A 47,724-nucleotide genomic window follows, 5' to 3' on the forward strand; every position below is an offset into this window, starting at 1 on the left:
TTCGTTGTAATTAGGATAAAGCTAATTATTTACTAGCTTCTTCGATAGAAACGGTTTGTCTATTTTCCAAATGAAATTATAAGTCTATTTAAGTTTTAAAAAGTTCTAACAAATCTCAGTAAATCTTTATACAAAATAATTATTAAGATTTGTGTGCAACGTGTAAGCAGTCGACGAAATCTGTTAGCGATTCAGGAAGTTGATTGTTAAAAATAAGAATAAATTATATTGTTACTGTTAAATTGATGAGAATAAATATATATTCGTTATTTTGACTATAAATAAATGATATTGTGCTTCATTGTTTTTGAAAGATTTATATTATTAGTTTATAATTATCTCATAATTATGAAAGGAGAAAAACTATGAAAATAATGTTTGACTCAAATATATTTGACAAGCTTCCAACTTTTATTGATCAAATTAAATCATCTACTACAATTTACGAATATTATATAACTACTATTCAGGTAGAAGAATTATGTGATATACCAGATATTGAAAAAAGAAAAACAAATATTTTAATGCTTGCAGACTTGAGAGCAAAATTAATACCAAATAGTGTATGTGTTCTAGGACATAGTAGATTAGGTTATAGTCGTCTAGGTGAAGGTGATGTCTACAATTTAATTATTAATAAAAATAAAAGTAATATAAAAGATGCTATAATAGCAGATACAGCTGTGAAGGAAGGATGTACATTAATAACAGAGGATAAAAGATTTTATAATAAAATGAAATCTAATGGATTTGCTGTATTAAAATTTGATGATTTTTTATCTGAATTTTAGCATTATATATAAATTATTTAATTAATTTTTATAATTAATCTTAGTATTAGGTATTATTAAGATACAAGCTTTTAATAGATTTGATGTAGTTGTACTAACACTATATATTAAAGTGAAGAATTCAAAACAAGAAAATGAAGTAAAACTTTGGTTAAGAAACAACAATTTAGAATGCTTAATAGAATGTGTAGAACTTTCGACAGCATCATTGCAATAAAATTCTGAGGAATCATTATATTATAAAAAAATTGTAGTGAATTTTTTCATTCTATAGTATAAATAATTATAAAACTTTCATATTTATAGCAATTAAATACTTTGATTTTACTATATGTTTAATTAAAAGAATTATCTATTAAGTTGCTATGTTGATATTTTGTCAAAAAAGTTTTTTAGTGTTTAAATATATTTATCGAAAAATCGATGGAGAATAAAAAACTATATTTTGTGAAGTATAAAGTATTAAAAATATAGATATAAATCATTATGTTAATATAATAAAAATAGTATTTGATATTTTTAGAATTGGAATATTAATTGTACTACAAAACGAAGAATGATTAAAAATAATGTTAAAGTTTGATGTTGGTAAAAATGAACTAACATCTTTTTATTATTATCATTTTTAAAAGCAAAATATACAATAGAAAGGTAATTATTTCTTTTCGAATGAAAGATCACTATTAATAAAGGAATTATTAGAGAGTATAAAAAACAGATTAAACATAAGTATGTGACTGTCATGAGTCATAACTATCATGAATATTTTAAATCAAAGAACTGTCCACCCATAGTATTATTTTATAAAGGAAATCTAAACTTGATTGATAATGATTTGCCAAAGGAATATTCTACGCTTGAAAATGGAAAAAGATTTATCAGTACAGTGCATCCAACAGAACAGAATGGAAAGTTTGTATTTGATTATGTTGTGGGTGCTGAAAGTCAGGAAGATTTGGAAAGAATGCTTGAACATTTGAAAAGCAAGGAACTTCCTATAAAGAATTATGACAAGCCTAAGAAAAAGCAAATGGAAAGATAAATATTTACAAACATATTTTACTGACAAGTCATCTTAGTTATATGAGATGACTTTTTTACATAGCCAGAGTTTCTTCTGGCAAAATGGAAGGAGGATTGAAAATGTTATATAAATGGACTGAGGTGAAAAAATATGGCTGAAGTCATTGCAATTGCTAATCAAAAGGGTGGCGTTGGTAAAACAATGACATCTGTAAGTTTAAGTGCATGCCTAGCACTACATGATAAAAAAGTACTACTTGTAGATTTGGATCCACAAGGTCATTCAACAAAAGCATTTGGATATTATGACAGTAGTCAATATCCTTTATCCATGAGGGACGTGATTTTATCTGTTATTCAGGACATTCCTATTGATAATGAACAGCTTATTTTGCATAGCGATGAAAATGTAGACATTGTTCCATCAAATATATCACTTGCAAGTATTAATGCAACATTAGAGAGTGCAATGTGTCGTGAAACTGTTGTGAAAAGATTTATTGATACTGTCAGGGATGATTATGATTTTATTGTTATTGATACCAATCCATCATTGGACAATTTACCTATCAATGCATTGACTGCTTCAGATAAGGTCATTATTACTGTTCAGGCTGAACCCTATGGAGTGGAAGGTATGGCAGATTTATTAAAGTCAATCAATATGGTCAAACGAAATCTCAATCAGGATTTAAAGATTGAAGGTGTTTTGATTACCATGACGAACGAAAGAACAAACCTTTCAAAAAAAATTACAAATGATGTGAGGAAGAATTTTGGAAGTCATATTAAAGTGTTTGATATGACGATTCCACGATGTACCAAAGCAGCCGAATCTACAGGGACAGGGCAGAGCATATTCTTGTATGATCCAAAAGGTTCAGCAACCAAAGCATATAATGCTTTTACAAAGGAGGTTATCTTAAATGCCGAAAAAGAACATAAACGACATAAGAATACCTTCGTACGATGATTTGTTTACAAGTGAGGAACAACGTCAGGAAGCAAAATTAGAAAAAATCATGGAATTGCCAATTGATGAAATCCATGAGTTTAAAAATCATCCATTTAAGGTAAGAGAAGATGAGCAGATGCTGAAACTGATAGAAAGTGTAACTGAAAATGGAATACTTTTACCAACTCTTGTTAGACCTTCTAAAGACGGAAATGGTTATGAAATGGTTTCAGGACATCGAAGGATGAAAGCCGCTGAAATGAATGGTTTAGACACAGTTCCAGCGATTGTACGTGACTTGACTGACGAGCAGGCAACAATCATCATGGTTGATTCAAATATTCAGCGAGAAACGATATTGCCAACAGAACGAGGCTTTGCTTATAAGATGAAATTAGAAGCAATGAAGCATCAAGGAAAAAGAACTGATTTAACTTCTGCCCAACTTGGGCAGAAGTTAAAAGGTATTTATTCAGTGAATTTATTAGCAAAAGAAGTTGGTGAAAGTAAAAATCAAGTTCAAAGATTTATTCGCTTAACAGAGCTGATTGAACCATTAAGAGACATGGTTGATGGATTAAGAAAGGATAAAAAGAAAATAGCGTTTAATCCGGCGGTTGAATTATCTTATCTATCCAAAGAGAATCAGGAATTTGTAGTTAAATACATTGAGGAACTTGATTTAACACCAAGTCATGCCCAAGCTATCAGAATGAAAGAATTATCAAAAGAAAACAGATTGGATGAAAATGTTATCTATTCAATTATGACTGAAATTAAAGCCAATCAGAAAGAAAAGATTTCCTTTAAAATGGAGGATATTGATGAATACTTTCCTAAAGACTATACACCAAGACAAAAAAGCGAAGTGATTTTAAAATTGTTAAAATCTTGGGCAAAAAAAAGAAGTAAGGAACATGAAAGATAGCTAATGGTTACACATGTGACCTTAGAAATCGTAAATCATGTCATTCCAACAGACTTGTAAGGGGGAGTCTGTTTTTTTGCGTGGAAACGTGACTGCGTATTCCCCTAAGAACCCCTTTCTAACCTAACGGGTATATATAACCTGACGGAAGAAATCAACATATGTATTTAAGATATATTGCTTATATCTATAAAAAGAATAGAGGAGAATATTGTGAAGAAAAAGAAAGTGTTTGATAAAGTGTATAGATGTTTTGTAAGACGAAATACAAAAGGAAGTGAATCTGTTAGAAGAAAGAATCGAAACCCGAAAAAATCAGAAAAATCATAGATTTGTTATTCACAGGTGCTCAGTATAAAATGAAGACATAAAAGATATTAATCAAAATAAATAGGAGCTGAGTGATATGAAGAAAATGTTAATTATTTTATTTGTTGTGTGGTTAGCAGTGTTTTTAACTTGGGATAATGAGGAAAAGCAAAGAATGAAGGAAAACAATGTTGAACAAATCGAAAAGAATATTAGACCATATTTAGAATAATATGAAACTGAATAAACAAGATTATTAGGCATCTCAAAGTGAGATGTCTTTTTTGTTGGAAAGGAAATGACTATGAAAATCAAAATTAGATCGCCATGCTTAAATTGAGGAACAGAAAAAGTTCCTCTTTTTGATATAAAAAATTGAAATGTGAGGAGAAGAAAAATGTTAAAGAAAATAAAAAATATAGCAAAGAAATCAGTTCTATGTATAGCAAGTGTCATGATGTTAATGAATGGACTTGTTACAAATGCGTTTGCATTAACTGGAACAACCAGTTCAATTCAATATAAGGATTGGATTCTTATTGATCCTACCGATGGAAGTGAACATGGAACAGAGGGATACTTGTTGGTTGACAATCAGCCTGTATTCTGTGTAGATTACTTTACAACTTTTCGTAACAACAAGAAAGTAACAGCTGGAACATATAAAGATATTGGTATCAGTGAAGAAAAGGCAAAGAGATTGTCTTTGATAGCTTACTATGGAACGAAAGTTGCAGGAAGAACGGATAAGGATTGGTACGCAATCACTCAGGGACTTCTTTGGAGAGAAATTCATGAAAGAGATGATCTGGAGTGGGTGAGAACCCCAACAGCCTACACTTATGCAGAGGTTCAGCAAAAGTGGAAAGAAATTCTAGCTGATGTTGATAAGTTTTATGTGGCTCCATCATTTGCCAATAAGACACACAACATTGATGCAGATAAAACATTGACCTTGACTGATACAAAAGGTGTCTTGGAAGATATGGTAGTTGTAGACGATGGTGGTCTAGATGTTAAGATCAGTGGAAATACGTTAACTGTAAAAGGTACATCATCTATTACCAAAGCAAATATTGTATTGAAGAAAGACATTCCTGCAAGTGAAACTGGAGTCAGCATTTATTATACTGCTGATGACTGTCAGGCAGTTGCAAGTTTCAAAATTGATGATGTCATGCAGACTTCAATGAAAGTGACAGTCAATCAGTTTGGAAAGCTTGTACTAACAAAATACAATGATGATAAAACATCTACAATTGCTGAAACATCTTATCGCATTACTGGACCAAATGATTTTGACGAAACACACACAACTGATAAAAATGGAAAAATCAAATTAGATAGATTAGTTCCTGGTGAATACAAAGCAGTAGAAACAAAATCTGCTAATGGATATCTTATCAATGTAAGTGAAAAATCATTTGAAATAAAACCAAATGAAACAACTTCTATTGAATTTACCAATAACGAACCAACTGGAAAGATAGAATTAACAAAATCCATTGATTCTTCTAAAACAAATGGCTTAACTGGTGATGCAACATTGGAAGGCAATACTTACGAATTGCGTGCCAAAGAAAGAATCACAAATAAAGCTGGTACAAAAACATACTATGAAAAAGATGCTTTAGTATCATCTAAGGAAACAAATAAAGATGGAAAAATCACTTGGGACAATCTTCCTTTAGGTGATTTTTACATCAAGGAAACATCATCAAATGATTCATTGGTTTTAAATCCTTCTATTATCAACGTTTCACTTGACTATCAGGGTCAAACAGTATCTAAGGTGACCTCATCAAAGAAAACATCTAACAGAGTGAATATGCAAAAAATTCAGGTATTCAAATCTGGTGAAAAAGATGGAATTTCTGGCATCATAAAAGGACTGCAGGGTGCAGAATTTACATTTAAATTAAAATCTGAAGTTGATCATGTTGGATGGGATAATGCGACAACTTATGCAATTATCACAACAGCCGAAAATGGTCGTGCCACGACTCCATATCTTCCTCACGGAGAATATCTGGTAAAAGAAACAAAGACTCCAAAGGACTATATCACTGCGCCAGACTTTACTATTTCAATTACCGATGATTATACCGAATATGAAGATATTGAACAAATCAAGATTATTAATATCAACAATAGACCATTCACTTCTCAAGTCAGATTGGTCAAAGTTGATGAAGAAACAGGAAAGACAGTCACTTTAAATGGTGCAAGTTTCAAGATTAAGAACAGCGAGGGTAATTATGTTGTTCAAAAAGTTGCTGGACAAAAAATTGATACTTTTACAACAAATTCAAAGAATCAGGTAACTGTTCCTTTTGGTGAACTAGGAGAAGTCACTTTACCATTAGAATTGGATGCAGGAACATATACCATTGAAGAATTGAAAACTCCTGATGGATTTTTAGCTTTAGAAGAACCAATTTCATTTACAATCACTAATCAATATGATTATGACGTAGACGATGATAAAGCACCTATTCTTACTGTAAAGATAGCTAATGCTCAGCCAAAAGGAAAAATTGTCATCAATAAAACAGATAAGGAAACTGGTAAAGCCATGACAGATATTGAGTATCTGTTGACTGCAAAAAATGATATTGTTTCTGCAATAGATGGCTCTATTCTTTTCAAAAAAGGAGAAGTTGTTGCTAAAGGAAAAACCGATGTCAATGGACAAATCATTATTGACGATCTATTCATGGGTGAATATCGACTTAAAGAAACATTGACAAATGAAGGTTATGTTTTAGATGAAACTGTACATGACATTATCTTCAAGGCAGAAGATACAACAACTAAGGCATATACTCATGAAATCAATGTCACAAATATTGCTCCATATGGACAGATAGATTTATTTAAAACTGATAAAGATACAAAAGAACCATTAGGTGGTATTACATTTGAATTAACAGCAAAAGAAGATATTTATACTCTTGATGGAAGAAACTCATTACTGTATAAAGCTGGTGATAAAGTATCCGTAGATATTTCTGAAAATGGATTATATGTAACCAACGAACTTGGAGAAATCCATATTGGAAATCTTCCATTAGGAAAATATGAATTGAAAGAAGTTCAGACTCTTGAAGGATATGTACCAAACGATACTGTTTATGATATTGATTTAAGCTATGATCACAGTGATAAAATTATCTATACAAAAGAAATCAATATAGAAAATGAAAAAACAACAACTGAAATCTCTAAAGTTGATGCAACTGATGAAAAAGAATTAGAAGGTGCTCATTTGTCGTTAAAAGATAAAGATGGCAACGTCGTTGAAGAATGGGTTTCAGGCAAAGAATCTCATATCATCAGAGGGCTTTTAATAGGTGAAGAATATACACTTCATGAAGATTTGGCACCAATGGGATATGCAACTGCTTCAGATGTCACTTTTACAGTCAATGCTGATGGAATTCCAACAAAAGTGACTATGAAAGATGAAATCACTAAAGTGGATATTTCAAAGGTCGATGCAACTAACGAAAAGGAAATCGAAGGTGCAAAACTCACTTTGGCTGATAAAGAAACTGGTCAGATTATTGAAACTTGGACTTCAAAGAAAGAGCCACATCGAATTGAAGGTTTAGAAGTTGGAAAAACTTATATCCTGCATGAAAATCTTGCCCCAGCAGGATATGAAGTTGCCAATGATGTGGAATTTACTATTGCCGATACTGGAGAAGTTCAAAAAGTCATTATGAAAGATCAACCTAAGACAACTGTTGTGAAAACTGGAGACAATTCTCAAACAGGATTATATCTAGCGGTCATGGCAATGGTAGGAATTGCAGTCCTAGTGATATCAAGAAAATCAAAAAAGAAAGATGGTGACATGAGTGAATAATGCCCTATGGATTGCAACAGTTACATTGTCAATCATGATAGCTCTTTTAGGTATCAAGATATATGTCAAAGTCAAAAGACAAAAAAGAAAACTCATTGAAATGAAACATAAACAATAACAATCCATTTTAAAAGCAGGTGGCATCATTGCTGCCTGCTTTTAAATAATTAAACAAGGAAAGGAATGAAAATTATGATTTTTAAAACCAGAGTGGAACATCTCGAAAATGTCCTCAATGAAATAGGAAATTCAAATCTATACGAGTATCCACATGTTGATTTTGTTCTTGTCAAGGAAATCAATGGAAAAGATTACTATACAGCTGGTATTTCAAATGAAATCAATCCAGATGAATCTTTTCTATTTCGCCCAAAAGCTAGAGCTAAATCAATTCCCATTCAAAACCTTCGCTATGAAAAGCAAGAATACAAAAAATTGTTCAAAGAATGTATTGAAGGGTATGTTCTCCAGCAAATGCAGAAGGGTTATAAGATTATCTATATGTCCATTGACTTTCATATTGAATTATGGGGATTTATAGACAATTATTATCACAGCATTGATATTTTTGATGATGGTCTCATTTATTATATGTCTTTCTGTTATGGAATTGGTCTTACTTCTACTTTTTTATCTCACTATAGCTGTGGATATTTTCCAGATTTCATTCATGATTTTTTAGGTGAAGTCACATTTGAATCATCTAAGGAGCTAGCCAAAACCATTATAGAAAGTAACAATCGTATGATAACTTCCCTAGAACTCAGAAATGAACTATGCTACAAGATTCTTGACGGGAGAACAGAAAATGAAGAAAGTAGTTAAAGATTTCATCAATAACTCTTATCAAATATTAAGGGATAAGGAAGAATTTGATATGGTCATCAGTCAAGTATTATCATTTAAAAACGGAGATGGTACAACTGGATTTCAGGCAATAGCTGTATCTCAAAGTAATCTTGATGAAATAAGATGCATTCGTGAAAATATTCAAGGAAAATCAGAATATATGAAAATTCTTGAATGGGACTATAACATTGAGGACTATCTATTGGATGATCTTGAAAATGGGTTTGAGATAGAATATATGACATTGGACGAGCATTGTGGCATCTGGTGCACTATTGATAACTGGCGCGAAGATATTTCTCACATGAAAGGTCTTCAGAAATATCTATCCTACTGCCAACTACATGAAATCACTTCACAAGTCATTTCATTATATAGTTCAGATCATATAGATATTTCTGATCTTTATCAGGAGGCAAATGGACCATATAAAATTATTGCCGAAACAAGTATTGGGAGTAGAGCGATTGTTCTAGGACATAGCTCTATTTCCCCATCTCCCTATGTGACATGGGATACTACACCTAGCAGAAAATATGGATATTATGCTGGTCACTATTTTTCAAGTTACACAGATGCTTTCAAGGATTATAGAGAGCGATGTCAAGTCATCATGAGCAAACATCTTGAATTTGAAAGAAATAAAACAAAGCCAATCAAAGGAACAAAGAGATATGAGCGATGAAAATTCATTCAAGATGATATTACAGAATGATGATAAAAAAGTATATATTGACCTTTCAAAAGGATATGATCATGTTTCTAATTCCCTACGCAAGTTAGGATATTATCCTTATGATGTTAAATTTATTCATGTAAGATTCAAGTTTACACATCAAAGTAACGAAAATTTAAAATATCTAGCTCAGATTATTGATAAAGATGATTACATCATGGACGTATTTAGAGCATATCAATACCTTAAACATGAAAAAGGATTTGATAAACATTTAAGTGTGTTAATAAAAACACAGCAGGTTCATTCGATCAAAGACGTGCTGATTCAAGGAAATCTATATCAACTCTATAAGAACAGTAAAAACAATAATATACCCAACCTACAAAAGATAAAACTGGAAAATATAAGATTTCAGGAAATAACAATTTTCAATAAACCTGCTTTATTCACACCCTATCGAATTGATAGTAAAGATTTGCCTAAGGGGTTATACAAATATGAGTGTCAGTGTGATGATAATCAAGATGGAATAATTACAATGATAGGAAAATCTATTCGTGTTAATTTTTGGGGAACCATATTGACTACAAAGAAGATTGTATTACATCATGGATATAGAAATGTAGATGAGACTAAAGATATATTATTTAATGATTCTAAAAGTATCTTGATTCATGATTACTTCAGAAAATATCCTATCAGTAAAAATAATTATGTTCGTTAATATATATTGTAAACAAATTTTTTTTATGAGATAATCAAACTAGATAAATTAGAATTTACCAAAAAGATTGTCAGTAATGACAGTCTTTTTTGTACGACAGGCAGTTATACAAATAAATTAGTTCAGTGCAACTAATCTATTTTTTTATTATATATTGACTTTTAACGATAACTACTATAAAATATAGTAGTGTAGTTTATAGTAGAAAGGAGGACATTAAATATATGAAAAATTATGACAATTATTTTCTTCCTGTAGATAATATGGAAGAAGCAAAAAGATACTATGAGGAAATATTGGGGTTAAAAAAGAAATTTGATTTCTCTGATAAGGGAATGGTTGCTTATAATATTGGAAATGAAGAACCTGCAATAATTTTAAAAGACAAAAATAAATTTGAGAATTTAAAGCCTACAATATGGTTTGAAGTAGAAGATGTTGCAATCTTCTATAAAGAAATGTTGAATAATGATATAAAATTTTTGAGTGAGCCTTTTAAAATTGGAACTGGTAATGCAGTCGAGTTTGAAGATCCATTTGGAAATAGACTTGGCGTTACAGATTATATTAAGTAAGGAGTAGAGATTATGTCAAATATAGATTTGGTATTATTAGGACTTATTAAACAAAAATCACAAAGTGCTTATGATATTAAAAAAAATATAGAATATCGTAATATACCAAGATGGGTAAAAATTAGTGAACAGTCTATTTATAAGAAAGTATTACAATTAGAATCAAAAGAATATATTGTTAGCCATAAAGAGAAAGAGGGAAATATGCCAGATAAAGCAATATATACTATTACTAACAAAGGTAATGATTATTTTAATAAACTTATGAATGATATTTCAAATTCTGATGTTAGTCTATATTTGGATTTTAATGTTATTATCACGAATTTAGATTTAGTAGATGATGAACAAAAACAGATTCTTGTTTCTAATATAAAATCAAAGATATTAGAATTAAAAGAATTACTAAATGAAAGACGTTCTCATAGACAACATATTCCTAATGTTGGAAAACAAATGTTCAAACAACAATTAGCATTAGTAGAAACATTAGAAAAGTGGATAATTGATTTTGAGAATAGTTTAAAAGAACAAAATTAGCAAATATTGATTTTAAGTTAAAAGATAAATTTGTAGGGAGGGAAATTCCATGAAAATAATCAACATTGGTATTCTTGCTCATGTAGATGCAGGAAAGACGACCTTAACGGAAAGTCTGCTTTATACAAGTGGAGCAATTTTAGAATTAGGCAGTGTAGATAAGGGAACAACAAGGACAGATACTATGTTTTTAGAACGTCAGCGTGGAATCACAATTCAGGCAGCAGTTACTTCTTTTAATTGGAATGACTACAAAATCAATATTGTAGATACTCCTGGACATACAGATTTTATAACAGAAGTGTATCGTTCCTTATCTGTTCTTGATGGAGCAATTTTAGTAATTTCTGCTAAAGATGGTGTACAAGCACAAACCCGAATACTATTCCATGCACTTCAAAAAATGAATATACCAACAATTATTTTTATAAATAAAATAGATCAGGATGGAATTAACTTAAATAATATTTATCAAAATATCAAAGAAAAACTTTCAAATGATATTATTGTTATGCAAAATGTAACATTAACTCCAGAAATATCAATTAAAAATATCATTGATTTAGATGATTGGGATCCTGTAATTTCCAAAAATGATAAACTTTTAGAAAAATATATTGTAGGAGAAAAATTGACTATACAAGAATTAATGTATGAAGAATATAGGTGTGTTAAAAAAGGTTCGTTGTTTCCTATATACCATGGAAGTGCTAGAAATAATATAGGGACTCAACAACTTATCGAAGCTATTTCAAATCTTTTTTGTTCTGAAATGAATGAGAATGATTCAGAACTATGTGGAAGAGTTTTTAAAATTGAATATACAGACCATAAGCAAAGATTAGTTTATTTGCGTCTTTATAGTGGAACATTACACTTACGAGATACAATTATGTTGCCAGAAAAAAAGAAAATGAAACTTACAGAAATATATATTCCTTCAAATGGGGAAATGATACAGACAAAAATAGTTTGTTCTGGAGATATTTTTATTATACCTAACAATACATTAAGATTGAACGATATTATAGGAAATGAAAAGATTTTGCCATGCAATGTATGGAATGACAAGACTGTACCAATACTACGAACAAGAATTGAACCGATAAAAATAGAAGAGAGAGAAAAATTATTGGATGCTCTTACAGAAATTGCAGATACTGATCCTCTTTTACGTTATTATGTTGATACGATAACACATGAAATCATCATTTCTTTTTTAGGAACAGTGCAGTTAGAAGTTATCTGTTCTCTGTTGATTGAAAAATATCACATAAACATAAGAATCGAAGATCCAACCGTAATTTATTTGGAAAAGCCATTACAAAAGGCAGATTATACTATTCATATTGAAGTACCACCAAATCCATTTTGGGCATCAATTGGATTATCAATAACTCCACTTCCAATTGGCACTGGAATACAGTACGAAAGCAAAGTTTCACTCGGTTATTTAAATCAAAGTTTTCAAAATGCAGTAAGAGAAGGTATTAATTATGGACTGGAGCAAGGATTGTATGGTTGGAAAGTGACAGATTGTAAAATATGTTTTGAATATGGTGTTTATTATAGCCCTGTTAGTACTCCCTCGGATTTTCGCTTTCTTGCCCCAATTGTACTTGAACAAACATTGAAAAAAGCGGGAACGCAATTATTAGAGCCATATCTTTCGTTTATACTTTTTACACCAGAGGGATACTTTTCTCGTGCATATAAAGATGCACAAAAACATTGTGCAATAATTGAAACAAGTCAATCAAAAAATGATGAAGTTATTTTTACAGGACATATTCCTGTACGTTGTATTAATGAATATCGTAATACTTTAACTCTATATACAAATGGGCAAGCAGTTTTTTTGACAGAATTAAAAGATTATCAAATTGCTACTTGTGAACCAGTTATTCAATCACGTAGACCAAATAATCGAATAGATAAAGTACGCCATATGTTTAATAAAAAAGAAAATTAAGTTACTATTCACTAAAATTACAATTTAGTGATTTGTTTAATAAATAGTAATTTGTAGAGATGATAGGAGTATTTATGAATAAAAAGTTAGTGAAAGAATTTTTAATAATAACATTTGTTATAATGCTAATATTTTGGGGTGGTTGTGCTTTAATTAGTCAAATATTTAACTTGACAATAAATAATATATTTTTAAGGATTTTGCACATTATCGGGGGATTCTCTCCAACTATTGCCTCTTATATATCACTAAAGAGAAATAACAAAGTTAAGAATTTAAAAGAATGGTTAAAAAAGATATTTGATATAAAACATAATATTTGGACTTATATTTTAGTAATTTTATTTGTATTGATTTATTATGTTTTGGGGTGTGCAATAAATGGATTTAAATTTGGTGCTCCTATATTTATGCTTATAGTAATTTTACCAATGATGTTATTTGGTGGTGGAAATGAAGAAGTTGGATGGAGAATGATTTTACAACCTGAATTGGAAAAGAAATTTGGATTTCATATAGCAACAATCTTTACTTCTATTATTTGGTGGTTATGGCATTTACCAATATTTTTTATAATAGGAACAGCAAATGCAAATATGAACTATTTTCTTTTTGGAATAATGTGTTTAACCTTATGCTATGCTTTGGCAACAATAAGAAAGGTATCGAAAGGTGTATTTCCTTGTATATTAACTCATTGTTTAATAAATGGGTTATCTGCAATATTTGTATTTAATTATAGTTTGTTAAGTTGTTGTATAACTTTGATTGTAACAATAATAGTATCAATACTAATTTTAAATATAAATAAAAGATATATAAGATAATAGCAAATCCTAATTTTCAGTGAAGAAAAGAATATATTATTTTTAATAATTGTTATCAAAAATAAAAGAGAATCTTGATAATTGAGTTATTAAATCTTATTATATAAACAGCAAAGATAAAAACGCAATGCATTGAATAAATGCTAGAGCTGGTAGGTAGCCCAGCCGTCCTATAATCATAGGGTAAGTAACCTGCCCCTCCGGGTTGTCCATTCTTTGTATATAAATTTAACAAGGAGGGATGACTATGGATAGTATAAAATGTAAACTCACTGTATATTTCGAGAATCCTTTTTGGGTTGGTGTTTTTGAACAAATCTGTGACAATAAACTTTCTGTTGCGAAGGTTATATTTGGCAAAGAGCCAAAAGATTATGAAATTCAAGAATATGTAATGAAAAAATACAATAGTTTGCAGTTTAGTCCAGCTGTAGAAGCAAACGAAAAGGAAACAAATAAGAATCCTAAAAGAAAATTAAGAGAGGCAAAAAAACAATTACAAAACAAAGGAATTGGCACACAATCTCAACAGGCTTTAAAATTACAACAAGAACAAAATAAAAAAGTTCGTAAGATTCAAAGCCATAAACAAAAAAGGATTGATAATGAACGTAAGTTTGAATTGAAACAGCAAAAGAGAAAAAGAAAACATAAGGGACATTAGTTTCTTATGTTTTCTTTTAAAATGATTTGAATATGAGAGATTTCAAAATAATTTGAGATCTCTTTTTTGTTTTAGAAAGAAAAGGAGGTGCAAAAGTGAATAAGTTTGATATGATCAATGATTTGTTAGCTGAAACAACAAAGATGGTTGTAAAAGATGAGAAATCATGGTTGTCCTTTTTAGATACATCTTCTTATATGTTTAAATACGATTTTGCTGATCAGCTTTTAATTTATGCTCAAAAGCCAGATGCGAAAGCATGTGCAACATTTGATTATTGGAATAATCGAATGAAAAGGTGGATTAAAAAAGGAGCTAAAGGTATAGCATTAATAGATGATTCAAAAAAATACTCTAGTTTGAGATATGTCTTTGATATTGCAGATACAAGAAGTCCACAACACCAAAATCTAAAGCTATGGGCAATTAACGAATCAATGTATGATGCTGTTATTGAATCATTGTCGAATAGTTATGGCATTTTAAAAAATAAGCAAGATTTAGGAAGTGCATATTTATCATTAGCTCATATGTTTGTCAAAGATAACGGTGATGATTATTTAGACCAGATCATAAAATATAATCAAAATAGTTCTTTTGAGAATATGGAAGTATTTGAAATTAAAAAAGTATTTATAAAGATTCTTGAAAACTCCATAGCATACTGTCTGATGAGAAGAAGTGATATTGACCCGATATTTTATTTTGAAAAGGGGGATTTCGACGCTATATCTTTATTTGATACATTTGATGTTATTGGTGTTTTAGGAACTGCCAATAAGGATTTAACAGATGTGGCATTAAGTGAAATCGGTCGAGTGGTACGAAAATTGATACAATCAGAAAATCGTACATTTGCACAGTCTAAAGAAATAAGTCAAAATATAGATGATGGTGATAATGAAGGGAGTGTTATATATGAAGGAAGTCACATACAATCAAGTAGGGGATTATCAGTTTCCAAATCTCAAGATAGGGAACGAGGAAAATCCATTAGGGAAATACGCAATGTTGAGAATGAATTACCTCAAAACCAATCAGCCGGCACATCTGTTCGCCTTGAGGGCAAGCAATACATTGAACAAACATCTCAAGGAAGTCGAGGAACAAGCACAGGCAAAGATGGAAAAAATGATGGAACAGATGTTAGTGAAACATCCAGCACCGAACAAAGAAACTTATCAGATGGAATGGGTACAGCATATGAACAATCTAAAGGTACAAGTCGAGGAAATCATTCTCAAGGAGATAATCTACAATTAGATTTAGAATTAGGTGGTGAAGAAGAAAATACTTTACCACCTTTTGATTTGCAGGATTTACCTGCGTTATTACGTGAAGATGTTTCACTTCAACATTCTCGTGAAGAAATTCAGCAGTTCTTTATGGAACATACCGATGATAATGAACGTACTCAATATCTTGCAGAATGTTATGATGATACTTTAGTGGAAACTTTCAGACATCCAGAAAGAAATGATTTTTCTTATATTGGCTATAAGAAAGATGGTAATGGACTTAATATATGGGCTGGTAGCTGGCAAAATAAAAAATCCAAATCTCATTTATCTTTCTTTGAACTGCAATTGGAAATCGCAAAATTAATTGAGAACAATGAATATCTACTTCCTAAATGGGAAAGAATGTCATCTATTCAAGTAACTTATGAAAATGGAACAATGAATAGAAATGTAGATTATTACCTGTTTTCATATAAAAATGAATTTAAAAAAAGCTCTGCTGAAATTATTGAATTTTTAAGCAATGAACAAGATCAGCAAAAACGAATACAGTTCATAAAGGACTTTTATCCTGACCAGATTGTAGAAATGGAAGTGGATGGTGTCATTCTTGGATTCAAGAAAGAAGAAACCCATCTACATATCTACATGGGAGCATATGACAACCAGAAAGCATCTAGCGATTACAGTTGGTCCCTTGTAGAAAGCGAAATAGACGGCATGATTCTATCACGCTATTTTGATCCTAGTGTTCAAATTCCAACTATTGAAGAACAGCAAACAGCTATATATGAAAATGAGGAACAGCTCAAAAACGGTATTTATTTTTCTCAAGAAGAGATTGATCGTGTCTTAGTTCGTGGCAGTGGCTTCGTAGATGGAAAATACAGAATCTATCAACAAAAGCTAAAAAAACAATCAATAAGCGAAAATGCCAAATTTCTAAAAGAGGAATATGGAACTGGTGGCTCAGCACCAGCAGTAGGTCTCATCAATATAAATCATGACAGCAAAGGAATCACCTTTTCTAGAAGTCGACAGATTGGCAAAGAAGAAATAGCGATAACACTCAACTGGAAGAAAATTGCGAAAAGGATTAGTGAGCTTGTTGCTGCTAATCGTTATCTTAGCAAGGACGAAATGAGACACTATCCAGAGTTTCTCCATGAGCAGATGGGACAGCAGCTTGAATACGAACGTAAAATGTTAAATCATGAACCAGCTGGTATGGTCGTGGAAAACAGTTCAGATGAGAATGTCAAGAAAGATTATCGTTGGAAAGTGGGAGATACCTTTTATAAAGGAATGGATGAATACACCATCATCGAAGATGGAAATGAGGTTGCTATTCAAAGTGATGAGTTTCCTTTATTTATTGATTATCTATCAAGAGAAGATTTCAAGAATCTCTTAAAAGAAAACCCACTTAATGACAAATTACTTGTTGCAATCGAAGAAGATAATCTTGAAACTAACGAACAGCTTTTTGATGAATATATTCCTATATTTGTTGATAAGATACAGAAAAGTGAATATTATCCACAATTAAAAGAGCGTGATACGGATGAACATGAAGCAGAACTATTTATTCGTGAAGCAATGATTGATATTATGACTTCAATCAATATCACAGATCCTGATATCTATGATTTATATACAACTGATTCAATTTTTAGAGAGCAGATGATTAATGAACTTTTAGATAGGACATATAATGATATATCGTTTTCTAAACGAAATATGAAAAAACAAATGAAGTTATATGAGGCTTTTCGTCAGCTTGATTCTGAATTTTTAAGTTTAAGTTCACCATTTTTGACATTAAAGACAAAAAACGAAAATGACTATCCCTTGTCATTGAGTTATGATCGTGATGAAGGAGTTTTTGATATGTATCATTTCTATGAAACGAATGGTATAGAAATCATGAATCCTCATATGAGATTTTCAATTGATCAAAATGATAAAACTGTTAAACCAGTTTATTATTATAATCAAGATATGAATATTGAATGGGACTCAACATCTGACATAGCTGTTGAAGATATGATAGAATATGCTCTTACATGGCTTCAAAATGTTCGTGATAAAGGATATTATCTCGCATATAAGCGTTTATATGTAAGCCATGAAAAAGATAATCTTTATTCTATTGAATTTGATGAAAATGGAAAAATCACTTATACAGATATTCCTCAAGAATATATTGATAATTATGGTGAACCCATTGTTGAAAATGAATCTAATGATAAAACTGTCATTTTAACTGAACGTATTAATTATCAGATAAAAGATGAGCATTTAGGAGCAGGTACACCAAAAGAAAGATACAGAAACAATGTAGCAGCTATTAAGTTGCTTTTTTCTTTGGAGAAAGAAAATCGTCTTGCGACATCACAAGAACAGGAGATTCTTGCAAAATATGTTGGATGGGGTGGACTTTCGGATGTTTTTGATGAATCTAAATCCTCATGGTCAAAGGAATATGAGGAACTTAAAAATCTTTTAAATGATGGTGAATATGCGATGGCAAGAGAATCGACATTGTCTTCATTTTATACTTCTCCCATTGTGATTGAGGGTATATATAAGGTACTAGAGAAGATGGGATTTCATTATGGGAATATTCTAGAACCATCATGTGGTATAGGTCATTTTTTTGGCATGATTCCTGATCATATGAAAGAGTCTAGACTTTATGGGGTTGAATTGGATTCAATTACGGGTAGAATTGCTAAACAGCTGTATCAAAATGCCAATATTGCAGTTGAGGGTTATGAAAAATCCAAACTTCCTGATAGCTTTTTTGATGTTGCTATAGGTAATGTTCCTTTTGGACAGTTTAAGGTCATAGATAAGCAATATGATAAATTAAATTTGAACATTCATGATTATTTCTTTGCAAAAACAATTGATAAAGTAAGACCAGGGGGATTGATTGCATTTGTGACATCACGTTATACAATGGATAAGAAAAATAGCACTGCTCGAAAGTATATCAATGAAAGATGTGAATTGATAGGTGCTATCCGTTTACCGAATAGCGCATTCGATGATACAAAAGCAGTTAGTGATATTCTCTTTTTGAAGAAAAGAGAAAGAGCAATTGTTCAAGAAGATGCATGGATGTCAACCGGTTTTGATGAGCAAGGTCATATCATTAATCAATATTTTATTGACCATCCTGAAATGATACTTGGAACAGTTGAAAAGACAAGAAGCATGTATGGTCGAGAAGATTTGACAGTTATCCCATATGAAGATATTTCTTTAAAAGATGCCATTAATAATGCAATAGAAAATATACATGGTAAAATGGATGAATATATCTTAGAAGATGATATAACAGAAGATGAAACTATTGAAAGTATTCCAGCAGATCCAAATATTAGAAACTTCAGCTATACAGTTGTTGATGGTGAAATCTATTATCGTATCAATAGCATGATGAACAAAGTAGATGTTTCATCAACTGCAGAAAATAGAATTATCGGTTTAATTGCTATTAGAGAGTCTGTGAGGCGTTTAATTGAATTTCAGAGTCAAGATTACTCGGAGGAAGAAATTAAGGCTGAGCAGCTTTATTTAAACGAAATCTATGATAGCTTTACATCAAAACATGGACTTATCAATAGTCGTGCAAATAGTCTTGCATTCCGAGATGATAGTTCATTTTATTTGTTGTGTTCGCTTGAAAATATTAATGAAGATGGAACTCTCAAAAGCAAGGCTGATATGTTTACAAAACGTACCATTAGAAAGAAAGTCGATATTACTCATGTTGACACTGCAAGTGAAGCATTGATGGTATCACTTGGAGAAAAAGGAAAAGTTGACCTTGAGTATATGAGTGAACTATGTAATCACTCCATTGATGATATGATTGATGAACTTGATGGTGTAATCTATAAAATACCTCATGTTTTAGATAGTGATACTAAAGCTGAATACATCACGGCTGATGAATATTTAAGTGGGAATGTACGTGAAAAATTGGAAATTGCACGATTATCTGTTGCAATTGATTCAACATATCATAAACACGTTCAAGCACTGGAAAAAGTTTTACCAAAGGATTTAAGTGCAAGTGAAATTGAGGTTAGGCTCGGAGCTACATGGATACCTGAAGGTATTTATACACAGTTTGTACATGAACTTCTAGGTACATCTGCATATTATCGTGACTATATCAATGTCACCTATTCCAATGTAACTGGGGCATGGAATATCAGTGGTAAAAGTTATGATAAAAATAATGTCAAAGCAGACAAGACTTATGGAACACATCGAGTGAGTGGCTATAAACTGATTGAGGATTGTTTGAATTTAAAATCAACAAAGATATTTGATTATGAATACGATGATGATGGTAAAAAAATTGCCGTTCTTAATAAAAAAGAAACAATGATTGCTCAACAGAAACAAGATTCTATCAAGGGAGCGTTTGTGGAATGGGTATGGAAGGATATGGAAAGACGAGATAGACTGACGAAAATCTATAACACAAATTTCAACAGTATTCGACCTCGTGAATATGATGGCAGTCATCTAACTTTTCCTAATATGAATCCTGAAATAGAACTGAGAAAGCATCAAAAAGATGCCATTGCTCATATTCTTTATGGTCATAATGTACTCCTTGCACACGTAGTTGGTGCAGGAAAAACATATGAAATGGTGGCTGCCTGTATGGAACTCAAACGACTGGGGTTGTCCAATAAATCCATGTTCGTTGTTCCCAACCATCTTGTTGAACAGTGGGGAAGTGAATTTCTGCAATTATATCCAAGTGCCAATATATTAGTCACAACAAAACGAGATTTTGAAAAAAGAAATCGTAAAAAGCTGTTTTCACGCATTGCAACAGGTGATTATGATGCGGTCATCGTCGGTCATTCACAGTTTGAAAAGATACCGATGTCTATTGAAAGACAGATACAGACGATTGAAAATCAGATAGAGGAAATCACTCGTGGCATTCAGGATTTAAAGGCGAATAATGGAGAAAGATTTACTATCAAGCAGATGGAAAGGACAAAGAAATCATTAAAAGCTAAAATGGAAAAACTGAATAATCAGGACAGAAAAGACGATTTGATCACCTTTGAAGAATTGGGTGTTGATCGTCTTTTTGTTGATGAAGCTCATTATTATAAAAATCTTTTTCTTTTTACAAAAATGAAAAATGTATCAGGATTGGCTCAAACTGAGGCACAGAAATCTTCTGACTTATTTATGAAGTGTCGTTATTTAGATGAAATCACTGGTGGAAAGGGAATTGTCTTTGCAACCGGAACGCCTATAAGTAATTCAATGACTGAAATGTATACAATGCAAAGATACCTGCAATATGGAACTCTTGTCAAACACAATTTACAGCACTTTGATAGTTGGGCAAGTACATTTGGTGAAACAGTTTCAGCCATTGAACTTGCACCAGAGGGAACGGGATATCGTATGAAAACAAGATTTGCGAAATTCTTTAACCTGCCTGAATTGATTAACATGTTCAAAGAAGTAGCCGATATAAAGACTGCAGATATGCTTAATCTTCCAGTACCTAAGGCTCATTATCATAATGTTTCCGTCAAGCCTAGTGAAATCCAAAAAGAGATTGTTGAATCATTAGGAAAACGTGCTGAAAAGATAAGAGAAGGTGCTGTTGATCCTACTGAAGATAATATGCTGAAAATCACAAATGATGGAAGAAAACTGGCATTAGATCAGAGGCTTATCAATCCATTACTGTCGGAATATGAAAATAGTAAAGTCAATGCATGTATTGATAATGTCTTAAAGATTTATCATGAAACTAAAAGCCAAAGATCAACACAATTGATTTCCTGTGATATGTCTACACCAAAGGTAAATGAGTTCAATATATATGATGAATTAAGAAAAAAACTCATTGAAAATGGTGTGCCTGATGATGAAATTGCCTATATCCATAATGCAAAAACTGATATTAAAAAGAAAGAATTATTTTCTAAAGTCAGACAAGGGAAAGTGCGTATTCTTGTCGGTTCAACAAGCAAGATGGGAGCAGGAACAAATGTTCAGGATAGGCTTGTTGCTAGTCATGATTTAGATTGTCCGTGGCGACCTTCGGACCTTGAACAAAGAGCCGGTCGTATCATTCGTCAGGGAAATACAAACAGTGATGTGTATATTTATAGATATGTAACGGAAGGGACATTTGACGCTTATCTGTATCAGCTTGTTGAAAATAAACAGAAGTTTATTAGTCAGATTATGACGAGCAAATCCCCTGTTCGTTCTGCTGAAGATATCGACGAAGCTTCACTTAGTTATGCTGAGATAAAAGCATTAGCTAGTGGAAATCCTAAAGTAAAGGAAAAGATGGAACTAGATACGAAAGTGGCTAAGCTTAAACTGGCTAAAGCCAATTATCTTTCACAAAAATATGAGCTTGAAGATAGGATAGTAAAGTATTATCCTCAAAAAATCAAACTTATCGAAGAAAGAATTCATGGTTATAAAAAGGATATAGAATCAATTGTTCATCAAAATGAATTTGTTGACATGACTGTTAAAGATATCACATTTCATGATAAAAAACAGGCAGGACAAGCCATCCTTTTAGCATGTCAGGAATTAAAATCTCAGGAGGAAATCATGATAGGGAACTATCGAGGATTTGAAATGTCGTTAAGATATGATTCATTTCATAATATTCATATTTTAACTTTAAAAAATCATTTGAGTCATCCTGTTGAATTAGGTGATGATGTCTATGGAAATATAACCCGTATTGATAATGTTATAGATTCCATTCCTAAAAAACTGGAAATAGAAAAAGCATTATATGATGAAACTTATCAGCAGTTTATGAATGCGAAGGAAGAAGTGGAGAAGCCTTTTGAAAAAGAAGATGAACTACAAAGTTTAAGTAAAATATTATCAAAATTGGATAAAGAACTTGATATTGGAGGAAAAGATGATAAGGAATCTTTAGTTTTTGATGATGAAGTTCCAGAAGAAAAATATCGTACACCAATATCATTAGAAAGATAAAGTTGATAATATATTTTATCGGCTTTTTATAATTGGGAGGAAGAAAATGAAAAAATATTTAAAGCCTGAAGAACTAGCAATGGTGAAAAAAATTGATCTATTAACTTATTTATCAAATTATGAACCTAATGAGCTTGTAAGAAAATCAAACAATGATTATGTCACAAGAACACATGATAGTCTGCATATGACTAATGGCATGTGGATGTGGTGGTCCAAAGGAATAGGTGGAAAAAGTGCATTGGATTATCTGATAAAAGTTTGTGACATGTCCTTTTTAGATGCTGCATTTTTGATATATAGATGCATCACAGAAAAGCCACCTGTTTATCAAAAAGCATATCATATGAAGCAACAATCTTGTGACTTTAAATTGCCAAAAGTATGTTCTCAATCAAAAAATATGTTTAATTATTTAGTCAATGAAAGATGTATTGATAAAGATATTGTCGATTTCTATTATCTAAGAGGCTATATCTACGAATGTCAAAAAGATCATTCAGTACTCTTTATAGGGTATGATGAAAAAGGTAAAGAAAGATTTGCATCTAAAAGAGCAACCAATGATAACTGGAAAAAAGATGTGTATGGAAGTGATAAACACTATAGTTTTAGACTTGTTAATGCAACAAATGATGTCCTTCATGTGTTTGAAAGTCCAATTGACTTAATGTCATTTCAGACTTTAGAAAAACAAAAGGGCAGATCTTGGAATCATGAAAACTATTTGTCATTGGGTGGTGCATCAAATTTTGGAAAGAATATTGAAAATTCAGAATTGCCAATAGCATTAGAACATTTTTTAATGAACAATAAACAAATAAAAGAAATCGTTTTACATCTTGATAATGATAGAGCAGGTTATGAAACAAGTGAAAAGATTAAACATCATTTAAATGGAAGATATGAGATTTTTGACAGAAGTCCAAAGAAGTTTAAAGATATAAATGAGATATTGTTGAATAATTCAATGATGAAAAAAACAATGTTAAGGTAAATATTGTTTTCGTAAAGGTATAGTGAGATAATTTATTAGAGGTGACTCCTAATGAATTACACTAAGAAACAACATTATGTTCCACAGTTTTATTTAAAATACTTTTGCATAAATGAAGATAAAATAAATGTATTTTTAAAAAAAGAAAATAAAATTTTAAAAAATCAGTTGATTAGAAATGTAGCTTGTGAAAATGATTATTTCGATATTTCTTTAGATAAACCAACTTCTCCACTGTTAGAGGAAGTGATTAAAGGTATCGATTTTAAAAATAAAAAGTTTGAGGATTATGTTCATACAAACAATATGGAAAAATTTTTTTCAGAATTAGAATCTGTTATGGGTAATATTTTTTCAAAATTTAAAGAGTATATTTTAAATGAAAAAAATATAAATACAGTTATTCCATTTTCACAATTTTTTGAAACTCGAAAATATATCATTTTATATATTTTAATTCAATATATGAGATCTCCATTGTATAAAAATATGTATATTAAAATTTACAATGCAGTTAATGAAATTTGTGGAAATAATGGCATAAAAAATTTTAATAATAAAAAAATTGATATTGGTATTCATGATAATGATGATGCTAAAGTACATCATATAAGACAAATTGGAGAATTGGATAACTATAATGCAAAGATGATGTGCATAGGGGAAATGACTTGTGATGTTTTGGTAAATAAAACGGAAGAAACATTTATTACAAGCGATTCTCCTATATGCACTTTAAAAAAAGTAGATGATAGTCATTATAAATATTCTATTTTTAAAAAAGGAGACTGTAATATGATTATTTTTCCATTGTCAACGGAAATTTGTTTAGTTTTTAAAACATCTCCTTTATTAACTAATGATTGGTATATTAAATCTTGTAGTGATGTTAAAAAGGTTAAGAAAATTAATACACTTATTTATCAAAGCTGTCAAAATCAAGTGTATACCTATGTTGATGAATTAAATCTTCTAGAAAATGTTGAACTGTTTTTTAGTAAAGTAACAGTCAATGTAAAAAATAAGAACATATGCCTACAATTATTATAATTAGTAGAAAAATAACTGATTATTTAAGATTAGAGTATAAAGGTAGAAGCAATTTCTAAAAAAGAAGTTGCTTTTTCTTTTGTATAAATTTAGAGAGGAGATGGTTGATTTGATTAAAAAAATCATAAAAGAAATTCAAAAATTAGAACAACAAAAACAATTAAAAATTGAAAAAAGAAATCAGTTAGATAAAGAAATCAACGTCATTAATTTAAGATTGAAAGAATTAAATAATCTTAAAAATCAATATGAAAAATTAGAACAGAATACTGATTCCTTTTTTGAAAATATAAGAAATGGAGATGAAACATAATGGCTAAATATAAAGTTGAAATTACAGAAACATTACAGTATCAGGAAATCATTGAAGCAGAAAATGAGCAGGAAGCTATCATAAAATTAAAAGAGAAATACCATAATCAAGAAATCATTCTCAATGAAGAAAATTATGTAGCTACTGATTTTAAGGTCATAGATAAAGTAAAAAATAAAGATGAATATGTTAGATAGAAATTTTTCTTATGGTCAATTAAGATTCTTGATAAAAGAGATCTATCTCTATGTCCTGAATAGTAGCAAGCAAGGACTTTTGCCATCAAAAGTCGGCTTGTTAGGGGAAATCCCCCTAATACCCCAAGAAAGGAGTGAAGAGTGATGGAATGGTTGAAATTGTTGGGAGTGTTTGAACTAGGAGCATTATGTGGAGTTATTATTATGTGCATTATACAGGGTGGTAGATATTATGAAAGTGAAAAGAAAAAATAGAATAGAAATCAGGTTAAGCGATGATGAATTAAATCATTTGAATGTGGCAGTCGCTAAAACAGGTCTTTCAAGAGAAGCATATCTTCGTTTGATTATTCAAAAGATTGTGCCAGCTGAAAAGCCTTATCCAGATTTAAAAGAAACCATTTATCAATTAAGAAAGATAGGAAATAACATTAATCAAATTGCAGTGATTGCCTATAAGACTGGCTCCATTGATGTCATGAAATATAAAAAGAATTTTGAGGAGCTTCAAAAACAGATTCAATATGTTTTATATGTCAATGGTGAATACAGAAAAGATGAGGTGGATATATAGTGGCAACAACTTCCATGTGGGCTGTTAAGTATAGCTTGAAGGATGTCCTTGATTATGTTGTTAATCCAATGAAAACAGAAAACAAGGATTTTAATGCCTATGAATTTCAGGGACTTGAAAATGTTATCGAATATGTAGAAGATGATTTCAAAACTGAAAAGCAATTCTATGTTAGTGGTGTCAACTGCAGTCCTTACAATGTGTATGATCAGATGATTCAAACAAAGAAGGCGGCACATAAGGAAGATAGTGTTCTTGCCTTTCATGGATATCAGTCATTTGTCTCTGGAGAGGTCACGGCAGAAATGGCTCATGCTATTGGTGTTGAACTTGCTCAAAAGATGTGGGGTGATGAATTTGAAGTATTGGTGACAACGCATTTAGATAAGGAGCATTATCATAATCATTTTGTAGTAAACTCTGTATCTTGGGCAACACATAAAAGATTTTTAAACAAGCATAAGGATTATGATAGATTAAGACGTTTGTCTGATGAAATCTGTAGAAAATATCGTTTGAGTGTTATTGATAATCCAAAGAAAGGAAAGCACTATAGTGAGTGGCTGGCTGAAAAAGAAAAAATGCCTACAAGGCGAACACTTATGATAGATGATGTTGATAGAGCTATCAACAATTCAATGACATTTACGCAATTCATTAGATATTTAAAATCAATGGGATATGAAGTCAAAACAGATGTCAAGCATATAGCCATCAGACCACCGGGTGCTGAAATTTTTTTTAGACTTCACAAGCTTACCAAGGATGAATCATACAGTGAAGAAAACATCAAGCTTCGCATTTTGAATAATGATATAGGGTTTATAGACGTAGTTCAAAAAGCCAAACCTAAAATATATCACTATCAGGGAAATGTTAAAAAATCAAAAAAGATAACAGGCTTTCGTGCACTGTATGTTCGTTATATGTTTGAAATGGGAATATTACCCAAGAATGCACCTCATAAAAGAAGAGTGCATTTTTTATTGAGAGAGGATTTAAGATATATGGATCAAATAACAAAGGAAGCAACTCTATTGTGTAAAAAAAGAATTGAAACAGTTGATGAACTAAAAAAAGAAGAATCAGCTGTCAAGAATAGACTGGAATCACTTATTAAGGAACGCAGATGTATTTATAACAAAATCAGACGTTGTAAAAATCCTGATACAAAAGAGAAACTTCAAAGAGATGTGTATAGTCTTTCTGAAGAAATCAAGGAATTACGAAAGGAGGTGAGGCTTTATGAGGGAATAAAAAATCGTTCATTGAAGATAAGAGAAATTATGAAATCAATGAATGAAAGACAAAATGATACACAATTCAACAGCTTATATAGAAATACAGAACGATAAATGATAGAATATAAAAAGACTATTAACAAGAAAGAGGAAACCATATAATGATATTATTTGTTGATGAAACAGAATGTGAGGATTACTTTATAGTTGCAGGTTTATTAACAGATTCTAAATTAAAAACAGATGCAACATTTAAAAAATTCAAGAAGAAGGTAAAGAACTTTCACATTTCTCCAAAAGATAAAGAAAAAATCTTTACAGAATTTAAATCTGTAATACTAGATAAAAAATATCAAAGGATTAAAGTGTGTATGCTTGAACATATATGCACAATGAATTATTCCATTTATTATGCTGTTTATAAGAAAAAAAGTAAATCGTTTTATCAGCAAGAAAAGGAAAATGTCTATATTTCGTTATTGAATAAAATTGTTTCACAAATTGATTGTGAAATTGATATCATTTTTGATACATTTAATAAAACTGATTTTGAACTAAAAATAATCGAATCAATAAAACAAAATAATAATGTTTTATCTATTGTCAAACAGGATTCTCGTTTAGAATATGGTTTACAATTTATAGACAATATATGTAGTATTATACGTCATCATATTTATGAAAAAGACAGTACATTATATTATCTTCTAACGAATTATCATTCGATTGAATAGTATTATGTCATTGATTGACATGATGCAGAATTAATGGTATATTATGTTTAGAAAGAGAGTATACTCTTATAGGTATGGTTTTCTTGCCTCTTGTGGCGGGATGTGCAGATTGATGCGGAGCCATACCTTTTTCTATACAGTTTTATCAATTTTTAATCTTAAGCGATGATTCAATTCATCGTTTTTTGTATTTCTAAATATTTGAATTTCAACAAAAGGAGTGTGAAAAAATGACTACAGGTGGGGAAACAGCTGATCAGATGACAAGAATGACCTTGCAAGGCATTGAAGTTGCTGCCAATGTTGCACTCAAAGCTGGTGGTATGGCATCTAAATCTTTAGCGGCAATGCTTTATGCTATTTTAACCGATAAGAAAAAAGTCAAAGGAAAAGCAAGACTTAATTCCATGCTGAAGTCTGGAAAGGAATTGAAAGTCTTTGCCATTCATCATAATGATTTAAAAGTTTTCTGTCAGGAGGCCAAACGCTATGGTGTCATGTATTGTGTCCTGAAAGAAAAGAACAATATAGATGGGATATGTGACATTATGGTAAGAGCAGAGGATGCATCAAAAATTAGTCGTATAGTTGATAAGTTTGAGTTGGCTACGATTGATACAAAAGCAATCAATGAGTATGTATCTTCAAAACAAGACAAATCATTTAAGGATGTACCAACATTAAATGATGATGAACATGATAAACTTGTGAAATCATTAATGGATTCAATGAAGAAAGAAGAAAAGAGTTTTTCTGAAAACCCGACTACTGCTCGAACGACAAAGGACGCCAATCCGTTCGAGCCTACCTCAGTCAAAGCAGGAAAAGAACCAAATATTATTGATAAGCGTCTATCGGTGAGAAAAGAACTTAATGAAATCAAGAAACAGCAAGAAAAGAAGACGACTGTCAAACAACAGAGTCAGCATAAGAATATCAAAAAGAAAAAAATCAAGAAGAAAGTGAGGTAACATTTCATGGAAAATATTTATGCAATGCTAAATAAAAATGCTCAAAGATCAAATGAAAGAAAACAGCCAAGATTATCTAAAGAGGAATATGCAAAACAGATGAAATATAAACGAAATCATCTGTATAAACTAGCAGAAGTTCAGTCTGGTGAAGTTGTTTCTTCTCCACAGAAATATCTGCAGTTTTTAAATCTCATGGCAAGATTGGATTATACAGTGACCAATGCTCTTTTGATTATGGCACAGAAGCCTGATGCAAAGATGCTGAAGGACGGCAAACATTGGCGTGAAAACAAACTCTATATTAAAAAAGGTGAAAAGGGTATACAGGTCCTAGAACCCACTGGTGAATATCAAAGAGAAGATGGATCGTATGGTACAAACTATAATCCAAAGTATTTATTTGATGTTTCGCAGATCAACACAAAGGAAGCATTATATAATGCACCACAGATGAATGTTGCAAACATGATTAATGGTCTGACATATGATTCACCAGTATCTTTACAGCAATTAGATACTTTTGAAGGTGGGGAGCCTGTATTTTATTCGCCCGATGCCAAATGTATCTATTATGCTAATAACTTGAGTCCTCAACAGTTGATTCAGGGACTTGCAAGAGAATACTGTCATGTGGAATTTGATAAACAGTATTCTGATTATAACCGTGAAAACAATCAGTTTTTTATTGAAAGTTCTGCCTATATTCTTTGTCAAAAGTACGGAGTTCCTGTTCGTGATATACGATTTGCAGATCAGGTTGTTCATTATTTTTCTGGAATGAAATCAAAGGATATTAAACAGGAATTGGGAAATATTAAAAACCTATGTGAAGATGTCAGTGAACGCATTGACAGAGGAATCTATAAATCACAGCAAGAGAAAAAACATCAAAGAAATGATGTGAGTAGATGATGGGGCTATTTGCATCGAGGGAGAAAATTGTCTGTATCTGTGTCACAGACTGTGAGAGAAGAATCATTATCAATGCACTGAAAAAATTGAGAGATGACCAGATCAGAGAAAATAAAAACTATGATTTTATTGAAACCATCATTGCAAAATCTGCTAGAGCTGATACTTTGAAAGGAACAAGGAAAATCTATGAGGAAAGATAATCATGATGGATTTGTTCTTTTTATTATAGGTTTCATACTTGTTGTATGGTTGAGTCTTAAAATTGCACCTTATATTGATGGAGGACTGTTGAATGCATTGCCATATATCAGCGAAGCAATGAACAGTCCTTTTTCTATTGTATGGAGTAAGGACAGTCTCAGAACGATGTGTTTATTTATTGTCGTTTATGTATGTGGAATGGGAATCTATCTTTCTAATAAGAGAAACTATCGTCGTCAGGAAGAATATGGTTCAGCAAGATGGGCAAACAATAGAAGCGTCAATAAAAAATATGCCGATAAGACATTTTCACAGAATAAAATTTTGAGTCAGAATGTTCGTATTGGACTTGATGGAAAAAAACATAGACGTAATCTGAATACAATCGTCATTGGTGGGAGTGGAGCTGGAAAGACAAGATTCTATGGAAAGCCAAATCTAATGCAGTGCAATACAAGTTTTGTTTGCCTTGATCCAAAAGGAGAGCTGTTAAGAGATACAGGTTATCTTTTAGAAAAGAAAGGGTATGTTATCAAGGTCGTTGATTTGATTAATATGACCAAATCACACTGTTACAATCCTTTTGAATATATTTATGATGATAAGGATGTACTGAAATTGATTACCAATCTGATTAGAAATACAACCCCAAAGGGAAGTCAAACCAATGACCCCTTTTGGGAAAAGTCCGAAACTGCCTTATTAGAGGCATTATGTCTTTATTTATTGCATGAAGCACCCAAGAATGAACAGAATTTTACTATGGTCATGGAAATGATTGCAGCAGCTGATGTACGAGAAGATGATGAAGATTATCAGAGTCCTTTAGATGAACTGTTTGAAAGACTTGAACTGAGAAATCCAAATAGTCTAGCATTGAAGCAGTATAAGATATATAAACAGGCAGCAGGTAAAACAGCAAAATCAATTCTTATAAGTGTAGGTGTAAGATTAGCGGCTTTTAATCTTGAAAGCATTGCTTCCTTAACAGCTACTGATGAGCTTGAGTTAAATCTAGTAGGAGAAAGAAAGACAGCAATCTTTTGTGTTATACCTGACAATGATTCAACATTCAACTTTATCATTGGAATGCTTTATACTCAATTGTTTCAGATGCTGTACTATCAGGCAGACATTGTTCATGGTGGTGAATTGCCCATTCCAGTTCACTTTTTAATGGACGAGTTCGCCAATGTCGCCTTACCTGATGAATTTGATAAACTGCTGAGTACCATGCGTTCGAGAAGGATATTTGTATCAATCGTTATTCAGAATCTTGCACAGATAAAGGCATTGTATAAAGATGCATGGGAAAGCATTATCGGGAATTGTGATAGCTTATATTATCTGGGTGGAAATGAACAATCCACTCATAAGTTTCTTAGTGAATATCTTGGGAAAGAAACATTGGATACAAATACCTATGTCAAATCAGGTGGAAAGAATGGAAACTATTCTACAAATTATCAGCAGACTGGAAGAGAACTTCTGACACCTGATGAGGTACGACTATTAGATAATGATTATTCATTGTTATTTATACGTGGTGAACGACCAATTTTTGACAAGAAATATGATATATTGAAACATCCCAATGTAAAATATACAAAGGATGGGAAAGCCAAGTCTTATGAACATGGAAAAGTGAAATATGCGATTGAGGACTGGCAGAATGTTCTTCTAACTGATGAAGACTATGAACTTTATTCAGATGAAGATATAGAAGAATATTTTGAAGAACTTATAAAAAAAGAAGGAGAGCAATCTCAAGATGATGAAATTGCTTAATAGATAATGATTAACATATCATTGTTCAGGTGTAGTTAGATACAAAATCATAACTGCACCTTTTTTAATATGTAAAAAACAAAAGGGAGGAAAAAGAAATATGAAGTTTATGAAATTCTCAAGAAAGGCAAGAAGTTTATTTCTAGCATATGTTTTAAGTGTATTAATTCTTAACTTTGGAGCAACTCCAGTCCTTGCAGATGGAGATCCATTGACTGTTGTCAATAACCTATCAACTTTTATTTTTAGCCTGATTAGAGCCATAGGTATGATTTTATTGGGATTTGGTGTCGTTCAGGTTGGTTTGAGTTTGAAAAGCCATGATCCATCGCAACGTGCCAACGGTTTTTTGACTCTAGCTGGAGGAATCATTATTACATTTGCGAAAGAAATATTAAATCTGATTGTCGGTGGTTAAGCATTTTAATAATACAAAAAGTGAGGTGAAAATAAATGGGTGGAATCATCGACAATCTCACCAATGCAATCAACACTTGGAACGAGAAGATGGCAGAAATATGGCTGCTTCTCACTCAGACACCTCAGGACTTCAAGGGAGGTCATATATGGGAAATCATTGTCAAGATTCATGGTGGACTGACAGCGATTGGTCTGGCGTTGCTTGTCTTATTCTTTGTTATTGGAATGGTGAGAACCTGTACAAACCTTACAGAAATCAAGCGCCCTGAACATGCATTACGATTGTTTTTAAGATTTGCAATTGCGAGGGGGATTGTTGTATATGGAATGACTATCATGACGAAAGTCTTTGAAATAGTTCAGGGGATAACAGCCAAGATTATGTCTACAGTGAGTGCTGGAAGTGCGACAACGACAACGATTCCCGAAGAAATCATCACAGCTGTTGAAAATTGTGGATTTCTGGAAAGCATACCAGTATGGGCAGTGACATTACTTGGAGGAATATTCATAACAATATTATCTTTTGTACTCATATTGACAGTCTATGGAAGATTCTTTAAATTGTATATGTATACAGCAATAAGCCCCATACCTCTGTCAACATCAGCTTCAGAAAATACACAGTCTGTAGCAGTTACTTTTTTAAAAAGTTATATTGGGGTCTGTTTAGAAGGTGCCATTATTGTTCTAGCATGCATTATTTTTTCACAGTTTGCAGCTTCACCACCTGTAATAGACAGTTCAGCATCTGCTATAAACATGCTATGGACATATATCGGTGAAACGGTTTTTAATATGCTTGTTTTAGTTGGAACTGTTAAGATGTCAGATCGTGTTGTGAAGGATATGATGGGCTTGTAAATTTCCTTTTCAATCTCACGGTTTGATTGTATAATTTATCTAAATCATTTTATATTTAATGAAAATATGTTAAGAATAATTGTAATTCATTTTTCGAAAGGAGAATACCAATGTCTAAAGAACGCAAGTATATTGCTATTGATTTAAAATCGTTTTATGCTTCTGTAGAATGCGTTGAGCGTCGACTCAATCCACTTACTACAAATCTCGTTGTTGCAGATGCTAGTCGTACTGAGAAAACTATATGTTTGGCCGTATCTCCATCTCTTAAGGCATATGGTATTTCCGGTCGAGCTAGATTATATGAAGTTATACAAAAAGTGAGAGAAGTTAATGACCAAAGACAGAGAAAAGCAAGAAGAAAATTGACAGAGAAATCATTCAGAGATGAAGAGTTGAAAAATAATCCAAATTTGCTTGTTTCATTTATCGCAGCACCGCCACGAATGGCTTATTATATTGAATATAGTACAAAAATTTATGATATATACCTGAAATATGTTTCACAAGATGATATACATGTCTATTCGATTGATGAAGTCTTTTTGGATGTTACCAATTATTTAAAGAATTACAGAATGACGGCTCATGAACTTGCGAGAACAATTATTAAGGATATTTTGTCAACAACTGGCATAACAGCAACTGCTGGAATAGGTACAAATTTATACCTCTGTAAAGTAGCTATGGATATTGTAGCAAAGCATGTTGAACCAGATGAAGATGGCGTTAGAATTGCCGAATTAGATGAAATGTCATATCGTCAACTTTTGTGGAATCATACGCCCATTACTGATTTTTGGAGAGTAGGTAAGGGTTATGCGAAAAAGTTAGAAAAAATCCATTTATATACTATGGGTGATATTGCAAGGTGTTCATTAGGGAATGAAAAGGATTATTACAATGAGGAACTTCTTTACAAACTATTTGGTGTGAATGCTGAGCTTCTTATCGATCATGCTTGGGGATATGAGCCATGTACAATAAAGGATATAAAGGAATATAAGCCAAGAGATAAGAGTATTGGTTCTGGTCAGGTGTTGCATGAGCCATATACTTATGATAGAGCAAGACTGATTGTGAAAGAAATGGTCGATATGTTAACGTTAGATCTTGTTGATAAGAATCTCGTAACTGATCAGATAGTTTTGACGGTTGGATATGATATCAAGAATATCAATCATTCATATACTGGAGAAATAAAGACAGATATGTATGGCAGAAAAATTCCAAAGCATGCACATGGAACAGCAAATATGAAATTTCCGACTTCGTCTACAAAATTGATAACTGAAAAAGTCTTAGAACTATATGATAGAATTGTAGATAGAAAATTATTTATAAGACGCTTAAATATATCTGCAAATCATCTTGTGGATGGTCAAAGCATAAAGAATAAAGAATTTTATGATCAGATTGATATTTTTTCTTATTCAAAATATGATGCAGAAAGTCTTAAAAAAGAAAAAGAAAAACTTGAAGAGGAACATCAGTTACAGATGGCCATTAATAAAATTAAGAAGAAGTATGGAAAAAACAGTGTTTTGAAAGCAATGGATTTAGAAGAAGGAGCAACAACGCAGGATAGAAATAAACAGATTGGAGGACATAAAGCATGATGAACAGAGATTATAGCGATATTATCAATTTACCACACCATACTTCAAAGGTTCACCCTAGAATGTCCATTCAAGATCGTGCTGCTCAGTTTTCACCATTTGCTGCACTTACGGGTCATCAGGAGGCCATTGATGAAACGGCAAGAATAGTGGATGTGAAGCTAGAATTAGATGAGTATCAGCTGTTAGAAATTAATAATCAATTGAATGATATTAAAGAGCACATTAAAAGTTCTCCTAAGGTCATCATGACATATTTTAAAAAAGATAACAGAAAAAGTGGTGGAACATATCTGAAAATATCAGATGTCGTAAAAAAGATAGATGATTATGAACGATATGTTTTGTTTGAAAATGGAATAAAGGTAAAATTCATGGATATATATCAGATTGAATCGATATGCTATGAATGAAATTCTTTTATTTAAACATAATCTTATAAAATGTAATGTTTATTTTAATTGGTAGTAAGAAGGTGTATAAATGGAAGTTAAAATCAATAAAGAAATAAGAAATTATACAGAAAGCATTGTCTTGGGATTAACTCTTAGACAGTGCTTTTTTTCTGTATTGGCATGTTTTGTAGCAGTTATAGTCTACTTTATGTTTATAGATGTATTGGGTCTTGAAGTGACAAGCTGGTTATGTATTGTTGTTGCCATACCATTTGCAGCATTAGGATTTGTCTCATATCAGGGTATGAATTTTGAAAAGATATTAATCAACGCATGGCGCTCATTTTTAATGAGTCATCGACAGCTTGTTTTTAGACCCTACAATCTATATTATGAAATATTGAAAGATTATATAGATAATCAAAGAAAGGAGTCAATAAATCCAAATGATAAAAAGCTACGAAAAATTAAGAAAACAAAACAAAGACAAGATAAAAGTGCCTAAAAGGGCACAGGACATCATTGATATTGATACCATCTATAAAGATGGTATTTTTTGTTCTGGTCATAAATATTCCAAAACCTATCGTTTCAAGGATGTGAATTATTCTATCGCATCCAAGGAAGAAAAGATTAATATATTTTTGAATTACAGTGAATTGCTGAATTCACTAGATAGTTCCTCTACAACTAAGATTACAATCAATAATCGTAAGGTTAATATACAGGAATTCAAAAGTCATATTCTGATACCACTAAAAGGAGATCATCTTGATAAATATCGTAAGGAATATAATGACATGCTTTTAGATAAAATTTCAGGAGTGGACAGTATCAAACAGGAAAAATATATAACGATTACTGTTTTTAAAAATAATATAGATGAAGCAAGAAATTTCTTTTCAAGAACGACTGTTGAGCTTTCATCACATTTTTCAAAATTAGGTTCTTCCCTGGAAGAGCTCAATGCAATAGACAGACTGAAGATATTGCATGATTTCTATCGAAATGGAATGGAAGAAAATTTTCAATTTGATTTTAAGGATTTCATGCATAAGGGACATGATTTCAAGGATGCAATCTGTCCCTATCAGCCAGAATTTCATAACAAGTATTTCAAGCTAGGAGATAAATTTGGACGAGTGCTATATCTGTCCAATTATGCAAGCTATATTAAGGATGGATTTGTTGCAGAACTTTGTTCCTTGAATAGAAATCTTATGTATAGCATGGATATTATAACTGTTCCTACTGATGAAGCTATTAAGGAAGTTGAGAATCGTCTTTTGGGAATCGAAACCAATATTACAAACTGGCAAAGACGTCAGAATGCCAATAACAATTTCAGTGCTGTGATACCTTATGATATGGAAAATCAACGCAAGGAAGCAAAGGAATTTCTCGACGATCTGATAGTCAGAGACCAAAGAATGATGCTTGGCTGTATGACACTGGTTCATCTAGCTGATTCCAAAGAAGAACTTGATAATGATTCAGAACTATTAATGGCTACTGCCAGAAAGTATATGTGTGAGCTATCTCCTCTTGCCTTTGCCAGTCGTCAGCTTGATGGACTCATGAGTGTATTGCCTATTGGTATCAACAAGCTGGATATTGTAAGAACTTTGCTTACCGAGAGCCTCGCTGTGTTCATTCCATTTCGAGCACAGGAGATAGTTGATGAAGGTGGAATATGGTTTGGACAGAATGCCATTACAAATAACCTTATTCTATGTAATAAGGAAAAACTGATGAATCCCAACGCATTCCAATTAGGTGTACCGGGTAGTGGAAAATCATTTTTGACAAAGGAACAGATTATCTTTATAGCATTGTCAACAGATGACGATATTATCATTTGTGACCCAGAAGGTGAATATTCTTTACTTGTCAAAGAATTAGGTGGCGAAGTCATTCAAATAGCTGCAGGAAGTCCTAATCATATCAATGCAATGGATATGAATGAAGGATATGGAGATAGTGGAAATCCTGTTGGCGACAAATCACAATTTGTTATGTCATTATTTGAACAGCTTGATAGAGATGGAGTCAAGCCTAGTGAAAGAAGTATTATTGATAGATGTGTCACACTCGTCTATCAGGATTACTATCAAACTAAGCAAGTGCCAACTCTTATAACATTGCGAGAGAAACTTCTAGAACAGCCTGAAATAGAAGCAAGAAGTCTGGCACTGAAGCTTGAATTATTTACTGATGGTTCGTTAGATGCATTTGCTCATGAAACAAATGTCAACACATCTAGTCGTATCGTTTCCTATGATATTTTTAAATTAGGGAAGCAACTGAAGACAATGGGATTATTGGTCATTACAGATGCCATGATTAATCGAGTCAATGATAATTGGAGAAAAGGGAAAAGAACGCATATCATCATTGATGAATTTCATGTTGTCTTTGAAAATGAGGAAAGTGCAAGTTTCTTCAATTCAGCATGGCGACAATTCAGAAAACGTGATGGATACCCTATTGGCATTACACAAAACGTAGAGTATCTGCTTGATAGTGTTCAGGCGAGTACAATGTTATCAAATTCTGAGTTTGTTGTGATGTTGAATCAGGCATATCAGGATAGAGAAAAACTTGCTACATTGTTGAATATCAGTGATGAACAGTTAACTTATATAACCAACGCAGAACCGGGCTGTGGATTGATTAGACATGGAGGAAGTCTTGTTCCGTTTGTAAATAGGTTTCCAAAGAATACTGAATTATATAAATTAATGACGACAAAGCCATCGGATAGAGAAATGAAAGGAAGTGACAAATAATGGATAAGCAGTTACCTATTATGAATGATCCTATTGTAAAAGAGTATATGTCAATGCTATTGGATAATGATCAACACAAGGAATATGACAATACAAAAGGCCTGACTAATTATATTGAAAGAATGGAAAAACAATTTGAATTGGTTATCAAGGAATTAGGGGATATAAAGGAACAGTTGAATGCTATGCAAAATCCAACAATGAAGATGAGATTGGAATCAACATTAAATAAGACACAGGATGTTGTTGATATAAGCATGAATAAATTGAACAACCTAAAAAGAGATGTAACGAATTCAATGAAAGGCTGCATTCAATCTTTTAAACAGCATGGCAAAAGTGGAATTGTTAAGACTATTGATTTACTGCATATCAAAGATGCTTTAACGAGTTTGCAGAAGTCTTTTATAAAAGCATTAAGCAAAACAAACCATATGATTCAGACAGTTGATTCCATGACTGTTGAAGTGAGAAATGCCAAAAGAAATATCAAGAATATTGGTTTGTTGTTTATGGGGAAAAAAGCAGTTCATGAAAGCAATGATTTTTCAAAACTTAATTTTATGCAAAAATCTTCCCGTTCTATTCATCAATTAGTTAAAGGCATGGCTATGAAAACCTCAAAGATGTTAAATCAGCTTGATCATTTCAAAAGAGAATCGGTCAGAAGTCATCTGAAGCTTATATCAAACCAATCAAACCATCGAAAAGATGAAAAGACTATTCATAAAGAACCAATCCGTTAGCCATCAATAACAATAAAAAGAGGTTTCTTTCTCCTGATTAAGGGAATTGGAAATCTCTTTTTTTAATCTATGTTTTTGTTTTCTAATATTAAATCTTTTATCATTTTATTTATTTTATAGACAGTTTTATCATCATGCTTTGTGCAATTTATGCCATTGAGGGTACCAAGAGCAAATCCTTCTACGAAATCATAGTATCGGTATAGATTGGAAAGTTCCATATGTGCATTGAATAGGTTCTGTACTAATAAATCCATATTTGAATCTTTTGAATTACATTTTAAACTTTTTATTATTTTTTCCTGCAGGTTATGTATTTCTTCGAGTAAAGCTATGTACTGTTTATCGTGTGCAATTTGATTTGAATATATTTCATCGTTTAGATACAGATCAAAAATTTGTTTTAAATATTTATCCATTTGTCAATCACCTCAGTAACATCATAAACATAATGCCTTTTTCATACAAATGTACGAATGTTGAATTTCATATCATTGAGAGGGAGTGTTAGAAATGATACAATTAAAAATTAACTTAAAGGAAGCTAAAAATGAAAGACATAAAGACAAAAGAAAAGAATCATACCATTAAAATAAATAAGAAGAATGACAATCTTAAGCATTTCATCAAGAAAAATAGTATTGAATTTAAAAGGCATAAAAAAGAAGAAAATAATGTTGAAGTGCAGGATAATAACTATGCAGTCAATAAAGTAGTGGATAGAGAAAAGAAAACAGCATATCAGAGCTTTCGTTATAATAAGAAGTTATTCATGAAGAGAAAGAATAGAAAACAGAATAAAGAACAAAACAATGAATTCAAAAAAGCAAAGACAAATAATAATTCTAAAGATTTAATTGTGAATAAAAAAATGGAAAAACCAGCAGATCAAAAAGTTATAAAAATAAAGAATGACAATACTAAGATTTCAAATGAGAATGTATCAAATTATTATAATCAACAAATGAAATCTTTTTTTATAGCCAAACAAAAAAGCAAGATAAGAAAGACCAAAGATTCTCTTTCTACGATAGAAAAGTCATCTCATCACTCGGCTAAAATTTTTAAAGGTACAGTTGGTGTAGTCAAGAAAACTGTGACAGAAGTCAATAATATCATATCTTTAGGGACAGGATTGATATTGTTGATAGTCATAGTTCTTTTTATTGGTGTCTTTTCAGCATTATCAGATGATTCGAGTGTAGAAAATGGAACAATGTATGTTTCGGCTGAAGTTCTTGGATATACAGAAATCATAGAAAGATATGCAGAAAAATATGAAGTTTCTGAATATGTTCCCCTTATTCAAGCAGTGATGATGCAGGAAAGTGGTGGCAAGGGATTAGACCCGATGCAATCATCAGAGTGTCCATATAATGAAAAATATGCTAAACAACCAGATGGAATTCAAGATGTTGAATATTCGATTGACTGTGGTGTCCATTATTTGTCAGATTGCTTAAAAACAGCAAGTGTAAAAAGTATATCTGATATGAAAAATATATCATTGGCTTTACAAGGATATAACTATGGAAATGGTTATATTGATTGGGCTTTAGAGCATTTTGAAGGTTATACCAGAGCTAATGCAAAACTGTTTTCAGATGAAATGAAAGCAAAGCTAAAGGTAGATGTCTATGGTGATCCTGACTATGTAGAACACGTTTTGAGATATTATCACATAGCAAATGGAGATATTGTTGCAGTAGCAAAATCACAGGTAGGCAATGTTGGAGGAAGAAAATATTGGGAATGGTATGGATTTGATTTTCATGTGGAATGGTGTGCTATTTTTGTAAGCTGGTGCGCAAACGAAAGTGGTGATTTGAATACTTGTATACCGAAATTTTCTAGAGTTGAAGATGGAATACAATGGTTCAAGGATAATAAAAAATGGGCTTACAAGGATTATAAGCCCAAAGGTGGAGATTTAATATTCTTTGATTGGAACAATGACAATGATCCTGATCATGTAGGTATTGTAGAGTCGTCTGATAATCAATATGTTTATACAATAGAAGGTAATAGTAATGATGAATGTAGAGAAAAGAAGTATACGTTAAGAAATAAGGTGATAATTGGATATGGACAGGTATGTATATCTAAATAATAAACTATTAATTATATGGTCACATTATATCTAAAAGTTTATATTTATTTCAATAATTAGAGTTGAAATAATTTTCATGGGCTATCTGATCTAATTGTAATACTTTTTTATTTTAACTCCGTTTTTTGGAGTCTTTCTACTGTTTTAGCGATCATTATTTTTTGGTTAATGTATAATGACATTGACAATTATTTATGGAGGTCATTGTTTACGTCAATAAACTGTGCTAAGGCTAAATCAAAAATCATGAGTCATATCACTTTCAATAAGCTTTTCTTCAATAATGAATATATCTGCAGAAATTTTTTCTTAAATGTCTTTTACCCTTTAGAAGTTGTTTGCCCTGAATGTGGTTGTGTTTATTTTGTTTTGCTCAAGTGTAGAAACAATGTCTACACTTGTTCTCAGTGTTCACATCAAGTTTATCTTTTTGCAAGAACTATCTTTCAGGACAACAAATTACCATTATATATGTTTCTTTATGATATTATAAAGGTAAATACAATTCAACATAAAAAAACATACTATCGTTGTAAAATTTAACTTTTCCATTATTTTTTTTAACAAGTTTTTTTATACTTTCGATACCATATCCATGTCCACTGTCTTTTTTTTGTGATGTATTTAGACAAACTTTTGAATTAGGGTCGATAGTATTTTTTATTTGAAAATAATAATTATTATTTTGAATTGTAGAATATATAATAATTTTATTTTTAGTTTTAGCATTACAGTGTTCAATTGCATTTTCCAAAATATTCCCTAATATAATGTAAATGTTTGTGTCTTTAAGTAAACTTTGATTTTGAAAGAAATTTGTAATAATATCAATATTTTTTTCTTTTATAATAGGCATATAATAGCTAATAATAATGTCTAAACATGAATGACCAGTATTAATAATTTTTTCTTGATTATCAAGATAATGAAGGTGTTCTATCACTGTTTTTTTTATTTGATAAGGATTGTTTTCGTATTGATCTAATATAGATAATAAGATGTGTTTCATATTATGTTTGAGTTGACGTATTTCTTTTTCATTTTCTAACATTTTTTGAAATTCAAGAGTCTGTTGTTTTATAATACTATTAATAAATTCATTTTGTTTAATTGTTTTATTATAAATGTTTTTTAAAAATATCATATAAAAAAAGAGTAAAATTATCAATCCAATAATTAATTCCATACTGTAAGTAGAAGATATATATATAGTCTTTTTATACAAATCAGTATAAAAAGACAGAATGACTAAAAAAAAACTACATATTAAAAAAATAATATATTTTTTTTTGGATAAATATTCGATTATAGATATATGAAGGTTTTTAAATAGATAAAATATGGTTAGTACAGCAAGAAAAATGATTGGAAAACAAAAGAATATATTAACTGATATGATGGGAGAAATTCCAAAAAAATCTACAATAAAAAGGCATAAAAGTGTAATAAAAATAATAAAGTAATTTATAAAAACAGAATAGTATATAGCATGATAATTATTTTTTAACAAGAATTTGTAAAGCAAAAAGGTCAAACACAAAATAATACTGATAGATAATAATGTATTAAAATTTATTTTATATAATAATATATATAAAAAGTAATATGAGATAGAAAAATAAAATAGAACCATTAAAGATAAATATATTTTTTTAATTTTGGCTATTCTTTTTATAAACAATGTTGGTAATAATGCAATTAGAAGACAATCAATTATAGATAGCAGCATTATTTATCCCTCCTTATGATGAAGATAAAATAATCTATTAATAGCGTTTATTTGTCCACGTCTTATGACAAAAGAAATGTCGTTGATATAAACATAGCCATTTTTTATTTCTGTGACATAGTTCCAATTAATAATAATAGATCTGTTAAGTTTATAGAAATCTAGATTTAATTTTTTATATAGTTGTTTCAATGTAAGGGAAGTTTCAAATGTGTTTGATTGAACTAGATGTATAATACATTTATGTTGTACTGATTCAATATACATTATTTCATTTAAACGAATATTTTTTGTTATCCCTTTATAGGAAATTGATAAAAAATTATCTTGTATTCTATGAGATATACTTACAAGTGTTGTTATTAATTCTTCATCAATATATTCTTTTCTAATAAAATTATATGGTTGAACTTGAAATGTATCAAAAACGAGTTCATGATGTAAGCTTAAAAAGACAATAAAAGTATTTTTATAAGTATTTATATATTTCTTAGCTATAGAGATACCATCTTGATGAGGCATTTCAATATCTAATATAAGAATATCGTATTGAATTGAATAATCAATGTAAGATGGATCATTAATAAAAGTAAAATCTATAGTATTTACTTGATTATGGCAAGAGAGAATATTCATTATTTTTTTTAATAAAGCTTCATCATCGTCAATAATACAACAATTCATCAAATCATCTCCTCGTCTTGAAATATTATACTCATATTACCATAGATTACAGATTTTTAAAATATATACTTTTTGTTTTTATTTATCACTCAGTATATAAATATATCTGACATTTCATTCTATTAAAGTTGTTATCGTAAGTCCAAAATGCATTTTAGGTAATTACACATACACTTTATGATATACATATTGAATGGAGAAAAATGCTTTGTTATGATGTTTATAAATTAAAAGGAAGGAGAAAATCTATTCCTTTATTGTTATTGTGAATAAATAGCAAATTTCTGTATATTTAAACATGTGTTTGGTTTCTATAAGAAAAGTATAAGGATACTGTAGAAAAATTATTCAAGTATAAATCAAGCTTTGAGGAGTAGAACATATAAGATAAGAATAGATTTAGAACGCAAAAATAAAACTATTATCTTTGAAATAGAAAATAGAATCAAAAGATTGATTATAACTTGTATAGACATAGATTATGAAATTAACAATCTATAAAACCAAAATTTTACATTACATATTATACGAGGAGGTGTGTTAATGAAATATATAGTGGATACATTTTCAAAACAAAAAGAGTTATTTAAATTAAAAAAAATATATGTTTATATATTATTTTCATTTTGTGCTGTAGCATTTATTGTACATTTTGTATACAGTATGGAATATGGTAGTTATACAGCTACTGAAATTAAAGAGTTATTAGTTATATCACCTGATGTTGGCTACAAACTCTATTATTATATACAGCATTCAGGTTTGTACGTACTCTTATACATTTTTTTGATATTTATTATTCCTAATCTTTATATAATTAATTTTATAAGTCAGAAGAATAATAATTTTACGAATTTTCAAATTACAAGACTAGGTTATAAATATAACATGGAAATAGAAACGTTTTTTATTTTTTTATCAACTTTTATCTATGTAGTATTATTAAATATTTTTATTTGTGTAATTATTCATGTATTTTATTTCCAATTTCAAAATAGTTTCTATAATGATGCAGTTTATGATATGACGAGAATGATATGCTCAAATCAACTTTTGAATATTATTATTTATATATTGTTATCAAGTATAGGGTACGGATTGTTTGCAAGCCTCATTTATAATATGCAAGTTTTTGTTAAAAATACATACGTTTTTAGAGGGTTAGGTCTTATTTTAGGAATATTATTATATACTTTACCAGCGATAGTTGCTTCGTCTATATCCATTTATTTTTTTCGTCTTTTTATTGGTTCATTATATTTACCCTATATTTTAAATCCTGGAATCGTTTATATGCCTGCGATTGAGTCAAGCCCTTTATTATTATTTTTATTAGGAATCATAATGTATAGTGTATTATGCTTATTTTTAATGAAATTAAGATTCATAAAGGAGTACAAAAATGAATAATTGTTTGATTAAATGCATAAACAAAAAGGATATAATATATTTTATGTGTTTGTTTTTATCGGTAATTATTATAATGAATCGTGACGATGCAATAAATATGATTGTTTCATCAAATTATCCATCACTAATTATTTATAATTGTTTTTTTATATGGTTATTTAAAAAGAATTTAGTTATTCAAAAAATAAATAATTTCATTATTACAAGAAAAAAATACAATTCATTTATCAAGCAGATTTTTTTAAGTAATATTTGTTTAGGTATCTCATTTTCTATAATTTTTTCCATCTTTATGTTGAACTACAGCACAGGAATTAAGAATGGTACGATGAGTATTTTGGTTTATTATATGGTTATTTATACTTTGATTATAGGAATAGGATCATTGATTATTTCTTTTCAGTCAATTGTTGATAAAAATATGTTATGCTTATTTGTTCCTATAGCAATTCAATTGACTTTTCATTATTATTTTGTATCGATTTATTTTGTTTAAAAAAGGAGATAGATATGATGTTAAAGATTGAGCATGTTTCAAAAAAATTTAAGAATAAAGAAGTTTTAAAAGATATAAATTTTTCAATAGAAAAAGGTGAGCTTATTTATTTATATGGAAAAAATGGAAGTGGAAAGTCTACATTATTAAAAATGATATGTGATATTTTAGAACCAACACAAGGTAAAATTACTATCGCTGAAAATACAATAATAGGAGCCTTGATTGAAAATCCAGGATATATCGAATTAGAATCAATGAAATTTAATTTAAAATATCTAGCCTCCTTAACACGACGTTATGATGAAGATAAAATAGGAAAGCTATGTGAGTATTTTGAATTGGATATTAATGATAAGTCTTCCATGAAAACATATTCAGTTGGAATGAGGCAAAAAGTTGGTATAATACAAGCAATTATGGAGGATCAAAATTTGATTTTATTTGATGAGCCAACAAGAGGGTTAGATACAGATAGTATAAATAAATTTCAAAAAATTGTCAAAGAACTAGTGCTATCCGGAAAATCAGTAGTTATTGCGTCACATGATATGATGGAAGAATTAAATTTTAGTGTTATTTATAAATTAGAAAATGGTGTTTTATATAAAGAATGAAGCATATTAAATACATAATCATGTTAGTTTGCGCAAATGTACTCTTAGGGTTTTTTGTCACAGATCCACAAGATTATTTTATGACAAAATATATTTTTTCAAATAAAATTTTTTTACAAATGATTTCTATACTTATATCATATTTAAATGTTATGTATATTTATCATTTTATCATAGAGTATGCATACGTAGAATTATTGTCAAAAGTGAGAATTGGAAAAAGAATATATTCTATTTATTTTGGCTGGGTTATTATTTCTGCAATTATATATTTAATAATTAATTTGTTAATGGATATTTTGATGCTGCCTATTTCTCATGTTTATATTGTTTATATATTAGTTAATATAGCTATGCTTATCGTCTTTTCTTTTTCTTCGTTGTTAATAAAAAAGATAGATATTTCGATTTTTGTTACATTTTTATTATATATTTCGTTTCGAATATTTTTATTTTTTATTATTTCATAGATCATCTGAGTCACTTGTTGATTATTTCACGCGTTATGCACCACCGATACATAGTTTAAGCACTATTTTATAATATTTAATTCACATGTAAACACCATTAACACGCACGATTGGACCCACTTTTGTTATCATGGTATTGAGAGTAACAGACTCTCATCACTATAGCGAAAGGAGGGCCTTTTATTATGCCAAAAAAAAGTTTCTGTCAAACCTATTTTTGAATTACGTGCAGCTGGTATTTTAATGTGTAAAATAATCAATATACGTACAGTTAAAGTTTTAAATTTAAGTGTTACAGGATTGTATTAAACAAAATAATCGTAATATGTATATAAAATTATCTGTATAGTATTTAGTGAAATTTTGTACTTGATCTACAAATAATTTGATATATAAAATAGCAAATGCAAATTATTTGAAAAAATGTGTGAAAAATAATAAGTTTAATTTTTTGATTAGTCTATTCATATATTATAGAGCCATCTTATTAAAAAGAGGTTTTTCAGAATAGATGATTTATTATATCAGGGCACCACCTCCAATGATTGAAAGAAATTTAAATTATTGGAGGTATACAATGTATAAAGTCAATGACTATGAAAAAGAAGATTTTAAAAGAATAACAAACAAGGATGGATTAAATACATATTTTATAAAAGTTAATCGAATATATATAGAGGTAGATAAAGACATATATTTAACTTGTCTTAGAAGTTACATGAAAATAAAGTATAACAAAGAAAGAGAAGTAGCGAATTCAGTCCAATATTATTCGGACATGGATTTAGCTACTTCTTTTATTTTTAACAGAAGTAAATATGTTGATTTTGTTCATCAAATATACATTAAAGATTTGGCTAAGAGGGCTGTTCAGGAGATTTATAGATTGCCTGATCAATACAAAAATATAGCAATCTGTATCTTTTTAGAGGAAATGACAATTTCAGAAACATCAAAGAAATTATATATACCTATCTATACTGTTGAAAAAAGAAAGAAAAAAATAGAAAAAATTTTAAAAAATAAATTAGAAGATGGCGAAAATATTTTTTAGTTTCTTATGTAAGAAGTGAAGGGATATTTCCCTGAAGGAGGAAACTAAATGAAAGAATTAAAAGTATTTATTTATTGTAGAGTTTTATCTGAAGAAGCAAAATATCTACTTGAGTATCAAGAGGATATACTTAAAGAATATGCTGATATACTCAATGCGGATGTTTTTGCAGTAGCAAGAGAGATAGGTAGTGGCACGCATTTTGGAAGTAGAGGGATGGAAAAGCTTATATATTATATTATTAATGAGAAAATTGACGCTATCTTTATTTATGACAAGACAAGAATCTGTATTTATGAGGAACTGTTTGCTGAATTTAAGATGCTTTGTGACAAGCATGAAATTAATATATTT

The 47,724-nt window shown here is 30.4% G+C and carries 44 protein-coding genes; 41 read left to right on the forward strand and 3 right to left on the reverse strand.

Translation table 11 applies throughout. From position 1 onward, the window contains the following. Positions 1 to 365: 365 nt before the first annotated feature. From ACZYT4_RS10185 to ACZYT4_RS10350, 34 genes are all read left to right on the forward strand, one after another. Positions 366 to 791 (forward strand): PIN domain-containing protein, encoded by a 426-nt coding sequence (locus tag ACZYT4_RS10185; RefSeq protein WP_463785326.1) that lies wholly within the window; start codon positions 366 to 368, stop codon positions 789 to 791. A gap of 742 nt (positions 792 to 1,533) precedes the next feature. Continuing rightward, the gene (locus tag ACZYT4_RS10190) at positions 1,534 to 1,833 is read left to right on the forward strand and encodes a hypothetical protein (RefSeq protein ID WP_463785328.1); all 300 of its coding nucleotides are present in this window, start codon (positions 1,534 to 1,536) and stop codon (positions 1,831 to 1,833) included. A 132-nt stretch (positions 1,834 to 1,965) separates the two neighbouring features. Continuing rightward, positions 1,966 to 2,787 carry a ParA family protein gene (locus ACZYT4_RS10195; protein WP_463785330.1) on the forward strand — a complete coding sequence of 274 codons (822 nt, stop codon included), beginning with the start codon at positions 1,966 to 1,968 and terminating at the stop codon, positions 2,785 to 2,787. Continuing rightward, complete coding sequence (locus tag ACZYT4_RS10200) at positions 2,741 to 3,697, forward strand: ParB/RepB/Spo0J family partition protein (protein ID WP_463785333.1); 957 nt, start codon at positions 2,741 to 2,743, stop codon at positions 3,695 to 3,697. The genes ACZYT4_RS10195 and ACZYT4_RS10200 overlap by 47 nt, the downstream gene beginning before the upstream one ends. Positions 3,698 to 4,103: 406 nt before the next feature. After that, positions 4,104 to 4,238, forward strand: coding sequence for a hypothetical protein (locus ACZYT4_RS10205; protein ID WP_463785335.1), 135 nt, complete (start codon positions 4,104 to 4,106; stop codon positions 4,236 to 4,238). A gap of 165 nt (positions 4,239 to 4,403) precedes the next feature. Continuing rightward, positions 4,404 to 7,877, forward strand: a complete 3,474-nt coding sequence (locus ACZYT4_RS10210; RefSeq protein WP_463785336.1) for a SpaA isopeptide-forming pilin-related protein — start codon at positions 4,404 to 4,406, stop codon at positions 7,875 to 7,877. Then, positions 7,870 to 7,995 carry a hypothetical protein gene (locus ACZYT4_RS10215; RefSeq protein ID WP_463785338.1) on the forward strand — a complete coding sequence of 42 codons (126 nt, stop codon included), beginning with the start codon at positions 7,870 to 7,872 and terminating at the stop codon, positions 7,993 to 7,995. Before ACZYT4_RS10210 ends, ACZYT4_RS10215 begins: the two co-directional genes overlap by 8 nt. A 65-nt stretch (positions 7,996 to 8,060) precedes the next feature. Then, on the forward strand, positions 8,061 to 8,702 hold the full coding sequence (locus ACZYT4_RS10220) for a hypothetical protein (protein WP_463785340.1): 642 nt from the start codon (positions 8,061 to 8,063) through the stop codon (positions 8,700 to 8,702). Further along, positions 8,686 to 9,411: a hypothetical protein gene (locus tag ACZYT4_RS10225; RefSeq protein ID WP_463785341.1), complete on the forward strand. Its 726-nt coding sequence runs from the start codon at positions 8,686 to 8,688 to the stop codon at positions 9,409 to 9,411. The genes ACZYT4_RS10220 and ACZYT4_RS10225 overlap by 17 nt, the downstream gene beginning before the upstream one ends. Further along, on the forward strand, positions 9,353 to 10,129 hold the full coding sequence (locus ACZYT4_RS10230; RefSeq protein ID WP_290140528.1) for an LPD28 domain-containing protein: 777 nt from the start codon (positions 9,353 to 9,355) through the stop codon (positions 10,127 to 10,129). Before ACZYT4_RS10225 ends, ACZYT4_RS10230 begins: the two co-directional genes overlap by 59 nt. Positions 10,130 to 10,353: 224 nt before the next feature. Next, positions 10,354 to 10,704, forward strand: a complete 351-nt coding sequence (locus ACZYT4_RS10235) for a VOC family protein (RefSeq protein WP_087302310.1) — start codon at positions 10,354 to 10,356, stop codon at positions 10,702 to 10,704. A gap of 12 nt (positions 10,705 to 10,716) precedes the next feature. Further along, positions 10,717 to 11,244, forward strand: coding sequence for a PadR family transcriptional regulator (locus tag ACZYT4_RS10240; RefSeq protein ID WP_087302312.1), 528 nt, complete (start codon positions 10,717 to 10,719; stop codon positions 11,242 to 11,244). 49 nt (positions 11,245 to 11,293) lie between these two features. Beyond that, a complete protein-coding gene (tet(44), locus tag ACZYT4_RS10245; RefSeq protein WP_087302314.1) occupies positions 11,294 to 13,216 on the forward strand; it encodes a tetracycline resistance ribosomal protection protein Tet(44) in 1,923 nt (640 codons plus the stop codon). 74 nt (positions 13,217 to 13,290) lie between these two features. Then, on the forward strand, positions 13,291 to 14,043 hold the full coding sequence (locus tag ACZYT4_RS10250) for a CPBP family glutamic-type intramembrane protease (RefSeq protein WP_463785348.1): 753 nt from the start codon (positions 13,291 to 13,293) through the stop codon (positions 14,041 to 14,043). 247 nt (positions 14,044 to 14,290) lie between these two features. Continuing rightward, positions 14,291 to 14,707 (forward strand): YjdF family protein, encoded by a 417-nt coding sequence (locus tag ACZYT4_RS10255; RefSeq protein ID WP_463785351.1) that lies wholly within the window; start codon positions 14,291 to 14,293, stop codon positions 14,705 to 14,707. Between the two features lie 95 nt (positions 14,708 to 14,802). Then, on the forward strand, positions 14,803 to 22,983 hold the full coding sequence (locus ACZYT4_RS10260; protein WP_463785353.1) for a DEAD/DEAH box helicase family protein: 8,181 nt from the start codon (positions 14,803 to 14,805) through the stop codon (positions 22,981 to 22,983). 46 nt (positions 22,984 to 23,029) lie between these two features. Beyond that, a complete protein-coding gene (locus tag ACZYT4_RS10265) occupies positions 23,030 to 23,980 on the forward strand; it encodes a DUF3991 domain-containing protein (RefSeq protein ID WP_463785355.1) in 951 nt (316 codons plus the stop codon). A 51-nt stretch (positions 23,981 to 24,031) separates the two neighbouring features. Beyond that, positions 24,032 to 25,030, forward strand: coding sequence for a DUF4238 domain-containing protein (locus ACZYT4_RS10270; protein WP_463785358.1), 999 nt, complete (start codon positions 24,032 to 24,034; stop codon positions 25,028 to 25,030). A 100-nt stretch (positions 25,031 to 25,130) separates the two neighbouring features. Further along, complete coding sequence (locus ACZYT4_RS10275) at positions 25,131 to 25,343, forward strand: hypothetical protein (protein ID WP_463785409.1); 213 nt, start codon at positions 25,131 to 25,133, stop codon at positions 25,341 to 25,343. Beyond that, positions 25,343 to 25,540, forward strand: a complete 198-nt coding sequence (locus ACZYT4_RS10280) for a DpnD/PcfM family protein (RefSeq protein ID WP_463785360.1) — start codon at positions 25,343 to 25,345, stop codon at positions 25,538 to 25,540. Before ACZYT4_RS10275 ends, ACZYT4_RS10280 begins: the two co-directional genes overlap by 1 nt. Before the next feature lie 232 nt (positions 25,541 to 25,772). Further along, on the forward strand, positions 25,773 to 26,114 hold the full coding sequence (locus ACZYT4_RS10285) for a plasmid mobilization protein (protein ID WP_087297324.1): 342 nt from the start codon (positions 25,773 to 25,775) through the stop codon (positions 26,112 to 26,114). Then, complete coding sequence (locus ACZYT4_RS10290; RefSeq protein WP_463785363.1) at positions 26,114 to 27,469, forward strand: relaxase/mobilization nuclease domain-containing protein; 1,356 nt, start codon at positions 26,114 to 26,116, stop codon at positions 27,467 to 27,469. The genes ACZYT4_RS10285 and ACZYT4_RS10290 overlap by 1 nt, the downstream gene beginning before the upstream one ends. Positions 27,470 to 27,516: 47 nt before the next feature. Beyond that, complete coding sequence (locus ACZYT4_RS10295) at positions 27,517 to 28,089, forward strand: DUF3800 domain-containing protein (protein ID WP_463785364.1); 573 nt, start codon at positions 27,517 to 27,519, stop codon at positions 28,087 to 28,089. A 230-nt stretch (positions 28,090 to 28,319) separates the two neighbouring features. Then, entirely contained in the window at positions 28,320 to 29,060 is a 741-nt protein-coding gene (locus ACZYT4_RS10300; RefSeq protein WP_463785367.1) for a PcfB family protein, read from the forward strand. Between the two features lie 6 nt (positions 29,061 to 29,066). Beyond that, positions 29,067 to 29,975 carry a hypothetical protein gene (locus tag ACZYT4_RS10305; RefSeq protein ID WP_463785369.1) on the forward strand — a complete coding sequence of 303 codons (909 nt, stop codon included), beginning with the start codon at positions 29,067 to 29,069 and terminating at the stop codon, positions 29,973 to 29,975. Beyond that, positions 29,972 to 30,178, forward strand: coding sequence for a hypothetical protein (locus ACZYT4_RS10310; RefSeq protein WP_211963824.1), 207 nt, complete (start codon positions 29,972 to 29,974; stop codon positions 30,176 to 30,178). The genes ACZYT4_RS10305 and ACZYT4_RS10310 overlap by 4 nt, the downstream gene beginning before the upstream one ends. Then, positions 30,165 to 31,967, forward strand: coding sequence for a VirD4-like conjugal transfer protein, CD1115 family (locus ACZYT4_RS10315; protein WP_463785373.1), 1,803 nt, complete (start codon positions 30,165 to 30,167; stop codon positions 31,965 to 31,967). The genes ACZYT4_RS10310 and ACZYT4_RS10315 overlap by 14 nt, the downstream gene beginning before the upstream one ends. Positions 31,968 to 32,067: 100 nt before the next feature. After that, complete coding sequence (locus ACZYT4_RS10320) at positions 32,068 to 32,385, forward strand: glutamyl-tRNA amidotransferase (protein ID WP_463785375.1); 318 nt, start codon at positions 32,068 to 32,070, stop codon at positions 32,383 to 32,385. A gap of 35 nt (positions 32,386 to 32,420) precedes the next feature. Next, a complete protein-coding gene (locus ACZYT4_RS10325; protein WP_463785378.1) occupies positions 32,421 to 33,251 on the forward strand; it encodes a VirB6/TrbL-like conjugal transfer protein, CD1112 family in 831 nt (276 codons plus the stop codon). Between the two features lie 110 nt (positions 33,252 to 33,361). Further along, complete coding sequence (locus tag ACZYT4_RS10330; RefSeq protein WP_463785380.1) at positions 33,362 to 34,870, forward strand: Y-family DNA polymerase; 1,509 nt, start codon at positions 33,362 to 33,364, stop codon at positions 34,868 to 34,870. After that, complete coding sequence (locus tag ACZYT4_RS10335) at positions 34,867 to 35,283, forward strand: hypothetical protein (protein WP_463785381.1); 417 nt, start codon at positions 34,867 to 34,869, stop codon at positions 35,281 to 35,283. The genes ACZYT4_RS10330 and ACZYT4_RS10335 overlap by 4 nt, the downstream gene beginning before the upstream one ends. Before the next feature lie 70 nt (positions 35,284 to 35,353). Then, complete coding sequence (locus tag ACZYT4_RS10340) at positions 35,354 to 35,770, forward strand: PrgI family protein (RefSeq protein WP_463785384.1); 417 nt, start codon at positions 35,354 to 35,356, stop codon at positions 35,768 to 35,770. Next, positions 35,712 to 38,054, forward strand: coding sequence for a VirB4-like conjugal transfer ATPase, CD1110 family (locus ACZYT4_RS10345; protein ID WP_463785386.1), 2,343 nt, complete (start codon positions 35,712 to 35,714; stop codon positions 38,052 to 38,054). Before ACZYT4_RS10340 ends, ACZYT4_RS10345 begins: the two co-directional genes overlap by 59 nt. Then, complete coding sequence (locus tag ACZYT4_RS10350) at positions 38,054 to 38,800, forward strand: DUF6674 family protein (protein WP_463785388.1); 747 nt, start codon at positions 38,054 to 38,056, stop codon at positions 38,798 to 38,800. The genes ACZYT4_RS10345 and ACZYT4_RS10350 overlap by 1 nt, the downstream gene beginning before the upstream one ends. A gap of 62 nt (positions 38,801 to 38,862) precedes the next feature. Here ACZYT4_RS10350 and ACZYT4_RS10355 read toward each other — a convergent pair whose 3' ends face one another. Continuing rightward, complete coding sequence (locus ACZYT4_RS10355) at positions 38,863 to 39,219, reverse strand: DUF6809 family protein (RefSeq protein ID WP_463785390.1); 357 nt, start codon at positions 39,217 to 39,219, stop codon at positions 38,863 to 38,865. Between the two features lie 131 nt (positions 39,220 to 39,350). On the opposite strand from ACZYT4_RS10355, the gene ACZYT4_RS10360 reads away from it, so the two are divergent. Continuing rightward, complete coding sequence (locus ACZYT4_RS10360; protein WP_463785392.1) at positions 39,351 to 40,910, forward strand: lysozyme family protein; 1,560 nt, start codon at positions 39,351 to 39,353, stop codon at positions 40,908 to 40,910. A 246-nt stretch (positions 40,911 to 41,156) separates the two neighbouring features. Next, positions 41,157 to 41,453 carry a transposase gene (locus ACZYT4_RS10365; protein WP_463785412.1) on the forward strand — a complete coding sequence of 99 codons (297 nt, stop codon included), beginning with the start codon at positions 41,157 to 41,159 and terminating at the stop codon, positions 41,451 to 41,453. Here the strand turns inward: ACZYT4_RS10365 and ACZYT4_RS10370 are convergent. Continuing rightward, positions 41,398 to 42,639 (reverse strand): GHKL domain-containing protein, encoded by a 1,242-nt coding sequence (locus tag ACZYT4_RS10370; protein ID WP_463785394.1) that lies wholly within the window; start codon positions 42,637 to 42,639, stop codon positions 41,398 to 41,400. The two genes, ACZYT4_RS10365 and ACZYT4_RS10370, sit on opposite strands and share 56 nt — an antisense overlap. A 3-nt stretch (positions 42,640 to 42,642) precedes the next feature. Next, positions 42,643 to 43,323: a LytR/AlgR family response regulator transcription factor gene (locus ACZYT4_RS10375; RefSeq protein ID WP_211963841.1), complete on the reverse strand. Its 681-nt coding sequence runs from the start codon at positions 43,321 to 43,323 to the stop codon at positions 42,643 to 42,645. Between the two features lie 543 nt (positions 43,324 to 43,866). Here ACZYT4_RS10375 and ACZYT4_RS10380 point away from each other — a divergent pair. The 5 genes from ACZYT4_RS10380 to ACZYT4_RS10400 all read left to right on the forward strand — a co-directional run. Then, positions 43,867 to 44,733: a hypothetical protein gene (locus ACZYT4_RS10380; protein WP_211963845.1), complete on the forward strand. Its 867-nt coding sequence runs from the start codon at positions 43,867 to 43,869 to the stop codon at positions 44,731 to 44,733. Positions 44,734 to 45,061: 328 nt separating this feature from the next. After that, positions 45,062 to 45,229, forward strand: a complete 168-nt coding sequence (locus tag ACZYT4_RS10385; protein WP_463785400.1) for a hypothetical protein — start codon at positions 45,062 to 45,064, stop codon at positions 45,227 to 45,229. A 14-nt stretch (positions 45,230 to 45,243) separates the two neighbouring features. Beyond that, positions 45,244 to 45,846 carry an ATP-binding cassette domain-containing protein gene (locus tag ACZYT4_RS10390; RefSeq protein ID WP_463785402.1) on the forward strand — a complete coding sequence of 201 codons (603 nt, stop codon included), beginning with the start codon at positions 45,244 to 45,246 and terminating at the stop codon, positions 45,844 to 45,846. 1,047 nt (positions 45,847 to 46,893) lie between these two features. Beyond that, positions 46,894 to 47,370, forward strand: a complete 477-nt coding sequence (locus ACZYT4_RS10395) for a hypothetical protein (RefSeq protein WP_463785403.1) — start codon at positions 46,894 to 46,896, stop codon at positions 47,368 to 47,370. Between the two features lie 48 nt (positions 47,371 to 47,418). Continuing rightward, on the forward strand, positions 47,419 to 47,724 hold a 306-nt coding region (locus tag ACZYT4_RS10400), incomplete at its 3' end, for a recombinase family protein (RefSeq protein ID WP_463785406.1).

It is taken from the genome of Massilimicrobiota sp. mt181, assembly GCF_055420065.1.

Excerpts from the sequence above, each read along its gene's own strand:
- ACZYT4_RS10335 (WP_463785381.1), top strand. The coding sequence starts at position 34,867 with ATGATGAACAGAGATTATAGCGATATTATCAATTTACCACACCATACT.
- ACZYT4_RS10380 (WP_211963845.1), top strand. The coding sequence starts at position 43,867 with ATGAAATATATAGTGGATACATTTTCAAAACAAAAAGAGTTATTTAAA.
- ACZYT4_RS10240 (WP_087302312.1), top strand. The coding sequence starts at position 10,717 with ATGTCAAATATAGATTTGGTATTATTAGGACTTATTAAACAAAAATCA.
- ACZYT4_RS10325 (WP_463785378.1), top strand. The coding sequence starts at position 32,421 with ATGGGTGGAATCATCGACAATCTCACCAATGCAATCAACACTTGGAAC.
- ACZYT4_RS10310 (WP_211963824.1), top strand. The coding sequence starts at position 29,972 with ATGATGGGGCTATTTGCATCGAGGGAGAAAATTGTCTGTATCTGTGTC.
- ACZYT4_RS10350 (WP_463785388.1), top strand. The coding sequence starts at position 38,054 with ATGGATAAGCAGTTACCTATTATGAATGATCCTATTGTAAAAGAGTAT.
- ACZYT4_RS10395 (WP_463785403.1), top strand. The coding sequence starts at position 46,894 with ATGTATAAAGTCAATGACTATGAAAAAGAAGATTTTAAAAGAATAACA.
- ACZYT4_RS10345 (WP_463785386.1), top strand. The coding sequence starts at position 35,712 with ATGATAAAAAGCTACGAAAAATTAAGAAAACAAAACAAAGACAAGATA.
- ACZYT4_RS10255 (WP_463785351.1), top strand. The coding sequence starts at position 14,291 with ATGGATAGTATAAAATGTAAACTCACTGTATATTTCGAGAATCCTTTT.
- ACZYT4_RS10360 (WP_463785392.1), top strand. The coding sequence starts at position 39,351 with ATGAAAGACATAAAGACAAAAGAAAAGAATCATACCATTAAAATAAAT.
- ACZYT4_RS10210 (WP_463785336.1), top strand. The coding sequence starts at position 4,404 with ATGTTAAAGAAAATAAAAAATATAGCAAAGAAATCAGTTCTATGTATA.
- ACZYT4_RS10285 (WP_087297324.1), top strand. The coding sequence starts at position 25,773 with ATGAAAGTGAAAAGAAAAAATAGAATAGAAATCAGGTTAAGCGATGAT.
- ACZYT4_RS10185 (WP_463785326.1), top strand. The coding sequence starts at position 366 with ATGAAAATAATGTTTGACTCAAATATATTTGACAAGCTTCCAACTTTT.
- ACZYT4_RS10275 (WP_463785409.1), top strand. The coding sequence starts at position 25,131 with ATGGTTGATTTGATTAAAAAAATCATAAAAGAAATTCAAAAATTAGAA.
- ACZYT4_RS10235 (WP_087302310.1), top strand. The coding sequence starts at position 10,354 with ATGAAAAATTATGACAATTATTTTCTTCCTGTAGATAATATGGAAGAA.
- ACZYT4_RS10315 (WP_463785373.1), top strand. The coding sequence starts at position 30,165 with ATGAGGAAAGATAATCATGATGGATTTGTTCTTTTTATTATAGGTTTC.
- ACZYT4_RS10375 (WP_211963841.1), bottom strand. The coding sequence starts at position 43,323 with ATGAATTGTTGTATTATTGACGATGATGAAGCTTTATTAAAAAAAATA.
- ACZYT4_RS10270 (WP_463785358.1), top strand. The coding sequence starts at position 24,032 with ATGAATTACACTAAGAAACAACATTATGTTCCACAGTTTTATTTAAAA.
- ACZYT4_RS10340 (WP_463785384.1), top strand. The coding sequence starts at position 35,354 with ATGGAAGTTAAAATCAATAAAGAAATAAGAAATTATACAGAAAGCATT.
- ACZYT4_RS10250 (WP_463785348.1), top strand. The coding sequence starts at position 13,291 with ATGAATAAAAAGTTAGTGAAAGAATTTTTAATAATAACATTTGTTATA.
- ACZYT4_RS10305 (WP_463785369.1), top strand. The coding sequence starts at position 29,067 with ATGGAAAATATTTATGCAATGCTAAATAAAAATGCTCAAAGATCAAAT.
- ACZYT4_RS10225 (WP_463785341.1), top strand. The coding sequence starts at position 8,686 with ATGAAGAAAGTAGTTAAAGATTTCATCAATAACTCTTATCAAATATTA.
- ACZYT4_RS10195 (WP_463785330.1), top strand. The coding sequence starts at position 1,966 with ATGGCTGAAGTCATTGCAATTGCTAATCAAAAGGGTGGCGTTGGTAAA.
- ACZYT4_RS10300 (WP_463785367.1), top strand. The coding sequence starts at position 28,320 with ATGACTACAGGTGGGGAAACAGCTGATCAGATGACAAGAATGACCTTG.
- ACZYT4_RS10370 (WP_463785394.1), bottom strand. The coding sequence starts at position 42,639 with ATGCTGCTATCTATAATTGATTGTCTTCTAATTGCATTATTACCAACA.
- ACZYT4_RS10355 (WP_463785390.1), bottom strand. The coding sequence starts at position 39,219 with ATGGATAAATATTTAAAACAAATTTTTGATCTGTATCTAAACGATGAA.
- ACZYT4_RS10365 (WP_463785412.1), top strand. The coding sequence starts at position 41,157 with ATGAGTCATATCACTTTCAATAAGCTTTTCTTCAATAATGAATATATC.
- ACZYT4_RS10190 (WP_463785328.1), top strand. The coding sequence starts at position 1,534 with ATGAGTCATAACTATCATGAATATTTTAAATCAAAGAACTGTCCACCC.
- ACZYT4_RS10330 (WP_463785380.1), top strand. The coding sequence starts at position 33,362 with ATGTCTAAAGAACGCAAGTATATTGCTATTGATTTAAAATCGTTTTAT.
- ACZYT4_RS10200 (WP_463785333.1), top strand. The coding sequence starts at position 2,741 with ATGCCGAAAAAGAACATAAACGACATAAGAATACCTTCGTACGATGAT.
- ACZYT4_RS10320 (WP_463785375.1), top strand. The coding sequence starts at position 32,068 with ATGAAGTTTATGAAATTCTCAAGAAAGGCAAGAAGTTTATTTCTAGCA.
- ACZYT4_RS10385 (WP_463785400.1), top strand. The coding sequence starts at position 45,062 with ATGAGTATTTTGGTTTATTATATGGTTATTTATACTTTGATTATAGGA.
- ACZYT4_RS10265 (WP_463785355.1), top strand. The coding sequence starts at position 23,030 with ATGAAAAAATATTTAAAGCCTGAAGAACTAGCAATGGTGAAAAAAATT.
- ACZYT4_RS10390 (WP_463785402.1), top strand. The coding sequence starts at position 45,244 with ATGATGTTAAAGATTGAGCATGTTTCAAAAAAATTTAAGAATAAAGAA.
- ACZYT4_RS10220 (WP_463785340.1), top strand. The coding sequence starts at position 8,061 with ATGAAAATTATGATTTTTAAAACCAGAGTGGAACATCTCGAAAATGTC.
- ACZYT4_RS10280 (WP_463785360.1), top strand. The coding sequence starts at position 25,343 with ATGGCTAAATATAAAGTTGAAATTACAGAAACATTACAGTATCAGGAA.
- ACZYT4_RS10295 (WP_463785364.1), top strand. The coding sequence starts at position 27,517 with ATGATATTATTTGTTGATGAAACAGAATGTGAGGATTACTTTATAGTT.
- ACZYT4_RS10205 (WP_463785335.1), top strand. The coding sequence starts at position 4,104 with ATGAAGAAAATGTTAATTATTTTATTTGTTGTGTGGTTAGCAGTGTTT.